At 46.0% G+C, this 57,671-nt stretch carries 41 protein-coding genes and 1 pseudogene (1 of these 42 running past the window's edge); 11 read left to right on the forward strand and 31 right to left on the reverse strand.

Annotation, left to right across the window (positions count from 1 at the left end; translation table 11 throughout):
- The 7 genes from J7K63_04295 to J7K63_04325 all read right to left on the reverse strand — a co-directional run.
- Positions 1-2,052, reverse strand: a 2,052-nt coding sequence (locus J7K63_04295) for a family 20 glycosylhydrolase (GenBank protein MCD6234242.1), incomplete at its 3' end; no start/stop codon positions are given.
- A 104-nt stretch (positions 2,053-2,156) separates the two neighbouring features.
- Entirely contained in the window at positions 2,157-2,537 is a 381-nt protein-coding gene (locus tag J7K63_04300) for a response regulator (GenBank protein ID MCD6234243.1), read from the reverse strand.
- A 95-nt stretch (positions 2,538-2,632) separates the two neighbouring features.
- On the reverse strand, positions 2,633-4,303 hold the full coding sequence (locus tag J7K63_04305) for a formate--tetrahydrofolate ligase (GenBank protein ID MCD6234244.1): 1,671 nt from the start codon (positions 4,301-4,303) through the stop codon (positions 2,633-2,635).
- Between the two features lie 77 nt (positions 4,304-4,380).
- Positions 4,381-5,040, reverse strand: coding sequence for a fumarylacetoacetate hydrolase family protein (locus J7K63_04310; GenBank protein ID MCD6234245.1), 660 nt, complete (start codon positions 5,038-5,040; stop codon positions 4,381-4,383).
- Positions 5,041-5,059: 19 nt separating this feature from the next.
- Positions 5,060-7,060, reverse strand: coding sequence for a hypothetical protein (locus tag J7K63_04315; GenBank protein MCD6234246.1), 2,001 nt, complete (start codon positions 7,058-7,060; stop codon positions 5,060-5,062).
- Positions 7,057-9,039, reverse strand: a complete 1,983-nt coding sequence (locus J7K63_04320; protein MCD6234247.1) for an excinuclease ABC subunit C — start codon at positions 9,037-9,039, stop codon at positions 7,057-7,059. Before J7K63_04320 ends, J7K63_04315 begins: the two co-directional genes overlap by 4 nt.
- A 223-nt stretch (positions 9,040-9,262) precedes the next feature.
- A complete protein-coding gene (locus J7K63_04325; protein ID MCD6234248.1) occupies positions 9,263-9,730 on the reverse strand; it encodes a DUF2147 domain-containing protein in 468 nt (155 codons plus the stop codon).
- Positions 9,731-9,895: 165 nt separating this feature from the next.
- On the opposite strand from J7K63_04325, the gene clpB reads away from it, so the two are divergent.
- A complete protein-coding gene (gene clpB, locus J7K63_04330; protein MCD6234249.1) occupies positions 9,896-12,484 on the forward strand; it encodes an ATP-dependent chaperone ClpB in 2,589 nt (862 codons plus the stop codon).
- A 197-nt stretch (positions 12,485-12,681) separates the two neighbouring features.
- Here clpB and J7K63_04335 read toward each other — a convergent pair whose 3' ends face one another.
- Positions 12,682-13,452: a hypothetical protein gene (locus J7K63_04335; protein MCD6234250.1), complete on the reverse strand. Its 771-nt coding sequence runs from the start codon at positions 13,450-13,452 to the stop codon at positions 12,682-12,684.
- A gap of 129 nt (positions 13,453-13,581) precedes the next feature.
- Between J7K63_04335 and J7K63_04340 the strand changes: the two genes are divergently transcribed.
- The 3 genes from J7K63_04340 (at position 13,582) to J7K63_04350 (ending at position 16,122) form a co-directional block, all read left to right on the forward strand.
- On the forward strand, positions 13,582-13,920 hold the full coding sequence (locus J7K63_04340; GenBank protein MCD6234251.1) for an ATPase: 339 nt from the start codon (positions 13,582-13,584) through the stop codon (positions 13,918-13,920).
- A 10-nt stretch (positions 13,921-13,930) separates the two neighbouring features.
- Positions 13,931-15,289: an FAD-dependent oxidoreductase gene (locus J7K63_04345; GenBank protein ID MCD6234252.1), complete on the forward strand. Its 1,359-nt coding sequence runs from the start codon at positions 13,931-13,933 to the stop codon at positions 15,287-15,289.
- Between the two features lie 116 nt (positions 15,290-15,405).
- Positions 15,406-16,122 carry a CPBP family intramembrane metalloprotease gene (locus tag J7K63_04350; protein ID MCD6234253.1) on the forward strand — a complete coding sequence of 239 codons (717 nt, stop codon included), beginning with the start codon at positions 15,406-15,408 and terminating at the stop codon, positions 16,120-16,122.
- Here J7K63_04350 and J7K63_04355 read toward each other — a convergent pair.
- The 10 genes from J7K63_04355 to J7K63_04400 form a co-directional block, all read right to left on the reverse strand.
- Complete coding sequence (locus J7K63_04355; protein ID MCD6234254.1) at positions 16,105-17,256, reverse strand: phosphodiester glycosidase family protein; 1,152 nt, start codon at positions 17,254-17,256, stop codon at positions 16,105-16,107. The genes J7K63_04350 and J7K63_04355 overlap by 18 nt on opposite strands.
- 199 nt (positions 17,257-17,455) lie before the next feature.
- Entirely contained in the window at positions 17,456-19,228 is a 1,773-nt protein-coding gene (locus tag J7K63_04360; protein ID MCD6234255.1) for an iron hydrogenase small subunit, read from the reverse strand.
- A gap of 35 nt (positions 19,229-19,263) precedes the next feature.
- The gene (locus J7K63_04365) at positions 19,264-20,421 is read right to left on the reverse strand and encodes an NADH-quinone oxidoreductase subunit E (protein MCD6234256.1); all 1,158 of its coding nucleotides are present in this window, start codon (positions 20,419-20,421) and stop codon (positions 19,264-19,266) included.
- 43 nt (positions 20,422-20,464) lie between these two features.
- Positions 20,465-20,923, reverse strand: a complete 459-nt coding sequence (gene nuoE / locus J7K63_04370) for an NADH-quinone oxidoreductase subunit NuoE (GenBank protein ID MCD6234257.1) — start codon at positions 20,921-20,923, stop codon at positions 20,465-20,467.
- 150 nt (positions 20,924-21,073) lie between these two features.
- Positions 21,074-21,430 (reverse strand): hypothetical protein, encoded by a 357-nt coding sequence (locus tag J7K63_04375; protein ID MCD6234258.1) that lies wholly within the window; start codon positions 21,428-21,430, stop codon positions 21,074-21,076.
- A 71-nt stretch (positions 21,431-21,501) separates the two neighbouring features.
- On the reverse strand, positions 21,502-22,548 hold the full coding sequence (locus J7K63_04380; protein ID MCD6234259.1) for a glycosyltransferase family 2 protein: 1,047 nt from the start codon (positions 22,546-22,548) through the stop codon (positions 21,502-21,504).
- A gap of 30 nt (positions 22,549-22,578) precedes the next feature.
- On the reverse strand, positions 22,579-25,224 hold the full coding sequence (locus J7K63_04385; protein MCD6234260.1) for a DUF2723 domain-containing protein: 2,646 nt from the start codon (positions 25,222-25,224) through the stop codon (positions 22,579-22,581).
- Between the two features lie 96 nt (positions 25,225-25,320).
- Complete coding sequence (gene recG / locus J7K63_04390) at positions 25,321-27,399, reverse strand: ATP-dependent DNA helicase RecG (protein MCD6234261.1); 2,079 nt, start codon at positions 27,397-27,399, stop codon at positions 25,321-25,323.
- 6 nt (positions 27,400-27,405) lie between these two features.
- The gene (locus J7K63_04395; protein ID MCD6234262.1) at positions 27,406-28,722 is read right to left on the reverse strand and encodes a hypothetical protein; all 1,317 of its coding nucleotides are present in this window, start codon (positions 28,720-28,722) and stop codon (positions 27,406-27,408) included.
- A gap of 30 nt (positions 28,723-28,752) precedes the next feature.
- A complete protein-coding gene (locus J7K63_04400; protein ID MCD6234263.1) occupies positions 28,753-31,407 on the reverse strand; it encodes a valine--tRNA ligase in 2,655 nt (884 codons plus the stop codon).
- 671 nt (positions 31,408-32,078) lie between these two features.
- Between J7K63_04400 and J7K63_04405 the strand changes: the two genes are divergently transcribed.
- Genes J7K63_04405 through queF form a run of 3 tightly spaced genes read left to right on the forward strand, consistent with a single transcriptional unit; the run spans position 32,079 to position 34,034 of the window.
- Entirely contained in the window at positions 32,079-32,510 is a 432-nt protein-coding gene (locus tag J7K63_04405) for a GNAT family N-acetyltransferase (protein MCD6234264.1), read from the forward strand.
- Complete coding sequence (gene mqnC / locus J7K63_04410) at positions 32,507-33,619, forward strand: dehypoxanthine futalosine cyclase (GenBank protein MCD6234265.1); 1,113 nt, start codon at positions 32,507-32,509, stop codon at positions 33,617-33,619. The genes J7K63_04405 and mqnC overlap by 4 nt, the downstream gene beginning before the upstream one ends.
- Before the next feature lie 34 nt (positions 33,620-33,653).
- Positions 33,654-34,034: an NADPH-dependent 7-cyano-7-deazaguanine reductase QueF gene (gene queF, locus J7K63_04415; GenBank protein MCD6234266.1), complete on the forward strand. Its 381-nt coding sequence runs from the start codon at positions 33,654-33,656 to the stop codon at positions 34,032-34,034.
- Positions 34,035-34,338: 304 nt separating this feature from the next.
- Here the strand turns inward: queF and J7K63_04420 are convergent.
- The 11 genes and pseudogenes from J7K63_04420 to J7K63_04470 all read right to left on the reverse strand — a co-directional run bounded on the left by J7K63_04420 (position 34,339) and on the right by J7K63_04470 (position 47,631).
- Positions 34,339-35,803, reverse strand: a pseudogene (locus tag J7K63_04420) (fumarate hydratase).
- A gap of 12 nt (positions 35,804-35,815) precedes the next feature.
- The gene (locus J7K63_04425; protein ID MCD6234267.1) at positions 35,816-36,673 is read right to left on the reverse strand and encodes a 2-oxoacid:ferredoxin oxidoreductase subunit beta; all 858 of its coding nucleotides are present in this window, start codon (positions 36,671-36,673) and stop codon (positions 35,816-35,818) included.
- A 2-nt stretch (positions 36,674-36,675) separates the two neighbouring features.
- The gene (locus J7K63_04430; GenBank protein ID MCD6234268.1) at positions 36,676-38,466 is read right to left on the reverse strand and encodes a 2-oxoacid:acceptor oxidoreductase subunit alpha; all 1,791 of its coding nucleotides are present in this window, start codon (positions 38,464-38,466) and stop codon (positions 36,676-36,678) included.
- A 227-nt stretch (positions 38,467-38,693) separates the two neighbouring features.
- Positions 38,694-40,211: a carboxypeptidase M32 gene (locus J7K63_04435; protein MCD6234269.1), complete on the reverse strand. Its 1,518-nt coding sequence runs from the start codon at positions 40,209-40,211 to the stop codon at positions 38,694-38,696.
- An 87-nt stretch (positions 40,212-40,298) separates the two neighbouring features.
- Positions 40,299-40,955 (reverse strand): energy transducer TonB, encoded by a 657-nt coding sequence (locus J7K63_04440; protein MCD6234270.1) that lies wholly within the window; start codon positions 40,953-40,955, stop codon positions 40,299-40,301.
- A 13-nt stretch (positions 40,956-40,968) separates the two neighbouring features.
- A complete protein-coding gene (locus J7K63_04445) occupies positions 40,969-41,379 on the reverse strand; it encodes a biopolymer transporter ExbD (GenBank protein MCD6234271.1) in 411 nt (136 codons plus the stop codon).
- Between the two features lie 13 nt (positions 41,380-41,392).
- A complete protein-coding gene (locus J7K63_04450) occupies positions 41,393-41,791 on the reverse strand; it encodes a biopolymer transporter ExbD (protein MCD6234272.1) in 399 nt (132 codons plus the stop codon).
- A gap of 15 nt (positions 41,792-41,806) precedes the next feature.
- Positions 41,807-42,418, reverse strand: coding sequence for a MotA/TolQ/ExbB proton channel family protein (locus tag J7K63_04455; protein MCD6234273.1), 612 nt, complete (start codon positions 42,416-42,418; stop codon positions 41,807-41,809).
- A gap of 99 nt (positions 42,419-42,517) precedes the next feature.
- Entirely contained in the window at positions 42,518-44,098 is a 1,581-nt protein-coding gene (locus tag J7K63_04460) for a S41 family peptidase (GenBank protein MCD6234274.1), read from the reverse strand.
- A 67-nt stretch (positions 44,099-44,165) separates the two neighbouring features.
- Positions 44,166-45,302 carry a beta-lactamase family protein gene (locus J7K63_04465; GenBank protein MCD6234275.1) on the reverse strand — a complete coding sequence of 379 codons (1,137 nt, stop codon included), beginning with the start codon at positions 45,300-45,302 and terminating at the stop codon, positions 44,166-44,168.
- Between the two features lie 28 nt (positions 45,303-45,330).
- On the reverse strand, positions 45,331-47,631 hold the full coding sequence (locus J7K63_04470; protein ID MCD6234276.1) for a T9SS type A sorting domain-containing protein: 2,301 nt from the start codon (positions 47,629-47,631) through the stop codon (positions 45,331-45,333).
- Between the two features lie 710 nt (positions 47,632-48,341).
- Between J7K63_04470 and J7K63_04475 the strand changes: the two genes are divergently transcribed.
- Positions 48,342-49,700 (forward strand): T9SS type A sorting domain-containing protein, encoded by a 1,359-nt coding sequence (locus tag J7K63_04475; protein MCD6234277.1) that lies wholly within the window; start codon positions 48,342-48,344, stop codon positions 49,698-49,700.
- Positions 49,701-49,726: 26 nt separating this feature from the next.
- Here J7K63_04475 and J7K63_04480 read toward each other — a convergent pair whose 3' ends face one another.
- On the reverse strand, positions 49,727-51,232 hold the full coding sequence (locus tag J7K63_04480) for a DUF92 domain-containing protein (protein ID MCD6234278.1): 1,506 nt from the start codon (positions 51,230-51,232) through the stop codon (positions 49,727-49,729).
- A gap of 228 nt (positions 51,233-51,460) precedes the next feature.
- Here J7K63_04480 and J7K63_04485 point away from each other — a divergent pair, with 228 nt between their 5' ends.
- The 3 genes from J7K63_04485 to J7K63_04495 all read left to right on the forward strand — a co-directional run bounded on the left by J7K63_04485 (position 51,461) and on the right by J7K63_04495 (position 56,633).
- Positions 51,461-52,216, forward strand: a complete 756-nt coding sequence (locus tag J7K63_04485; GenBank protein ID MCD6234279.1) for a hypothetical protein — start codon at positions 51,461-51,463, stop codon at positions 52,214-52,216.
- 3 nt (positions 52,217-52,219) lie between these two features.
- A complete protein-coding gene (locus J7K63_04490) occupies positions 52,220-54,082 on the forward strand; it encodes a glycoside hydrolase family 13 protein (protein ID MCD6234280.1) in 1,863 nt (620 codons plus the stop codon).
- Between the two features lie 121 nt (positions 54,083-54,203).
- Positions 54,204-56,633: a TonB-dependent receptor gene (locus tag J7K63_04495; GenBank protein MCD6234281.1), complete on the forward strand. Its 2,430-nt coding sequence runs from the start codon at positions 54,204-54,206 to the stop codon at positions 56,631-56,633.
- A 65-nt stretch (positions 56,634-56,698) separates the two neighbouring features.
- On the opposite strand, the gene J7K63_04500 is transcribed toward J7K63_04495, so the two are convergent.
- Positions 56,699-57,671, reverse strand: the 3' portion of a protein-coding gene (locus tag J7K63_04500; GenBank protein ID MCD6234282.1) for a family 10 glycosylhydrolase. The gene runs 293 nt beyond the window's last position; 973 of the gene's 1,266 nt are visible here — the last part of the coding sequence; its start codon lies beyond the right edge, outside the window; its stop codon occupies positions 56,699-56,701.

Raw genomic sequence — 57,671 nt, forward strand, 5'->3', positions numbered from 1 at the left:
AACGTTCTCTACAAGTCGGATCAACGCATCGAGATGCTGCAGTATCAGTTCACCCCGGGGGATTTTCATTTTTTCCAGTTCCTGAATGTATTCATCAGCATCTTTCGATGACAAGCCAAACCAGCTGTTTTTTTTATCCAGGACTTTAAGACCGATCCGGGCAGAGCGGGAAAGATCCTCGCTGAGTCCGCGAATTTCCCACAGGATGGGGTTTGCATCAATCACAGGTGCCAATTTTTTATGGTTCCCCGCCCATCGTGACAGGATACTCCGGATTTGTTTTTCCTTTTCTTTGGAAGGTTCCTGCAAATAATCCCGGACAAGAAAGCGAAAGTTTCGTGCATCGGGGGCGTCGCTCCAGGCGGCATCTACCAGTCGAGTTAAAGGTGCATGCTGCACATATTTTTTTTGTTCCACCGCCCTGTGGCGGGCATAGTATTCCAAAGGTTCCACTGTTCCGATCAAAACGTGCAGTGCAGCAATATCCTGCTGCCCGGCCAGGCGCCGCAACATCATGTCCCGGTTCTTCAGGTGATCCAGTCCCAGTTCTTCCAGACAAAGGCTGACCTTTTCCAGTCTCCGGTACATATCTTCCACATCCCGGATATGGGCCGGTGACCAGAACCGTTCGGCAATGGCAGCTGTCCGTGGCCAGATACGGAGTCCGGTCAGTTCTTCGGTAACAAATTCCGCCCAGCTTGCCGCCTCTCCCCCCAAAATATTCCGGGCTGCCAAAGAATCCGTTACATACTCCGGTCTGACAGGATCCATCAGGTAGTGATATTCAGCTGTCCGGAAATGATCGATATAATAACCATTGGAAACAATCGCTTTGAATCCTTTCAAGAGGGCTTCTTCCATCTCTTTCATCCGGGGCCACCAGAAATGAATCAGCACATCCTGAGGCATATCCGGGTCGTAAATTTCACCCCATCCCACCATAATCCGGTTGTGTTTTCTGACAATATTGTGAACCCGTTGTACAAAGTAGGATTGGAGTTCATGGGTTGTTTCAAAGCCCATGGAATCCATAAATGACACAATATCCGGATTTTCTTTCCACCATTTTCCGTTATTTTCATCCCCTCCGATATGAAAATAGGGATCGGGGAAAAGGGTGCTCATTTCGGCAATAAAGGTATCCAGAAAAGCATAAGTAAATTCACTGGCAGGGTTCATTCCGGGGTCTTTTACTCCCCAGCTTCTTTCAACAGTATAGCTTGTATCCTTGCTGGACAGTTCCGGATATCCCACAAACCAGGCTGTTGTATGGCTGGGCATATCAAACTCAGGCACAACCCGGATTCCCCGTTCAGCAGCATAATTCACAATCTCACGAATCTGGCATTGTGTAAAATATAACCCGTCCGAACCCTTTTCATGAAGCAGGGGATATGCTTTGGATTCCACCCTAAACCCCTGATCTTCGGAGAGATGTAGATGGAGGACATTCATTTTCATAGCCGCCATGGCATCGATATTCTGCAAAATCACATGGAGCGGCTGGAAATGACGGCACACATCAATCATGAGTCCACGCCAGGGGAAACGTGGTTCATCTTCAATAATCACTGCAGGAAAGAAATATCCTTCATCATCCGACTCCAATAATTGCAACCAGGTTTCAAGTCCATGCATTAAACCAAGTTCCGTTTCCGCTTCAATTATCATTTCCCGCGAACTGACCCGAAGCCGGTAGGACTCATCTTCTCCCAGTTTCAATTCACCGGGCCGGTAACACATAAGTTCAAGTCCGGCTTCCGGGGACTGGTTGATTCCAGTTATAAAATCCTGATCGAAAAAGAGTCCGGTCCGCCCGCTCAGTCTCCGTAATGCGCGGGTTGCCGCCTTAAAAGTGCGCTCTCCGGCTTCACCCACCACATTGATGCAAAATGAGTCATCCAGGCGGAATATTCCACTTTCCCAGATAAGCTCTTTGGGCACCGGCATTAATGAATGGTCCCGTTCCAATACCGGCATCCCGGGCAATCCCCTGACCAATAAAAGAATAAATAAAAATAATATAAGACTTGCATATTTACGGTGTATCATGGAAAATCTCCTTAAGCTGATAAAAAAGCACTGGAATAAAATATCATTGTTTCTGCTGACTTACAACGGAGGATTCAGATCAGAGTGCTTCTCACTGTGTAAATTTATGAAGAGAGATAAGCATTCAACATCTCAAAGAGACGGCTTTCCATAATAGGCTTTTCAATCACATCCTGAAAGAGGTCTTCGGGACCTTCAATTTCCGATTTGTCTGAGATAAAAGCCGTCTGTAAAATCATGATCAGGTCAGGGCAAAAGGTTCTGATTTGCTCTGCCGCCTGATAGCCGTTCAGTCCGGGCATTTTGACATCCATCAAAACAAGATCAATTTCCGGATTATTCCGGCAGCATTCTACCGCCTGATTCCCATCTTCAGCTTCAAGGACTCTGTATTTTTTATCCTTCAGAATTTCCGCCAGATACATTCTGTTGATGGCTTCATCTTCTGCAATGAGGATTGTTTTCGTTGGTCTATTGTTTTTCACATCTTTAAAAATGATTATTATTCAGATAAAGGTAAGAGTAATTCATCATTCCGGCAATAAGAATTAAGTGAATATGACACGTTTAACAATGGGTTTCAGAAAAGATTTTCAATACTTCCTGTATCGTCAACATTGATTTTTTTCGCTGCCGGTTCTTTCGGGAGTCCCGGCATCCGCATAATATCACCGGTAATGGGAATCACAAAACCTGCCCCGGAAGCAATGAGAATTTCACGGACAGTCACAAGAAAATTTTCCGGACGGCCCAGGAGTTTAGGATTATCAGAAAGAGATTTCTGTGTCTTTGCAATACATACCGGCAGTTCATTATAGCCATACCGATTGATCTTTTTCAAATCCTTTTTGGCTATTGATGTATAATCAATGGCCTTCGCCCCGTAGATTTCTGTAGCAACGGTTTTGATTTTGTCTTCAACGGGATCTTTCCAGTCATAAAGAGAATGCATTTGACAGCATTTATCATCCACCAGCCGTTTAACCTCCTCAGCCAGTTCGAGTCCACCTTCTCCTCCTTTGGACCAGAAATCCACAATGGATGCATCAAATCCATGTTTCCGGGCGTAAGATTCAACAATTTTCAGCTCTTCTTCTGTATCGGTAGCAAAACGGTTGATGGCTACAACCGATTCCATTCCGAATTTTTTAATATTCTCAAGATGTTTGCCCAGATTTGGAAGTCCTTTTTCCAAAGATTTCACATCCGGCTTGCTCAGTTCAGAGAGTTTTGCACCGCCGTGGTGTTTCAGGGCACGAACGGTCGCCACCAAAACAACGGCAGAAGTACACATTGGGCCGTTGGGACATACAATGTCAAAGAATTTTTCAGCACCCAGGTCAAATCCAAAGCCGGCTTCGGTGACTACATAATCCGTCATGCGGAGGGCTGCTTTGGTTGCAATGATACTATTGGCACCCTGGGCGATATTGGCAAAAGGTCCACCATGGATCAGAGCCGGAGTGTTTTCCGTTGTCTGGACAAGATTCGGTTTCAGAGCATCTTTCAGCAGGGCTGTAATGGCACCTTCATATCCCAGCTCTTTTTCCAGTACCGGTTTCCCGTCGTAGGTAAAACCAATGGTAATATTCCCGATTCGTTCTTTCAGTTCGGCCAGATTTTTGGACAGACAGAGAATTGCCATGATTTCGGATGCAGGAGTAATATCAAATCCATCCTCCCGGGGAATGCCCTGAGTCCGTCCCCCCAGTCCGATCACTACATGCCTTAAAGACCGGTCATTCACATCCAGAACCCGCTTCCAGGTAACCCGCCGGGGATCGATCTGTAATTCATTTCCGGCATAAATATGATTGTCAATCAGGGCTGCAAGAGTGTTATTGGCTGCCGTCACGGCATGAAAATCCCCCGTAAAATGAAGATTGATCTCTTCCATGGGAAGCACCTGGGAATAACCTCCGCCGGCAGCACCACCTTTAATGCCAAATACCGGTCCCAGACTGGGTTCCCGGATGGCAACCATGGCCTTTTCGCCGATTTTGTTTAAAGCTTGCGATAGTCCGATTGATACGGTTGTTTTCCCTTCACCTGCCGGTGTAGGAGTGATGGCAGATACCAAAATCAGTTTCCCTTCAGGACGTTCCCGGAGTTTGTCCAGGGCGGAATATGAAATCTTGGCCTTGTATTTGCCATATAATTCCAAATCACCTTCTTCCAGCCCCAAAGACCTCCCAATGTCCGTGATTGGTTTCAGATTCACTTTTTTGGCAATATCAATATCGGACAACATAGAAACCTCCCGGCTATATTTTCAGGATGTGTTTACGATAAGATGTGTTGATTTTTAAGGGGTTACGGTTGAATTCCCTACAGGATCAGGAATTCCTCTGAGATCTCGTCTTCCAGTTCAATCAGGAGCCGGTCTCCGGAGGAAACAGCACCCACACCGGAGGGGGTCCCGGTAAAGATTATATCTCCCGGCAAAAGGGTCATAATAGAGCTGATATGGGCCAAAATTTCCGGGATTTTATAGATCATGCCAGCAGTATTGCCATTCTGCCGCAAAATCCCGTTCTGAAAAAGGCGGAAATGCAGATTATCCAGGCGGGGGAAATGGAGAACCGAGACAAAATGGGAAATAAGTGCAGATTGATCAAAACACTTGGCTTCGGTCCAGTCCCGGCCCTCTTTTCGGGCTTCATTTAAGACATCCCTGGCCGTAAGATCTACTCCCACACCGACACCGGCAATGAGTCCGGAGGCTTCTGTTTCATCAATATTCCGGCCTTTTGTACCGATTAACAGAGTCACCTCAGCCTCGTACTCCACTAAATTTGAATAAAATGGGAGTCCAACAGGTCCCGGACTGTGCACGATGGCTTGGGACGGCTTCATGAAAATCACGGGATGCAGGTGAACATCCTGATAATTGGCTTCGATAAAACGATCCCGGTAATTGTGTCCCACCCCTAAGATCTTGGAAACGTGAAAGGCTTTTTCCACAGGCTGAAGAATAGCGTGTGTCATAACAGGTTCTCCAACAAGGTCAGGATTGGTTTATGAGTTCTCGTAATTCGTTCAAATCCAAATCAAACAGATCGTTGAATGTGATTCTGCCATGTTTGCGGACTCGTCCGACGGTTGTACAGGTTACCCCGAAATCATTGGCAATTCGTTCCATATCCATCAGTTTGTGTTCTTCCAGGGTAATGAGAACCGTCGACATACTTTCTCCGAAAAGCAGGGCGTCATCCCGCATTTTCCGCATAGTATAGATATCGCAACCCATGACTTTTTCAGGATTCAGGAGAGCGCTTTTCACCAGGGTCACGGCTAATCCGCCTTTTTCCATATCCAGGGCAGATTTCAGGATTTGTTCCCGGGCGGCCTGCATCAGAGCCATATTCAGATGGGCCGTAAAATCCCCGTCCGCCGGAACGAGCCGTCCGTTATCCACACCGTGAATAAACCGGACATACTCTGAAGATTCCAGTTCTCCACGAAAACTCCCCAGAATACAGATAAAATCTCCGTCATGCTGAAAACCAGGCTTCACACACTGGGATCCCGATTCCAAAACACCGGCAGCAGCCACAACCGGGGAATCTTTTACAAAAAGATTATACCATTCAATCTGTTCGCCTATGACGGGTATTTTCAATGCCTTTGCTGCGCCTGCCACACCTCTGACGGCATCCAGAAAGCGGAAATATTCGTTGCTTTTTTCCGGGTTCCCTTCCATAAAAGAGACGGCGACGCCAAGGACTTCCGCACCGAGACAGGCAACCTGGCGACTTGCCCTGACCACTGCATTATAAGCTGCCACGTGTGCATCCCGTTCATGGTGATAATCCTGGATAGTCATAGCCAGGGTCAATATTTTGCTGCTTCCTTTCAGTCGCAGGAAAGGCTGTTCACAGCTTGTACAAATCGTATTCCCCCTGATTGTGGAATCCACCATCGCCGGTGAGGAATCATAAAAGTGAATTCGTGGTGAGGTGAGGAGTTTTTTCAAAACACCGGCATAATCCTCGGGTTCAGGAATGTTCTCATCCTTACGCGTCCGCCTGTTTTTAACTTCCAGCACCCGTTCAGATTCATTGTGGTGGACAGGTTCACCGCTGTAATGCAGAAGATGGTCAAAGGGAATCACCGCGATATCCTCCCGGTTATCCACAACTGTCAGTTTCCCGTCATGAGTAGAACGTCCCAGAGAGATGCTTTCGGCATCATAGCGGGATAATATTTCCCTGACTTCCCGTTCAAAGGTGCGCCGGAAACAGATGACAAATCCTCCGGGGTTTTTACCCAGGAGCATCTCTTCAGGTTCTTCATCCCAGGATTCAGTATCCAGATACATTCCCAGACGCCTTTCTCCCATCATATTCACCAAGGTGCAAAGAAGTCCGGGCCGTTGGACATGGCTGGCCGATAAAAGCCAGGGATGACGTGAGAGTGCAATCATCATTTCGTTCAGGCGAATGGTACGAACCCTTTCTTCCATAACACTGTCAGACCGGCCCGTGTGAATCCACCAGATCTCCGCTCCGGAGGTCTGAAGGACCGTTGACGGGAATTTTTTATTTCTGAGCAGGGCGAAAGAAGCCACATTCAAAGTGGGATGCTTCCGGGCAATCCCTGATTTCCAGACTTTCAGGATGGGTGTACCGGCAGCGTATGCAGAGAGTGCCAAGGGATGTAATGCCTTTTCTACATCCTTATCATCTCCCCCATGGGCGAACACTGCAGCCCCGATACTCCGGGCACCCAATTCGGCAAAGGAACGTTCCGAATTTTCCATGTCGGGTGTAACCTGAAACAACATCTGATAATTATCCCCCAGCTCAAGCATTTTCGGATGTTCTTTCACCGCACGGGAGCTGTCACACGGCAGTTCGGACAAGAGGGAACGGGAGTACTTTCCACTGCACTCTTCCTCCCAAAGGCGGGAGTAAATGCTCATTTCAAGTGGACGGGGTTCTCGATTTAACAGAGATTGAACCCTTTCGAGTTCTTCTCCGGTGTAGGGTTGTTTTTTTGAAGTCACGCTTTACCTTTCTTCTCTGCATTCATGGGAGAATGCCGGCGAATATATGCCATCATATCCGATACCAAAGTTAAGGATATGCCTGTTTTTTTCGCAATTTCCTTTTCCTCATCCTGCATCATTTCATGTACGGATGGATAAACACCGAAAATTTTTGCCTTCCGTTTCGGGCCGATACCCGGAATTTCATCCAGAATGCTCTTAACCATGGCATCATCCCGGCGTTTCCGGTGAAAAGTAATGGCAAAACGATGGGCTTCATCCCGTATTCGCCGTAGCAGATAGAGTGCAGGGGATGTTTTGGGAATATTTTGAGGATTGGCATAACCGGGAATAAAAACATCTTCGAGCCGTTTGGCAAGTCCAATGACGGGCATGTGGTGCAGTCCAAGTTTATTGAGCACCTGCTTTGCCGCGTTAAGCTGCCCTTTTCCCCCGTCAATCAGCACCAGATCGGGCAGTTTTCCCTTTTCTTCCAGTTTCCGGGAGTAATGGCGGCGAATCACCTGGGACATGGCGGCAAAATCATCGGGATGATTCAGATCGCGAATAATAAATTTCCGGTAATCGGATTTACGGGGCCGGCCGTTTTCAAAAACCACACAGGATGCCACAATATGCGACCCCTCAATATTTGAGATATCAAACCCCTCAATCAGCATGGGAGGCGCCACCAGATTCAAGGCATCCTGAAGAGCCAGAACAATCTTTCCGGGCTGCATATCCCGTTTCATCCGCTGCAGCATGAGATCTTTCAGCATTATATCGGCATTTTTCCGGGCTAATGTCAGCAATCTGGCCTTATCTCCGCGCTCCGGTGTCATCATATAAACCCGTTTTCCCGCACGGGTGCTGAGAAAATCCTCAAAAAGTTCTTTTTCATCCTCCAGCTCACAAAATACCTCCCGGGGAATGAATGGTGTTTCAAGATAATAAGAGCGGAGAAATTCCTTTAAAAGTTCATTGCGAGTCCGGTTTCCGGTTTGCTGAAGGGTAAAAGTCTCTCTGGCAATAATCCTTCCTTCCCTGACTCGAAAAAGGGCCACCACGGCCGTCTCTTCCGAAACCGCCATCCCAATCACATCCCGGTCCTCAAAATCAGTGTGGATAACATTCTGTCTGGGAAGAGATTTTCGAATCACCCGGATTTGATCCCGGTAGCGTGCGGCCTTTTCAAAGGCCTGTTTTTTTGCTGCTTCCTGCATCCGTTCTGTCAACACCTTCAGAGTCTCTTCCGTATGCCCTTCAATGAAACGGATAACCTGTTCCACCATAGTGTTGTATTCATCTTCTGAAATGAGTCCCTGACACGGTCCTTCACAATTATGCAGATGATATTCCAGGCACAAGGGGATTTTCTTTGTTCGGACAGTTTCCTCGTCCAGTTTATAACTGCAGGTCCGAAGGGGAAATGTACGGTGAAGGATACGGAGTAATTTCCTTACATGGCGGACATCTGTATAAGGGCCATAATAGCGGGAGCCGTCTTTTTCCACCGTTCGTGTAACAAAAATGCGCGGGAAGGGTTCATTTGTAAAACGGATAAATGGGAAAGACTTGTCATCTTTAAGACGAACATTGTAGCGGGGAGTATATTCTTTAATAAGATTATTTTCCATAAGGAGCGCTTCTGTTTCACTGTCTGTAATAATCCATTCAATATCCCGCACATGCGAAATCATGACACTTGTTTTAGGATCCGACGCCTCACCCCGGAAGTAGGAAAGAACACGATGCCTCAATAACCGGGCCTTCCCCACATAAATAATCTCCTCTTTTTCATCACGGAAAAGATAAACACCCGGTTTTCGGGGTACTTGCTTTAATTTCTTTTCTAAGGTGTCCATTTGTTTAAGATAGCATAAAGGCATATAGATTGAAAGAGCTTTTATGTTGGCAGGGAGAGAGGGGGAGAGAAGCTCAGCGATGCTAACTTCCAGACAGGCCACGGTCTGCAACAGCTCAAGCGCCGACTTCATGATCAACTCACCACTAATGAATGAAGCCTAAAATTATCAACATCATTCTTAATACTTTGTCAGATTCTTTGGATATGCTGACGAGCCTGTGAGTGAAAAGCTCGGAAAAAAGTGAACCGGGTAGAGCGTGTCGCTTCTTTGATATAAAAAGAATTTTCATGCTTATATATAAAAAGCCTGCGCTTCAGGCAGGCTTTCAGGAAATATGTATCGGGTTACAGAGTTATTCGCCGGCAGGTGTCCATATCGTTGAACGGCCGATGAGTCCCCATTTATCCAAAGACCCTTTCACATTCAGATTGCCCTTTTCATCGAGCCACATATTGCAATTGTAGGTCTTTCCGCTTTCCGGATCATAAATGCGTCCCCTTTCCCATTTCTCATTCTTTTCGTTATAGGAAAATCCCCATACAATCTCAAGGCCCAGGATCGGGCGAAGGCGGAGTTCCTCATCAGGATTGTTCCGGTCATGCTTTGTTTGGCCGGCATCCGGATCATCGGCAGGATAAACCTCTTCCTCAAGCCAGACAATTTTTCCCCGGTACTCATCCTTGTCACAGATAATTTCCACCTTTGAATCGTTCCCTTCCGTATACCACAATCCTACCACATCATCACCAGATGCAGCATAAAGGGGAAAGGCCAGGATCATTAAAAAAAGAACCAGACCTGCAAACACGATTTTTTTCATTATTCCCTCCTGTTACTGGTTATATGTAATAATATACGGAGACCCAAAGGCATAATAAAACCGCCATAATGACATAATATTTTACCCAAGTTGTCACAATGGCAGAATTATCCGTTTTGGCATACCTTTTGAGTATATCTTGTATAAAAAGAAAGGAGTGTTGCTATGAATTTTGATAAATATACGGAAAAAAGCAGAGAAGCTATCCAGCAATCCCAGTTTATTGCTGAGGAATACGGGCAGGAGGAGATTCTTCCGGTTCATTTGCTGCATGCTTTACTGACACAGAAGGATGGACTCATCTCCCGGTTGATCCAACTCAGTGATGCCTCATTGGAAGATATAATCCTAAAGACAGAGTCACAAATCCGGAAACTCCCCCGTCTGGGAAAAGTCACCCAGGGGAGATTGGGCCGGGAGATGGTACTGGTTTTGAGGCAGGCTGAAAAAGAATCTGTCCGCATGAAGGACGAGTATGTGAGCGTGGAGCATCTCTTTTTAGCCCTGATGGATCAGGAAAGTCTGTCCGGACTATTTTCAGAATCAGGACTGGACAGAGATGTCTTTTTGTCTGTCCTTCTAAAAATCCGTGGAGGACAGACGGTACAGGATGCAAATCCCGAATCAAAATATGAAGCGCTGGAACGATTTGGCGTGGATTTAACCCGGCGGGCTCGTGAAGGGAAACTGGATCCTGTTATTGGGAGAGACGAAGAAATCCGCCGGGCTATTCAGGTTTTGGCTCGTCGTACGAAGAACAATCCTGTTTTAATCGGTGAACCGGGTGTGGGGAAAACGGCTATTGTTGAGGGTTTGGCACAGCGAATTGTCAATGCAGATGTCCCCGAATCCCTGAAAAACAAACGGATCATCATGCTGGATATCTCATCTATTCTGGCAGGAGCTAAATACCGCGGAGAATTTGAGGACCGGTTCAAAGCCGTGTTGAAAGAAGTTGAGAAATCCAACGGTCAAATTATACTGTTTATTGATGAACTGCACCTCATTGTTGGCGCCGGGAATGCCGAAGGCGCCGTGGATGCCGGTAATATGCTGAAACCCGCTTTGGCCCGGGGTGTGTTACACTGTGTAGGGGCTACAACCCTGAATGAATATCAGAAATATATCGAAAAGGATTCGGCATTGGAGCGCCGTTTCCAGAAAATTTATGTGAGCGAGCCTTCAGTTGAAGATACGATTTCCATTCTCAGGGGAATCAAGGATAAGTATGATATCCACCACGGAGTAAGGATAACGGATGCAGCTCTGGTGGCCGCAGCCCGACTTTCAGACCGTTATATTTCTGATCGTTTTCTCCCGGATAAAGCCATTGATCTGGTAGATGAGGCTGCCTCCCGCCTCAGAGTAGAAATTGACAGTATGCCGGAAGAACTGGATGAACTGGAACGCCGTCGTATTCAGCTTGAGATAGAAAAACAGGCTCTGAAAAAGGAAAAGGATGCCCGTTCAGCCGAACGGTTGAAAAAACTGGATCAGGAACTGTCTGACCTTAACCAAAAACTGGAAAACCTGAAAAACAAATGGATGTCTGAAAAATCACTTATCCAGGGGATTCAGCATCTGAAGGGCAGTATAGACAAGCTGAAAGCAGAGGAAGCAGACGCTGAGCGCCGGGGAGATTATGAACGGGTAGCCCAAATTCGCTATGGTGCCCTGGTGGAAATGCAGGAAAAACTGAAAAAAGAAAAGGAAAAACTGAAAAAACTCCATGGAGAATCCCCCCTGTTAAAAGAAGAAGTCGATGAGGAAGATATCGCCGAAGTCGTCAGCCGGTGGACCGGAATTCCCGTAAACCGTATGCTGCAATCGGAGAATGAACGACTTTTGACACTGGAAAAACACCTGCACGAACGGGTTGTTGGACAGGATCAGGCTTTGGAAGCCGTTTCAAATGCCATCCGAAGAAGCCGGAGCGGACTTGCAGATGAAAACCGGCCTATCGGATCTTTCCTTTTTCTGGGGCCAACCGGCGTGGGAAAAACAGAACTCTCCCGGGCTCTGGCAAATTTCCTCTTTGATGATGAAAATGCCATGGTGCGACTGGATATGTCCGAATATATGGAACGGCACTCCGTAGCCCGGCTGATTGGTGCACCTCCGGGATATGTAGGATATGAGGAAGGCGGTAAACTGACAGAAAGTATCCGCCGCAGGCCTTATTCCGTGATTCTGCTGGATGAAATTGAAAAAGCCCATCCGGATGTCTTCAATATCCTGCTCCAGATACTGGATGACGGGCGACTTACAGACGGTAAGGGAAGAACGGTGGACTTCCGCAATACTTTGATTATCATGACCTCGAACCTCGGATCAAATCTGGGGAGAGATGTCTTTGAAAAAGGCACCTCTTACGACACCCTGGATCCCCGTTTGCGCGACCGGATACGGCAACATTTCAAACCGGAATTCATTAACCGGATCGATGAAATCATGACATTTCATGCATTGACACCTGAACAACTGAAAAAAATTGTGGATATCCAGTTCAGAAGGGTTCAAAAACGGCTCATTCAGCAAAACATTTTTGTTGACCTGGATGAAAGTGCCCGGAATTATCTGGCAAAAAAGGGATATGACCCGGATTTCGGTGCCCGTCCTTTAAAACGCATTATCCAGAGGGAGGTGGAAAACCAATTGGCTCAGGCCCTTTTGGAAGGCAAGATTATCCCCGGGAAAAAATATGTGCTGAAAATGGAGAATGGGGAACTGCATATCGATACTTTCCAGGACTGAAGTCCGGGGAAATCCCTTTCTCTCTGCCCCTCCGGACTGAAGTCCGGGGACAGTCTTTTTTGCCCCTCATGCACCCCGGACTGAAGTCCGGGGTCAGTCTTTTTTGCTCCTCATGCACCCCGGACTGAAGTCCGGGGTCAGTCTTTTTTGCTCCTCATGCACCCCGGACTGAAGTCCGGGGTTGCTTTTCTCAACGTCTAAACATACAAAAGAAATGCTCTGAAGGATGCTTTGCCGGTCCGTTGTTCAAGACCCTCAACAATGAATGCCTTGTCAGGGCCGGATTCAGTTTTGAAAAGGTCAATTTTATCCTCCCAGAAAACTTCACGGAGATAGTTAATTTCCAGACGTTTTAATGTATGTTTTTCAAGGAAATCCCGTGAAAACACATCCATAATCCAGTCTGCATACCGGGTGTTGTTCACATGTAAATTCAGATCGATGTCACTGTATCCCACCTGTTTCCGGTACATCAACACAGGATATTCGGCCTCGGGTATTTTTCGGGGTATGACGGCTAAAGCATGCTTCCCCCGATTTTCCGGCATCCTGATGGGAAATTTTTCAGCCGGCTGCAGACGTTTCTGCTTAAAATCCAGCATTACCCATGATGAAGTGGCGCGGACCAGACAGTTTCCTTCCGTATCATTCATGAGAAAATCACGGATGAAAACAAAATCATCCTTTGCGCCGGCAAATTTCTTTTTCCTGTTCTCCGGCACCTTGGGCCAGGTAATCACTTCGACACCTTCATCATAGACAGGCATCCGCTCTATCTCGATATGAAACCGGGTTACGACCCAGAAAAGACCAAGCTTTTTCATATCCTCGTAACCCACCCCGAGAAGCACGGCATGCTTTACAGCCACATCCTGAAAATACTGGAGTAATGCAGAGGCTTTTAATTGTAGCCGATAATCTGTCTCGTGACTTTTTATCCGTGTATGCTGAGAATAAGAATCCTTCATAAAACCCTCCTATAAGATTGAAATATACAACGAAATCCCCAGAACTCCCTGGTAAAGAATCTTGGAAACATCATGGTTTTTATTTAATTTTATGAACGTTTGTTCGTTACAACAAAAGAAAGGAGTTGTATGAAACGCATTGCCATTCCCCTCAAGGATACAAAACTGTCTCCCCATTTTGGACATTGCGAATTCTTCGGGATTTACGAGGTTGAAGAGGGAGAAATCAAAGATATAAAGCATCTTGCCCCTCCTGCCCATCAGCCCGGTGTGTATCCCCGATGGCTGGCATCCCTCCGGGTGACGGATATCATTGCCGGGGGCATGGGACAGAAAGCCAAGGATCTTTTTGAATCCAACGGTATCAACACCCATATCGGTGTTCCGGACTGGCAACCGGAAGAACTTGCCAAAGCTTTAGACGAAGGAATTTTGCCAACAGGTGATAATACCTGTGATCATACATAAAAGGAGTTATATTATGGAAAAAACAGATGTGTTAGTTATTGGTGGAAGTGCTGCGGGAGTCGTCGCAGCTGCAACAGGCAAATTTTTTCATCCCGATAAGGATGTCCTCATGGTCCGAAAGGAAAAAACGGCCATGATCCCCTGCGGTATTCCTTACATATTCAGCACTGTAGGCAGCACGGAAAAAAATATCTTCCCTCCTGCCATGGCGGAAAATGCCGGTGTTCGAATCAAGTATGATGAAGTGGTAAGCGTAAACAAGGACGAGAAAACGGCACGCACAGCAGACGGGACAATAATTCAGTTTGATAAACTGATTTTTGCCACGGGTTCACTGCCCAAAAAACCCCGGAATCTGCCCGGTGTGGACTTAGAAGGGGTTTTCACCATTCCAAAAAACAAGGAATATCTTGACAATATTCAGCAATTTTTGAAAGATAAAAAAAAGGTGATCGTTGTGGGTGGAGGATTCATCGGTGTGGAAGTATCCGATGAGCTGAATAAATCCGGTCTGGATGTGACCCTGGTTGAAATTCTGCCAAGTATTTTGAATCTGGCCTTTGACAAGGAGCTTGCAGCCCGGGCTGAAGAGTTGCTGAAAGAACAGGGTGTGAAAGTCATCACCGGAACAGGTGTTAATGAAATCGTCGGCGATGGAAAAAAAGTGACGGGGGTTCAATTAACGGACGGGACTTCCCTGGAGGCAGACGCTGTCATTCTCTCCGTGGGATACATTCCCAACACAACTCTTGCCGGGGCGGCAGGGCTGAAGCTGAATGGTCAGGGATTTATAGTGGTGGATGAATATATGCGCACACCCGCGCCTGATATCATGGCAGTCGGAGACTGTGCCGAGAAGAGAGATTTTATTACCCGTAAAACAACAGGCATCATGCTTGCATCCACAGCCTGTGCCGAGGGACGGATTGCCGGCATGAATCTTTACAAACTTTCAGCCTTGAAAACATTCAGCGGAACCATTGCTATTTATTCAACGGCTTTGAGTGATCACGGTTTTGGAACCGCCGGACTGACAGAAGCTCAGGCAATCGCTGAAGGGTTTGATGTGGTATCCGGGACATTTGAGGCACCGGACCGCCATCCGGGTTGTCTTCCGGGAATGCATAAACAGTTGGTGAAACTTATTGTCGCCAAAGATTCGGGAGTTGTTATCGGGGGAGAAGTCATCGGTGGCCCCAGTGCAGGTGAACTGACCAATATTCTGGGTTTCATTATCCAGAACAAGATGAATCTGAATGCCGTTCTGACGGCTCAAATCGGCACACAGCCCATGCTCACAGCTTCTCCGGCCGTCTACCCATTAACTAAGGCGGCAGAGAATGCCATGAAAAAAATAATGAACCTTTAATTCAACCCCTATACACAACCAAAAGGCGTTGAATATATTCAGCGCCTTTTTTATTCCACTGATTTTTTTTAGGATGAATATTGTGTAACTTTAAAAAATGAGATCCGGGAGTTCTTATGGAAAAATTCATCCGTTCTGTGAATGTAGGAAAATCCATTGTCTATTTTGGTATTTTCGGGATTCTTTTATGGATTTTTACCTGGTTTGGCATCCCCCTGTTGCAGAAATACAGCGGCCTGGAAACCGTATATTGCTGGTTCATCCTTGGCGGCATCGGCGTGTTTCTCCCCATGCTTATCACGGCCGTGATTAAAACACGGCGGGACGGCTTTAAAGATTCGGCCAATGAATTCTATAACCGTCTTCGGCTGACGGGTTTCCGGTCCGGAGATATATTATGGATTTTATTCGGTACTCTTATTTCCGGCGCCGGAACGGTACTGATCCTGGAAGGGATGTCCCGGGTTGGACTTCCCCTCACCCTTGAACCTCCCTTTTTGAATTTTACAGGATTTCCGGAAGGAAAAACCTGGTATTTGGCTTTTTGGATTCCCTTTTTTCTATTGAATATCTTTGGTGAAGAGCTTTTATGGAGGGGATATCTTTTACCACGTCAGGTAACAGCCTTTGGCAAATCCGGCTGGATTCTGAATGCAGGACTATGGTTCTTTTTCCATGCTGCCTTCGGATTTGATTTAATGATCCTGTTGCTGCCAATCTTTATCATCGTACCCTGGTTCACTTATATCCGTAAAAACACCTGGGTAGGCATTGCCATACATGGTATGATAAACGGCCTGGCATTTATTGCCCTGTCACTGAATTGGATTTGAACTGCGGGTTACAATCAACAAAGCGTTGGTTACAGAACGTTCCCCGGTTGCATCGGATGGTTTATTCACAATTTTTTCCTTCACCACCATAGTTGTGGACCCCCCGCCATCCAGATTCAGAGCCTGATAAGCACCAAGATTCTTCAGATATTTCGCCAGCTCATCCAGGGACATCCCCACGCTGTGCCGGGGCTGGCGTCCGTCTACCGTCATCAGATATAAGGTATCTTTTGTTTTATCAAAAGCAACAGCCGTTCTGGGATGGCGTGTCGTCCGGAATTCTTCATACAAGTTTTCTTCCATGTGCTCAATGGAAATTTCACCATCCCTGATGATGCGGGGGATTCCTCCCACCAGGGTGTATACCGGCTCGTTCACCGGCAGAAGCCTGAGCATCAGGTTCAACGTATCCCCCTTTTCAATATGCCTGTCTGCAAACCGTTTGGCTTTCCCATGGGCAGATAACACCATACCATCTTCCGGTATCATGGTGGGTTTCTGCAAGGGCCCTAATAAACCCGATTTTTCAGTCACAACGACCTGAAACCAGTCATTGACGGCATATCCGTCAAGGCATCGGGTTGAAATTTCGGTCCCCCACCGGTTTGCCGGAGATTCTGTTCCCACAAAGGGGGTAAACATTACCAAATTATCCTTATTTCGGGCACCGTTTACATAACTGATTTCGTAACGGATATTCTCCGGCGTTAGCAGGAAGGCATCCAGCTTCACGATTTGAATAAAAGGTTCTTTTGTATTCGTAATGCCAAAGACAGACCGGATGGTCGGATTTTTAATCAATTCTCCCTGAATTACCTGAGCTCCGACGGGCATTCCGTCACCCTGAAAAAAGTCGGCATTAACTGCTGCCACGACATTCCCGTCGAAGCGTGAAACCATAGAGGATGTTTTTTCCAGAGCCCGGAGCTGATTGCCTGCTTTAATAGTCTCCACAGTGACAGAGGGAGTTGAAAGGCAAACAGTCACAACGTGGATATCCCACGGGACCGATTCCTGGTGGTCGTGATAATACCAAACGCCCGGTGCTATGAGTTCACCTTTTGGTGCCCCTGACAGGCAGACAGCAAAAACAGAAAAACTTAAAACAAGGAAAAGAAATTTTTTTAAATACATTACGTATACTCCGGCGATCTCTTTAAATATACGAACAGGATCAGGAAAAATAAAAGAATAACCCTTTTCAATCCGATCAGAAATACAAAGATTTCAAAATACTATCACCTGAAGCTTTCAGAGCAATAAATCTGTTCTGAAAGTGAACAAGGACCGGATAGCCGGTCCTTGCTCTGGGGTTGGGGGAATGGGAAAAGTCTCAGTTCTTTTCTCTTTTTACATACGTTGTATGTAAAAGTTCATGAGACTTATGTCCTAAGGGCTCTTTCAGAAAATTCTCATAAACCGCGATGATTTCCGGGTTTTCATGTGATTTCCGATATTGCATTTTTTCATCTTCATCATAAATGGCATTTGCCCGTTTCATTCGGATCTCATCGGTTGTGGGGATGGGTTGTCCCCCTCCTCCGACACATCCGCCGGGACACGCCATGATTTCGATGAAATGGTAGGGTGATTCACCTCTTTCAAGTTGTTTCATAATCTTTCTTGCATTAGCCAAACCGTGACCAATGGCTACCCGCAGCTCAACACCTTCCAGGAACTTATACTTTTCAAGGGTTCCTTCGATTTTCAGTGTGGCTTCTTTCACCCCGGCCAAGCCCCGAACAGGTTTAACATTCAGGTTTTCAAAGGGGATTTCCCGACCCGTAACCAATTCATAAGCTGTACGCAGTGCTGCTTCCATCACACCGCCGGTTGCTCCAAAAATGGCACCGGCACCTGTGGATGTACCCAAAATGGAATCATAGTCTCCATCTTCCAACTTGGTAAAATCTATACCTGCCTGTCGTATCATAAGCCCCAGTTCGCGTGTTGTCAAAACATAATCCACATCCCTGAGGCCGCTGGCCATCATCTCCGGCCGGGCCGCTTCAAATTTCTTGGCCGTACAGGGCATGATGGATACAACAACCATGTCTTTAGGATCAACTCCGATTTTTTCAGCATAATAGGTCTTTGCCAGGGGACCAAACATCTGCTGAGGTGATTTACATGTAGAGAGATGGTCCAAGTGGTTGCTGAATTCATGTTCGATATATTTAATCCAGCCGGGCGAACAGGAAGTTATCATGGGCAGAGCCACATCTTCTTTGTCCCGGATCGCTTTGGTCAGCCGGTGAAGCAATTCATTCCCTTCTTCAACAATGGTCAGATCGGCTGTAAAATCAGTATCCAGCACACTGTTAAAACCAAGACGCCGTAAGGCCGTAACCAGCTTTTTGGTCACTCGCTGTCCCGGCTCCATCCCCACTTCTTCACCAATAGAGACCCTGATAGCCGGTGCTGTTTGAACCACAACATGTTTGGTAGGATCATAAATGGCATCCCATACATCTTCCACATAATTCCGTTCTGTAAGTGCTCCTGTGGGACAATGGGTCACACACTGGCCACAATTGGTACAAACCACATAAGCCAGAGCTTTATCCCAGAAAGTGGTAATGCGCATATCCGCCCCTTTATGGGCAACGCAGAGTGCACCGACAGACTGGAGTTCGGTACAGGCTCTGACACAGCGCTGGCAGCGGATACATTTGCTGTCATCTTTCTGAATGGCCGGCGAAGAGATATCCACCTGATCCTCTTTATGAAGATCGATAAAAATGCCCTGATCGATCCGGTATTCATTGGCCAGGGCCTGCAGTTCGCAGTTCCCGTTACGGTAACAACGAAGACAGTCTCCCCGGTGTTCACTCAGCAATAATTCAATGACATGTTTCCTGGCAGTCCGGACCAGGCGGCTGTTAGTGTAAATTTCCATACCGTCAGAAACCGGCGTGGCACAAGATGCCTGAAGAGTCCGCGAGCCTTTCACTTCCACCATACAGACCCGGCAGTTCCCTGCAACACAGAGATCTTCATGGTGGCAAAGTGTTGGAATGTGTACACCCAGCAATTTGGCTGCATCCAGGATCGTGGTATTCTCCGGCACAGAAACCGGTGTACCATCGATGGTCACATAAATCATATTTTGTTTATTTTCACTCATGGATTCCTCCGGGATTAATAGATAATTTCTTCACGAAAATTTTCGACAATCGAAATAAAGGGGTTGGCTACACTCTGTCCAAGCCCGCATTTCGACGCAACCCGCATGGTTTTAGCCAGTTTAACCAAATCGTCCAGATAGCTGGCGGGACGCTTTTTGTGTTTGATCGCCTGGATTCCTTTTACCAATTGCTGGCATCCTACACGGCAGGGTGTACACTGGCCACAGGACTCTTCCTGCATGAATTCCATGTAATTCATCAGAATGTGATACATGGAACGGGTGCTGTTGAAGAGCATCATGGATCCGCCTGTAGGAACCCCTTCAAAGCCGATAATGGTCTCTTTAAACTTCTTCCGGGGGACGCAGAATCCGGAAGCACCCCCGACCTGGACAGCCTTTGTGTCTCCGTCTCCAAAGAGATCCACAAATTCCTGGATGGTCATGCCCAATTCCAATTCGTAGATTCCTTCCACATCTGCATCACCGGATACGGAAAAAACCTTGGATCCCGCGGATATTTCAGTACCAAAGGTCTTGAATTTTCCTCCTTCATTGAGGACAATCATCGCACAATATACCAGGGTTTCCACATTGTTAATCACGGTGGGTTTGCCCAAATATCCTTTTTCCACAGGGTAAGGCGGTTTGTTCCTGGCTTCTCCCCGGTATCCTTCCATAGATTCAATCAGGGCTGTTTCCTCACCGCAAATGTAAGCACCGCTACCGCTCCGAAGATATAATGTGAAATTGAGCCCCAGCTTTTGCATCTCTTCATTGAAAGTATTCATCTTCGTCGTCAGCAAGGGAACCAGATAATTATATTCACCGCGTAAATAGACATACCCTTCAGGAGCTCCGATTACTTTGGCGCATATTGCCATTCCGGTAAAAACCTTGTCTGCCTGTTCTTCCAGGATTTTCCGGTCCTTGAAAGTCCCGGGCTCCCCTTCGTCGGCATTGCAAATCACATACTTCATGTCACTTTTCTGGTCCGCAGCCAGTTTCCATTTCAGATAAGTGGGAAAACCGGCACCACCCCGGCCTTTCAATCCGGATTCCTTGATATATTCCAAAATCTTGTCGTTTCCCAGCTTCATGACCTTTTCCATCAGTCCCAGCGTATCAATCTTCTCAAAAATCAGATTAACCCGCTCCTGATGGGCATTGATCCTGGCCAGTTTTTCTTCACGTGTCATGACCATGGTCTTCTCCTTACATGTATTCATCTAAAGCCTTGACGGCTTTTTCAGGGGTTAGCTCTGTATATACTTTGTCATTAATCAGCATGGCAGGCCCTTTGTGGCACCAGCCGATGCAGTTTGCTTCCAGAAGACTGAATTTCCGGTCGGGCGTTGTTTCACCCATTTTAATACCCAGGGCATCTTCCAAAGCGGCAATAATCGAATCCTTACCTTTCATGAAACAGGCAATAGTCTTACAAATCCGAATAATGTTCTTTCCCTTCGGCTGCATATCCATAAAAGAATAAAATGTAGCCACCCCAAATACATCTGCCGATGAAAGATCCATCTCCGCGGCAATCTCTCGCAACTGATCTTCAGACAGGTAATTGTTTTCTTTGCGTACCATCTGAAGAATGGGCAGAAGGTTCTCACGGCTCTTGCCGTATTTCCTGACGGCTTTCCGGACGATATTTTCCGATCCTTGCATGAATCCATCCCTTTCTTCGCTTCAATTTTATCTGTTTAAGACTTGAAAATTATCAGCGCAAGAATGTATTATTCCCCCAAGAATTACCCAAGGAATAATCCTTTTTTTCTCGATTGAAAACCCCAAATCGTGATTTTTTTCTCGTTTTTATCAGGGATTTTGAGAATGATTCTCATTTTTGTGAGAAGTTTCCCTTCCGGAGGTATCAAAACCGGAAAAATCCAGGAGTAAATGCTTGCTGAAATGGTGGGCGATGGAGAGGATGACGGCACTTCCGAGGAAAGCAATGGCAACTTCCCATTGAAATCCTGTCAGGGCTACGCCCAAAGTTACACTGGCTTCAGGAGAATGTTTCGCATCTGTGGCCGGCATGAAAAAGACGGTGCACCCTACCGACATGGAATCAACAAAAGCCAATAATACGACATTCCCAACAGGAATCAGTCCAAAAAGCGGCCCAAAAACAAGCCCGGCATCATAACTGCGCAGGACCGCCCTGACTATCATTCAATCACCGTTATTCATGATTCATTTATATTATTATACAGTATTAATTTATTATTTACAAGTTAAGCCGGTCACAAGGTTGAATTCTTCGATTTAATGATATCGGTAAATTTTCTTTTCCCCGAAAGATAAACGCTCAGGGGGATGGGAAACGGGATCATTTTCTTTCGAATCTGAGTGTCACGGATCTTTCTCAAAGACTGATGCTTCCGGTGTTTCTTCACCAGGTAAGGAAGATGGCACAAAAGCCAGGTATATGCCACAAAAAGTGCACCAATCCTTTTAAAATCCCCCCTGATCAGGGCAAAACCTCCGGACATAAAATCCAAAAGGAAACGGATTGGTGCAATCCAAAGCAGGGAAAGCACTGAATAATTGGCCAAAAGCATCATGAGATTATTCCGGTGATTCAGGTACTTTTTCCGGTAGGAGTCGGGAGGCAGTGTCCATCCCGAGTGGTGCCAGATGACAGAATCGGGGATACAATATGCAGACCAGCCCAGCAAATGGAAGCGCCAGTGCAGATCAATTTCCTCCATGTGGGCAAAAAAGGTTTCGTCAAACAGCCCGCTCTCGTCCAACGCTTTTTTCCGAACCATAAAAGCGGTCCCGCTGGACCAGAATATTTCCATGGGTGTGTCGTATTGTCCCTGATCTGTTTCCAGATAATCAAAAAGTCTGCCCCTGGCAAAAGGATAGCCGTAATAATCCATAAATCCACCGGCAGCCCCCGAATAGTCAAAACGATCCCGGCGGTTGTAAGAAAGAATTTTAGGCATCACAGTGGCTGCGAGAGGATGAGTATCAAGCCATTGAACCATTGGTTCGATCCAGCCCGGATCATGGATTGTGTCATTATTTAAAATTAAAAGATATTCCCCTGTGGCATGAGTAATGCCCACATTGCATCCTCCGGCAAATCCCAGGTTCACTTTATTTCGGATGATATGTACTTGAGGATACTCCTTTTCAACCATCTCAAGGCTGCCATCAGTGGATCCGTTATCCACAAGAAGAATCTCTCGGTGGGGATAGGTAGACTGCCTTAGAGAGTCCAGACAATCTTTCAAAATATCCCGGCCGTTATAATGGGGAATAATGATACTGACTTTGATCATAGAAAAAAGGGGCTTTATGCCCCCTGTTGTTTATTCCTGAGTGGTTTGTTCTTCTTTTAATTTCATGATCTGTTCTTTCATTTGGATAGCATTGGGGTCTCCCGGTGCTACATCGCTCAACCAACGATCAAGCAATTCCAGGGCCTGATCGTATTTTTCGGCTTCCCGGTAAATCAGCGCCAGCATTCCCACGGTTCTGGCATCCCGGGGACGAAGGAAATAGGCATTTTCCATGACGGATGCAGCTTTATCATAATCCTGTAAATCCATATAGTAAACCTGGGCGGCATTGAAATACTCGTTATACCCCAGGTTATCCCGGTTAATATACCGTTCAACCCGTTCCAGCATTTCAGACGTATCACCGGTTTCGAGATACAGTCTTCCCATCTGAAGCATGAGTTCAGGATGATATATGGGAATATTTTCTTCCGGGATTTTTTCCTCAAGGAAATCAAGCAGATGTCCGGCTTTTTCCTTTTCCCCTTTTTCAAGAAATGCCATGACGGCCTGCATGGCGCAGGTCCTGTAATTCTGCATAAGCCGTTTGATGTTGTTGTTCAGGAACACATCGGGATTGGCAAGATTACGGAACCGGTACGTTTGGGTAAAGTTATCATAGATTTTATCCGGATCCACATGGGGAACTTTTTTGGGATGGAGCCGCATAGAAAGTCCTTCCATGGAGAGATACTCTCCAAGGCCGATACGGTTGTTATCAGGGACGGTAACGGCAAAATAGACGGGGCGTTTCCAGGCGGCAGCACGGGCCAGAATATAAATCATCTGATCCTGTACCCGCAGACCCATATCCCGGTAGCCCGGATCCATACGCCAGGTAATTTCCCCTTTGGGATTCAATTCCTCCGGAACTTCAATGGACATTTTACGGGATTTCCAGGGGATTACCGTCATCTGCTCGATCTGCTTATCCGGCAGGGGGATATCCAGCTTAGGTTCATTATGTTTGAGCTGAAGAATATACCAGGGAGTATTCAAAAGACTCAGGTTGACAACCCTGACATCCGTGCGGACTTTTTCCACCTCCTGCATATACCAGAGGGGAAAGGTGTCATTATCCCCGTTTGTAAAAATAATGCCGTTGGGTGCCACGGAATTCAGCAAATTATAGGCATAATCCGAAGCCACATAATTGCCATGCCGGTTATGTTCTTTATAGTTGGCCCGGAGCATATTCACCGGAAGGACCAGCAGAAGAACCACAGCCGTGGCGGGTACCAGCCAGGACTTTACTTTCTTGTTTTTCAGTCTATCCACCCAATTGAGTATCCCGTAAACACCCAGACCAATCCAGATGGAAAAGGCAAAAAAGGAACCCACATAGGAGTAATCCCGTTCACGGGGTTGGGGATCGGGTTGGTTCAGGTAGATGATAATGGCAAGACCGGTCATAAAAAAGAGAGCCATAACCGATAAGGCCCTGTTCCGGTCCCGCATAAAGTGGTAAAACATGCCGAACCATCCCACAAGAAAAGGAATTCCCCATAATTTTGAAGGATCCAGCTGATCTCCGGTCCGCCCGATAAATTGCCAATTAAAATAACGGATATACATTTTTTTTACCTGGTATTTCCAGAAAAAGTCCCAGGGACCGGAGTATTGATTCCGGTTTGGGGATTCGCGCCAGCGGGCGATACGGTCTGTTGTGATATCTCCGTACTGTTCCCGCTCCAGGTAGGCAACGGCCTGGCGTATCGATTCGGGATCGTTTTCGTCAATATTGGGGTTTTTCAGGGATCGAATAAAAATGGTTTCATAGGAAGAGTATCCGATGGTTATCAGGGCCAGACCTATCAGGGCAATCTGGGTCCATTTCCAGGCTGAGATGTAATTTTTCAGGAGTGATTTGAACATGAGAAATGCAAGAAAAATGACCAGGAGGATGACTAAGATAGCCAGGGGAAATGAGATTGCGGCGGGATTGATACCCATAAGCAGGGCAAGACGGGCCGTTCCCCGGATAATTCCCGTGTTGATGATCACAAAATAAAGTCCCGTAACAGCCGCCAGGAGAATTAGCGGTCCCCATTTGAATTCTTTATACCGGAAATAGATAATCAAGGCAATGAAGGGGAGAGCCAGAAGATTCAGCATGTGAACACCGATAGCCAGTCCGATCAAGTAAGCAATGAGTATAAGATACCGCTCCCCATGGGCATGATGCTCATCGGCTTCATTCCATTTCAGCACAAGCCACACAACAATTGCCGTAAAAAAGGTACTCATGGCATACACTTCGGATTCCACGGCATTAAACCATTGACTGGTTGTAAAAGCAAAAGTCATGGCGCCGATGAAAGCACTGAGATAAATGATCCACTGTTTTTTTCCGTTCTGATCTTTATCTACAAAGAATCGGCTGAATTGAATGATAATCAGATATAAGAGAAGCACGGCACCGGCAGAAGCTATGGGAGACATAAGATTCATCCGCCATCCGATATCCGGATTCAGGGGAATCATGGTAAAGATACGTCCTAAAAGGAGAAAAATCGGACTTCCGGGTGGATGAGGCACACCCATAATATAGGATGTGGCAATGAACTCCCCGCAATCCCAGAAAGAAAGAGTGGGAGCCATAGTTCTAAAATACACCAAAAATGATCCAAGAAGGGCAACCAGTCCCAACCAGAATTTCGTCTTATCTTTTGTCATGAGTCCTTTCCTGTATTTTTAATATCAAAGACGTGAAATAACATCTGCTTAAATATCCGCCGGTCACAAAGGTTCCTTTTCAGTTTTTCAAGAGCATTATCCAATGGTGGCATAATCTAATTTATCCCTGTAATGTTTCAAAAAGAAATCCCGGAGGGTTTTGTGCCGGGGCAGTAGGATTTGAGGGTCTTTATCCACCAGGTTAAAAGCTTCTTTCCGGGCTTTAATCATCACTGGCATATCGCTGACCAGATCGGCAATCTTTAATCCTGAATCTCCATGTTGCCGTGCACTGAAAAATTCCCCGGGGCCCCGCAGTTGTAAATCCGATTCTGCAATTTCAAAACCATCTGAGCTTTTCTCCAGAATGCGAAGACGGGTATTCCCCTGTTCGGTATTTTTCCGGTTCACCAAAAGACAATAGCTTTGCTCGGCTCCACGCCCTACCCGTCCCCGGAGCTGATGAAGCTGGGTGAGACCAAACCGTTCGGCGTTTTCAATCATCATGATGCCGGCATTGGGGACATCCACTCCAACTTCAATAACTGTCGTGGATACCAGAATATGGATTTTCCCCTCCTTAAAATCCTTCATCACGGCTTCTTTTTCCCGGGAAGGTGTTTTTCCGTGAAGGAGGGCAACCTTCAAATCGGGAAAGATGACATTCCGTAATTCCTCAAACCCGGCTTCGGCAGCTTTCAGATCCATTTTTTCGCTTTCACTGATCAGGGGATAAATCACATAAACCTGCCGACCTTTTCGGACTTCTTTCCGGATAAAATCATAGGCCCGTGCCAATCCGCCGGGAGATACCACTCTTGTCCTTACTGTTTTACGGCCAGGCGGCATTTCATCAAGGATGGACACATCCATATCGCCATAGAGGGTTAGCGAGAGGGTTCGCGGGATGGGAGTAGCCGTCATGGATAGTACATGAGGGTTCAGTCCCTTTTTAATCAGCATTCCCCGTTGATCCACTCCAAATCGATGTTGTTCATCCACCACCACAAAACCCAATTTCTTAAAATTTACTCCCTCCTGAATTAAAGCATGGGTTCCAATGACAATGGGAGTCTGCCCGTTGGCAATATGAGTCAGGCTTTCCCTCTTTTGGACAGTACTCAGGCGACCTGTCAGTAGAGCAACAGGTATATTCAGGGGCATAAAAAGCTGGTTAAAATTTTTGTAATGCTGATTCGCCAGGATTTCGGTGGGTGCCATGATAGCAGTCTGGAAACCGTTATCAATCATAATGGCAGCAGCAGCAGCGGCAACCAGTGTTTTCCCGCTGCCCACATCCCCCTGCAGCAGGCGGTTCATGATGTAACCTGAGCGTAAATCCTCATAGATTTCCCGGATTACCCGTTTTTGCGCTTGTGTTAAATCAAAAGGCAGGGAATGATAGAGTTTGTGAATCAATTCGCCGGCATGTGAACATACATAGGGACTCTTCTGCTCCCGGATGGTTTTTTTCTTGATGGCGAGGAGCAGTTGGAGCATGAATAATTCCTGGAACTTGAAGCGGAACCACCCTCTTTTCAGGGAAGCTTCATCGTCAGGAAAGTGCATTTGGTACAGGGCATCCCGATAGGGTAAAATCCGGATATTGTTGAGAACATTATCGGGAAGGGGATCAGGCAATTGAGGTGGACACTGCTTAAAGAGCCTGTAGAAAATTCTTCGAAAGACCCGTGAATTGAGTCCGCGTTTTCGCAGTTCCTGAGTCAAAGGATAGACCGGCACCAGCATACCGGTGTTCAACTGATCCCGGTCCACAAAATCAAAATCCGGGTGGGTCATGGTGTGGCCGCGGAAAAAATCCACCTTACCGCTGACGGAAATAGTCTCCCCGGGCTTGAGTATTTTCTGAATCCACTGATATCCCTGGAACCAGTTCAGGGTCATATAGCCCGTAGCATCTCGTAGTGTTACATGGAGAATTTTCCGGCGCCTGTGCTGCTGGAGAACGCTGTTCACCACTTCGCCCACCACAGTGCATTCTTCACCGGTCACCAGATTTCCGATGCTTTTGACTGTAGTCCTATCCAGGTAACGGCGTGGAAAATAGGATAACAAATCCTCAACGGTCGTTATGCCCATGTCATTGAGAATCGTTTCCCGGGCATGACCGATATAAGGGACTTTTCCAACATTCTGATCTAAAAAGGGATGCACATCTTCTTACCGGTAACTGACATAACAGGTATATTCAACGGTCACAGATGTCCCTCCTTTCAGAATCAGAGGGATTTCCAGTTCCATTGCGGATTTTTTCTCTGTTTTATGGCTTGCGTTTTTCACGGTCCAGTTTCCATGCCAGCGGTCCCGAATTTTCACCGGGAGGGTTTTGTTACTCCGATTCCGGATTTCATAGCGGATGCGGCCTTCCGCCGTCTCTCTTTCCCGCTTATAATCCAGGATAGTCCGTTCATACACCAGATCAAAGGCTTTTCCGGGCGATACAACCAGCGGTTCGTCGGCCGGGGTGTTGGGAACCGGGACTTCCCCGGCAAAAACACCGTTTTCATCAAAAATCCGGAGAGTCCCCTTGGGAAGAATCAGATCATCCTTGCCGGTTTTTTTCATCTTCAAAGTTAATTCCAGGTCGGCATGGCAAGGCAGGGAACCCGATGATGAAAAAGAATTGCCGGTTACAATGTACAATTTTTCCGGAGACAGTTCCGCCGGTTCAGCCAGGGCTTCCCTGAACTCGGTTCCCGGAAGAAACGTTACAAAGTCTTTGAGTTTGAAAATATAATTATCCCCTGAACTTTGTGGTGCTTCAGCAACTGAAGCCGCATCGGCGGCATAATTCATCCCCATTCCTTTGGGGGCTCTCATGACCATTTCTTCCCGTCTTATCTTTCCGGTTTTAACATCGCCGGCCAGAAGCGTGACTTTCGCATTTGTTAATGTCCCGTTTCCCCGGTTGGTCAGTCGGAACCAGGGTGAAAAAACCGCTTTCTCGTCATTTTTCCACCGGAGCTCATATTCAGCGGACCAGGAAAAATCACCGGTTTGAAAACCGTAATGCATGGGCACAATGCGTTTTTTTGAAGAGAGTGGGGGAGGACAATATTCCAGGGTTTTATCTGCAGGGAGCTCGGGAATTTCATAATAGAGGATATTGGACGGATCAACCAGGAGGATCCCGTCATCTTTTCCTACATAGAGCGTATTATCCTTGAATTTCAGAAACCGGCCCCGAATATCCAGGCTTTCTTTCAGTACCAGATGGATGTCGGTTCCTTCTTCAAGGTCAAATAAACCGAACCGGGGATAAGAAAAACGGAGTAATCCTTCCGGTTTCGCTGATTTCCAGACCGTACCCGGCCGTACGTTCATCCCGTAGGTGGGTAAATAAAGCCTTTCACGAATTTCTGTGGGCTCCTCTTCGAGGGTCACCCAGGCACCGGCGTGGGGTAAAATCAAGATTTCAGGGACACCGGCCCAGAGTGTTGAGCAGAGAAAAAATAAAATCATCATCAGGCGAAACATAAAACACCTCCATCCAGGGTTAAAAACCCTTTAGTCGTCCAGGCGTGCCAGATTTGCCCTGAGCAGGGAGAGATTTTCTTCCATGGATTTTCTCTTATCCCGTTCATACTGAACGACATTTTCCGGGGCTTTACGGACAAAATTGGGATTAAGCAATTTGTTCCGCACGCCGGACAGGCGTTTTTCCAGGTTATCAATCTCTTTTTTCAACCGGCTCTTTTCCTTATCCACATCAATCAGGCCTGCCAGAGGGACATAAATTTCAAGGTTTTTAACGACTGCAGCGGCACTGAGTTTCGGTTTTTCAAGATTTTCTTCAATAGTCAGACTCCGGACTTTCGCCAGGGCACGGATATATTCTTCTTTTTCCCGGAGGATATCCCTTTGAAAAGTGTTTCCTCCATGAATCAGGACATCAGCTTTTTTGGAGGGAGGGACAGTCATCTCGCTGCGGATGGTTCGGATTGCCGTAATCACATCCATCAAGAGCCGCATTTCTTCATTTGTCTTATCCACACCGGGAATCCTGGGAATTTCCGGCCAATCGCTCATCACAATATCCGGTTCATCCTCTTGTTTGACCGATTGCCAGATTTCTTCAGTAATAAAGGGAGCAAAGGGGTGAAGGAGTTTGAGAATGTTTCTAAGCACAAAGACAGCCGTACCCAGGGAACTCTTTTTCCTATCGGGATCATCCCCGTAAAAGCGGGATTTGATCAGTTCAATATACCAATCGCAAAAGTAGCTCCAGGTGAAATCATAAATATCCTTGGCTGCATCATTAAACCGGTATTTCTCCAGATTTTTATTCACCGATTTAATCGTGTCCTGCAGCTTACCCAGAATCCAGATGTCCGGTGTTTCCAGATTTTTATTCCAGGGATTATAGGTTTTGAAATCATAATCCCGGGGGCGGTTCATCAGGACAAAGCGGCTGGCGTTCCAGAGTTTATTCATAAAATTCCGCCCGACTTCAATCCGGTTTTCATCGAAGAGAATATCCTGTCCCTGAGGTGCAATCAGCATGATCCCGAACCGCAGGGCATCGGCGCCAAAGCGGTCAATCAAATCGAGGGGATCAGGAGAATTCCCCAGAGACTTGCTCATTTTCCGTCCCTGGGCATCACGAATGAGTCCGGTAAAGTAAACATTCTTAAAAGGAATCTCGCCTGCAAATTCGAGCCCGGCCATAATCATGCGGGCAACCCAGAAAAAGATGATATCCGGTGCCGTTACCAGGTCATTCGTGGGGTAGTAATATTTCAGATCATCCGTCTTTTCCGGCCATCCTAAAGTGGAAAAAGGCCACAGCCAGGAGCTGAACCAGGTATCCAAAACATCTTCATCCTGTTTAATTTTTTCTGAACCGCATTTCGGACACCGTTCAGGATCTTCCCGGAGAGCATTTTCCCAGCCACAGGCCTTACAAGTAAACACAGGTATCCGGTGCCCCCACCACAATTGACGGCTGATGCACCAATCCTTTATATTTTCAAGCCAGTGATTATAGGTTTTCACCCAACGGTTCGGACTGAACTGAATGTGCCCTTCATTGACCGCTTTCAGGGCTGGTTTGGCCAGCTCTTCCATTTTCACGAACCACTGTTCCGAAACCCGGGGCTCGATTGGAACATCGGCCCGTTCACTGTAACCTACTTTATGGATATACTTTTCTACTTTTATAAGGACACCCTGTTTTTCCAGTTCCTTAACAATTTTCTTCCGGGCTTCTTCCCGTGTTAATCCCTCATAATCTGTCCCGGCAGATTCATTCAGAGTGGCATCGGGGTTAAAAATGTTGATAAAAGGCAGATCGTGGCGCCGACCGATTTCATAATCGTTGGGATCGTGGCAGGGCGTGATTTTCAGGGCGCCGGTCCCAAATTCCCGGTCAACATACGCATCGGCAATGATGGGAATTTCCCGGTTAGCCACAGGCAGGATCAGGGTTTTACCAATAAAATCCCTGTATCGTTTATCTTCAGGATGAACGGCTACAGCCGAATCCCCCAGCATGGTTTCGGGCCGGGTTGTGGCAATTGTGAGGCCTTTGGAAGGATCCTCCTTCAGAGGATAACGGATATGCCACAGGTGGCCGTGGACTTCCTTATAAATCACCTCTTCGTCGGAAAGCGCTGTCAGTGAAACAGGGCACCAGTTCACAATGCGGGTACCTTTATAAATATAGCCTTTTTCATACAAGCGCACGAAAACTTCCCGGACCGCTTTCGAGAGTCCTTCATCCAGAGTAAAGCGCTCGCGGGACCAATCACAGGAGACCCCCAATTTTTTCAGTTGTTTAATAATAATCCCGCCGTACCGGGCTTTCCAGTCCCACACAAGTTTCAGAAAATCCTCCCTGGAATACTCTTTCCGGCTTTTTCCCTTTCGGCGCAAATCTTTTTCCACAGCAGTCTGAGTCGCGATTCCCGCATGGTCGGTACCCGGCAGCCAAAGAGTTTCATATCCCTCCATGCGAGCTTTGCGAACCAGAATATCCTGAAGAGTATTATTTAAAACGTGTCCCATGGTCAGCATTCCGGTCACATTAGGTGGTGGAATCATGATCGTATAAGGTTTTTTATCCGGATTTGGTTCGGAATGGAAATAATTCTTCTCTGTCCACACTCTGTACCATTTGTCTTCAACCTGATTGGGATCGTATAATTTGGATAATTCTTTCATAGATAGGTGCACATCCTTTTTTTCGATTGTCAATAATTTATTAATTTATAAAACAAATTTGAGAATTGGAAATGGAACCTTGGGACATTAAGAGGTTACCCGCTTTGCTCATGTTTATGGATTCATGGGTTGAAGAGTCAGTACGCAGATAACAGTTGGTGATAAATTCTACTATCCCTATATAGGAAGAAGGTTACTCGTAAGTCCCCAAGAGGTTAAAATAAGCCCACACCCGGTAAAAAGCAAGATTATATTATTTATAATATATAAACAAGTGTGATTAAAGTTTATATCATGACACCGTACTTTTATATTTTGTCCCTTTCGCCCCCAAATATCAACACTCAACTCAATGCATCATTCATAATTTATCATTCTTCATTCAAAAAAAGCCTGCAGCACATATTTTTGATGAATCCGTTTGTCACGGTGGGTACCTGCCCCCGGGTTCAGCCTTCCTCTCACGGGAGGCCTGGCTTCCGCCGGGATGAGCGTTGGTTCCCATAGATTCAATGTTGATTCTCAAAAAATTTGGCTGCAGGCCATCTAATTCAAAGTATTGGAGTTTTCACCGATTTGCAAGATTTTTTGGGAGATTTTTCTGAATTTTCCCCTTGATTTTTTCCAAATTCATTCATTTCAGTTTGTCATGAATTTTTCTAAATTTCGGCATGAAGAAATTCACCATTCGGACATACAGGATCTCTGATTATGAGGCAGTACAAAATCTTTGGAAAGCTGCCGGACTTTATCTATCTCTTTCGGACACACGAGAAGAACTGCACCGGATGCTGGACAAACATCCGGAATTATTTTTAATTGCAGAACAGAAGGGAATCCTTGTTGGAACGGTTTTGGGTTCTTTTGACGGCAGGCGCGGATATATCCACCACCTTGCGGTCCTTCCTGAGTATCAACATCGCGGCATTGGAACTTTCCTTTTAAAAACCCTTGAAGAGAAATACCGGTCAATGGACGTTGTAAAAATCCATCTGTTTATTGAAACGGAAAATGCTGAAGTGGAAAGTTATTATCAAAAACTTGGCTGGTATCGCCGGGATGATTTGATTATGATGAGCAAAACCCTGCGGACAGATAATTGACAGCAGACATATATCCCCTTTTTAAAAAAATCGAATCCGGAGAACGCATAAACCGGAAAGAAGGGTTAATGCTGATGCGCTGCCATGATCTTTCCTTACTGGCCGTCATAGCAGATATTCTCCGCAGACGTTTTCATCCCCATAACCGCATAACGTACATTGTAGACAGAAATATCAATTACACCAATATTTGCACGGCCGGTTGTGCATTCTGTGCCTTTCATTGTCCGCCGGGATCTGAGAAAGGATATGTGTTGTCCCGTGAAAAACTGGCGGAGAAAATTGAGGAAACGAAATCCCTGGGGGGAATTCAGATCCTTTTGCAGGGTGGCTTGAATCCTGCATTAACGCTGGAATGGTTTGAAGACCTTTTCCAGTGGATCAAAAAGGAGCACCCTATTCATATTCACGGACTCAGTCCACCTGAAATTCTCTTTCTTTCAAAACAATCCGGACTCTCTGTGGAAGAAACCCTGAAAAGGCTTTTAGCTGCAGGCCTGGATTCAATTCCCGGAGGCGGTGCGGAGATTTTGGTCGACACGGCCCGAAAACGAATGAATGCCCACAGAAAAGCAAGCAGTGATGCCTGGCTTCATGTGATGAAAACAGCCCATCGGCTGGGAGTCCTCACGACTGCTACCATGATGTTCGGTGCCGGGGAAACCCCGGAAGAAAGGCTGGAGCACTTATTGAAAATCAGAGCCCTACAGGATAAGGCGATAGCCCGCCGGCAAAGCACAGATCAGGATTCAGACAAAACGGGTTATTTTACCGCTTTTATTCCCTGGGTTTATCAGCCCGCCCAAACCCGGCTGGGAGGGGAAAAAGCATCTTCCTTCGAATATCTGAAAATAGTGGCTGTATCACGCATCCTGCTGGACAATATTCCCAATCTTCAAGCCAGCTGGGTCACTCAGGGGGAGCGGATCAGTCAGCTTGCACTCCACATGGGATGTAACGACCTCGGATCAACAATGATCGAAGAAAATGTCGTCGCCGCAACCGGCGTTAAATTTTCAATGTCCCCTGAACGAATGGAAGAATTCATTCGTGCTGAAGGTTTTATCCCGGTCCGCCGGAATCAGGCTTATGAAATGATTGGACAATAATCCAATACAAAACTCAGTATATAAGGAGTCCATAATGGCAAAAGCAGATGGTTTATCCCTGCCCTTTGAAAAACCGGAGAAAATCCGGACAGACCTGCTGGAACCTATTCCCTATTCGGGTAATGAGCAGGTCATAACTCTGGAGTATCCCGAATTCAGCGCTGTGTGTCCCTACAGCGGACTACCGGACATTGCCCATGTGACCATTGAATATATCCCCAGTGATAAAATTATCGAGCTTAAATCTCTGAAATACTACTTCATTTCATTCCGCAATGTCGGTATTTATCAAGAAGATATGACCAATCGGGTTTATGAGGATCTTAAAAAAGTACTCGCCCCTAAAAAACTCAAAGTTAAAACAATTTATAATGTCCGGGGGGGGATAGAAACGACGTGTGTTATCGGAAATTGAGAATGGCCCATTGATACGAGGGGTAGACGGAGAGGTGAGGGTACGAAAATTCAAAAGAATAAAAATAAGATATATTAAAAATAATATTATCTTGCATTTGATTGTAGACAGGATTATTTTATCTTCGGGGGAGCATATATATAATCATCATTCTATATAGTGAGATAAGAATTTTATAAATATATCCTTTATTCTGACCCAACTTATGAGCTTATGAACCCATGGATTCATAACTCTGCAGCCTGTAACCCGCAACACTCATGAAACCATAAACCAGGCATCCGGAGCGCAGCAACACTGAGGTTTAGATATCAATATTCAGTAATTTCTTTCGAATTTTGTCAGATTGAATAAAAATGTTGTCATGGAGAGACCCGCCGTGGGAGTCCATAGTTACCACTGCCGGAAAGTTCCGGACATCAATCACCCACATAGCTTCCGGTACGCCAAATTCTTCCAGTTTGAGCACTGTATAAACCTTCACAACCGATTCGGCGATCAGAGTAGCCAGTCCACCGATAGCATGAAGATATACGGCACCGTTTTCCTCCAGGGCTTTAAGGGTCCCTTGCCCCATTCCCCCTTTACCAATCACTCCGCGGAGTCCGTATTCCTGAATAACAATTCCCTGATAGGGTTCTTCACGAATGGATGTAGTGGGTCCTGCAGCCACAAATTCCCAGCTATCTCCGGTTTTCTTTACAACGGGACCGCAGTGATAGATCATGGTATCTTTCAGCAGATTCCGGACAAAATCGGGTTTTTCTTTCACAAGCCAGGCATGAGCTGCATCCCGGCCGGTTACCAGGCGTCCGTTCAATAATACCTCATCACCGACTTTGAGTATTCGGATTGACTTTTCATCGACGGGAAGTTTCAATTCAATCATAGATCACCTCATCCGGTGAAAAGCGCATGCTGTGTTTACGGTCTGCCCAGCACATATAGGCCACCGAGACAAAAAAGGATGCAGGCAGGCGGTGGGCCACACCAATTTTGACTGCCAGGGCGGTGGTTTTACCTCCGAATCCCATGGGGCCGATACCCAGTGTATTCAAATCCCGCAAAAGGCGGGATTCCAGTTCTGCCAGTTTCGGATCAGGATGTGAATCATCCAGTTTCCTGAAAAGCTGTTTTTTTGCCAGCATCATCCCGCTGGACCGGTCTCCCCCCACACCAACGCCAAGAATCCCGGGGGCACAGCCCTGTCCCTGAGCCTTAACGACTGCATCGACTACAGCATTATAAACGCCCTCCAAATCCCGGCCTGCTTTTAGTGTTATATCCGGCAAAGTGTACTGTATAGAAACATTTTCACATCCTCCACCTTTCAGTAGCAGCTTTACATTGATAGCCGGTTCATCCCATTCCTTAAAATAGATATAGGGGGCTAACTCACCTGTATTGTCTCCGGAATTTTTCCCAGTCACAGGATCAACGGCATTGGGACGCAGATAAACCTTATCCGTAGCTTCACGTGTTGCTTCACGGATCAATTTTTCAATCCTTCGCATAGAAACACCCGAAGGCAGGCTTACTTCATAAATGTTGGTCCCTGTATCCTGGCAGATCGGTGTGCTTTTTTCCCGGGCTCTTTCGATATTTCTGAGGATCGCTGACAGCACTCCACGGGCCGCACTCCCTTCAACTTCGTTTTCTCTGGCAGCCCGAATTGCCCGGACTACATCCGGAGCCAGATCGGTGGATGTACGGCGAATTAGTTCCAGAACCGCTTTTCGAAACGCATTATCCTGAAATTGAAGTGTCATGGAGGCTTACACTCATGGTTCAAACTGTTTCAAAAGGTCAAGAATTTCCGGCTTCCCCATTTTTTCAGAAACCTGCTGCATTTTACGCATAATATCGGTATAGATGGGGCGATCCTGACGATAAATGACTCCCAGGCGAATGAAATCATTATCATTGGCAATTTCAAAAGCGCGGACTTCATCCGTGGGTTGATAATCTTCCGGAAGAGGACGGACCTTTTCCCGGATAAGTTTAAACTGTTCCATTCCCCTGAATGTGGGGCAAGGACTCAGGACCTCTACAAAGGAAAATCCCCGGTGCTGAATAGCCCGAGAAATAACATCAATAGTATTTTTGGGATCACCGGAAAAAACTCTCGCAACAAAAGAGGCCTTATAAGCGATCATCATCCGAACAGGGTTGATGGGCTCATCCATGTTTCCATAAAAAGTTGTTTTTGTCTGTTCGCCGACAGGTGTGGTTGGTGAAGCCTGACCTTTTGTGAGCCCATAGATATTATTATTCATGACAATATAGGTTATGTCAATATTTTTCCGGGCGGCATGGGGAATGTGTCCTGCGCCAATGGAAAATCCGTCTCCATCACCACCTACAGCAATCACTTTAATATCCGGATTGCTAAGTTTGACTCCGGTCGCCAGGGGAATGACCCTGCCGTGAATTCCGTTAAACCCGTAGGTGTTCACGTATCCGGGCAAACGACTGGAACAACCGATTCCAGAGACAAGTGCCATTTTATGAGGAGGTATTTGTAGCTTCACAAGTGCCTGCATCAGGGCATTCAGCACACCGTAATCACCGCATCCGGGGCACCAGATTGGTTTCAGGTCACTTTTATAATCTTTCAGAGAATATTTAGCTTCATCCATGCTCAGGCATCCTTCTTTTCATATTCTTCAACGATTTTATCGTAAATCTGTCCTACAGTAAAGGGAATTCCCCCCGTCTGACGGTAAGAAACCGTTTCCACGCCAAAATCACCAAAGCGGACAAATCCTCTCAGATAGCGGCGAAAGGCTCCAGCGTACGCCATCTCCACAAAAATAACACGTTTTTTATTGACCAGAAAATCATGAAAAGGTTGAATAAGAAAAGGATACAGAATTTGCGGGATGATGGCCTGTACTTTGATTCCATTCGCGTTTGCCCTGGCTACAGCTTCTTTTACAGCGCCCTTTGTGGATCCCCAGGCAATAATACCCAGCTCGGCATCATCCGGACCGTAAAAGCGTTCAAAGGAGAATTCCCGTTTGATTTCCCTGAATTTTTCCCAGCGTTTTTTCGTCATTCCGGCGTGGACAGAAACATCGGATGAGGGAAACCCTTTTTCATCATGTTCAATACCAGCCGCCTGGTACATGCCATTTTCCATGCCGGGCCAGGTAACGGGAGAAATCCCGTTTTTCGTAACTTTAAACCGATGATAATCTTCCAATTCTTTTTCTGTAGGAGTTATCCTGCGGTTGATTTTTTTAAAACCATATTTCAAGTCCCTGATCCGATTGGGATTGATGGATTCCTTCCTGTGACCAATAAAAGCATCGGAAAGAACGATAACGGGAAGCTGATACTTTTCAGCGATGTAAAAAGCCAAAACAGTACAGTCAAAACAGTCCTCAACATCTGAAGGAGCAATAACCACCCGGGGGGCATCACCATGGCTTCCCCAGATAGCCTGCATGAGATCTGCCTGTTCGGTTTTCGTTGGTAGTCCCGTAGAAGGACCGCCTCTTTGGACATTAATCACCACAATGGGGAGTTCGGCCATTCCCGCCAGTCCGATTCCTTCTGACATAAGGGAGATTCCGGGGCCTGATGTTGCGGTCATCGCCTTGCGTCCGGCAAAACTGGCACCCACCACGGCATTGATAGACGCCAGTTCATCTTCCATCTGAATTACCACTCCATTGTACCGGGGAAGATAAACAGATAGCCAGTGCATGATTTCCGTCGAGGGAGTAATGGGATAACCGGCATAGAATTCAACACCGGCATAGAGGGCTCCAAAGGCTGTAGCTTCGTTTCCTTCCATGACAATGCGGGGTTCACCCGGTGTGTATTCAAAAAGGACGGAATCTTTTTTTTCAATGTCTTTTTTTACGTAATCCCGGCCTGCTTTCAGGGCATTGAGATTCATTTCAACAATATCTTTCCTTTTCCCACCGAATTTTTTCTTTATTGATTTTTCCAGAGCGGTTTTCGGCAGGTTGAAAAGTTCTGAGATAACTCCAAGCATGGCAATATTTTTCGCCAGGGATGTCCCTGCGGCATCTGTTGCCAGTTGATTAAAGGGAACTTTATACCAATTCTTTAATTTATCAGCAGGTATCGGAATATTCTCTTCAGGAAAAGAATCTTCCAAATCGCTGAGAATCACCACATGATCTTCCAGCAATATTTCGGACTGAAATTTCAGAAAATCCTTCCAACTGAACACAACCAGAATATCCAGTTTATCTCCCTGGGTTGCTACCGGTTCGCTACTCATCCGGACCCGGACCGAGCTTTCACCTCCCCGGATTTGTGCTCCATAGCTCTTAAGCATAAAGACAAACAACCCATCGCTGGATGCTGCGTTGACCAGGATTTCTCCGGCACTGATCACACCATCCCCTCCTGAGCCCGCAATGCCGATTACTATATTATTATTATTACGTGCCATGCCTGCGATACTTCCTCCCTCATCTTTTTGGTGATATCAGCCACATTACGGACACTGTCCGTAATACGGCAATATACCCTCATTTGCTATTTGATTGACAGCTGCTTTCAAACGGAACCCTGCCCATTTTTCAAAGCTTTTGAAGTTACCAAAGAGCATGGAATGAAACAAGGAAGAGTTCAGCTTCGCATGCAATACCGGACAGGGTTGTTGATTTATCGTCAGATCTAAGACAAATTATAGATCACTTTATATTTTTCATTAAGATATTTCAGGAAGGGCTTTGGTGATAATTTACCGCCTGTCACCGATTTTACCAGATCCAGTGGATCCAGGCGGCGCCCCCGGCTATGTATATTGTCTCTCAGCCAGTTCAGAAGAATTGAAAACTCCCCGCCCCGGATAATATTCCAAAAACCGGGATGTTCCTTGATTGCCTGATTAAGGAATTGAGCGGCATAAAGATTTCCCAGGGCATAAGATGGGAAATAACCCACAGCTCCCATAGACCAGTGGACATCCTGCATGACGCCCATTTTGTCATCCGGCGGGATAACCCCAAGGTATTCTTTCATTTTGGTATTCCAGATTTCCGGTAAATCGGTCACCTTGAGTCCCTCATTGATGAGCATCTTTTCTATTTCAAACCGAAGCATAATATGCAGGGAATATGTCACTTCATCGGCTTCCACCCGGATCAGGGAAGGTTCCACCGTATTTATCATGCGGTAAAAATCATCGACAGATGTTTTTTTGAGTACGGGAAAGAGCTCTTTCAGTCGGGGATAGAAATGGTTCCAGAAAGAGAGGCTTTTGCCAATCATATTTTCCCACAGGCGGGACTGGCTTTCATGGATGCCGTAACTGGCGGCCTGTCCAAACGGTGTGCCAAAGTGTTCAACAGGAAGTCCTTGTTCATACATGGCATGACCGGCTTCATGGACCGTTGAGAAAAAGGCTGATTTCATGTCATTTTCAAAGACCCGGGTTGTAATCCGTACATCCGTCGGATGAAAACCTGTTGTAAAAGGGTGAGCAGATCGGTCTTGGCGTCCCCGTGACATATCATACCCCAGTTTCTGAACCACCTCGAGCCCGAAAGCCCACTGATGGGTCGTATCAAATGACTCTCTCAGAATATGGTCATCCGGTTTATCCCCCGAATTTTTAATTTTGTCCAGAAGAACAATTAAACCGTCTTTCAATTCTGAAAAAAGAGCTGTTACCGTTTCTGTTGTCATCCCCGGTTCATATTGTTCCATCAGGGCATCATACGGTGTTGTGGTATATCCATAATAATCAGCCTGTTTACGGCACATATCCACTATTTTTTCAAGATAGGGCTGAAAGGATTTAAAATCATTATTCACCCGAGCTTTTGCCCAAACCTGCTGGGATTGGGATGTCAGTCTGGAAAACTCCTCAACGAATAAGGCCGGCAGAACCGATGCATAGTGATAATCTTTCCAAATCAGATAAAGCAACCTCGATGTTTCTTTGTCACTTTCATCATTCAGAATATTACCCGTATTCAGATCCACCAATTTTCCCAAAGCTTTTTTAAACCTTTCACCGGTATGGATTTCATGAGCCAGTGCACTGAGCCATGCCAATTGTTCGCTTCGAAATTCGCCTGCACCTTCCGGCATATAAGTTTCCTGATCCCACTGAACCAGTGCCTGAACCGATTCGGCTTTAGCATACTCTTTAAGCAGGTCTTTAAGTACTTTCAGGTTTTCTTTCATTTTTCTCTCTCCTTAAAATGTAAAAAGCACACTCAGGAAACCAAGTGTGCTTTATGTAAACAGATACTCCGCCATAAAGGGGACGGATTATTTCAGTTTAAAGACAACAGGAATTGCAATCCAGACGCCCACATTACGATCCCGCTGTTTAGCCGGTTTAAACCGTGTTTTTTTAATGGCTTTAATCGCGGCTTCATCAAGACCTGTATTGGGAATACCCTTCATAATCACACAATCGGTCACTATGCCTTTTTCATTCACAAAAGCCTGGACAATGACCGTCCCTTCGATCTGGGCTTCCCGGGCAATTTCCGGGTACACAATATTACGAAGGATGGCGTTGGCGCCGCCAATAGGTTCGGGAGGTTCATCATAAGGAATGAACCGGACTCTGGGGCCTGTTTCATCTTCTGTGTCCTCCGGTGGTGGTGGAGGCGCATCCATTAGTTCAAAATCCTCAAAATCCAGTTCCTCCATAGTAATATCTTCCGCAATCTCTTCATCTTCACTCATTACGGGAACTGTGGGGCGTTGAGGAGGCGCGGATTTTTGAACCTGCTGTGTCTGCGGGATATCCATCACTTCAATCTGAATCTGGGGCCCTGTTGTTTCGATTGTAGAATCTGATTCAAATTTCGGTACAAAGTAAAAAATCAGGATAAGGAGGAAAACCACCAGAATACTGGATACTTCCGCCACAAACACGGACCGTTCTTTGAATCTTTCGAATTGTTTTACAGACATTGACTGTACTCCATTAGTAATTAGCTGTGGTGGCTGAATAATTCACCCGGAGCGCATCGGCTTCACGGAGTTCATTGTGAATCTGAGAGATAACCCCCATCTGCACATTCCGGTCCGCTCTGATAGATACGATCAGCTGGGGATCGGCCACACGTTTGGAATACATAACCTTTCTCACGTCATTCACCTGGATCAGTTTATCATCCACAGATATCACACCGTCTCGTCCCACAAAAATATAGGATACATGCCGTTTGGTTTCTACTTTTTCAATCTTACGGGCCTGTGGAAGAATCACCTTCAATCCTTCAAACTGGCGCATGGTTGTCGTCATCATGAAAAAGATCAACAACATGAAAATAATATCAGGCATAGATGACGTGGGGATTTCAGCTTTCAGCTTTGTTTTTTTCTTTATCGCCATAGTATTGCCTTATTTATTCCGAATCGGCGATGGAAATACGGGTTGCATTCGCCAATTTCAACTGATCTATCACTTTAATATAATCCTGGTATTTTGTATTTTCCGCTGTTTGTACAGAGAAAATCATCAGGGAATTTTGTGAAAGGAGCCGTTGAGCTTCACGGCTGATTTCCCGGGGCTGTACTTCCTTATCGTTCATAAGGACTTGTCCCGAAGCATTCACCAGGACATTCGTGATATTTTTAGGATTCACCTTAAATTCCCCGCCTTTCCCCGGCAAGACGAATCCAATCCCCTTATCCGGATCGATGGTAGAGACCAGAAGAAAAAAGACCAGGAGCAAAAAAGCAATGTCGGACATAGATGACGAGGGGATTTCAGCTTTTTTACGTTTTCTATTTTTTACAAGCATAGATTTAATCCGGCCTTATTTTTTCATTTTTAAGGATAATACATCCACCAGGGTTACGGCACTTTTTTCCAGGTCGATAACCATTTTATCAATACGGCTCATGAACCAGTTCTGGAAAATGGAGATAATCACAGCCACAATCAAGCCAAACAATGTCGTCAGCAAGGCTTCAGAAATACCGCTGGCCACAATAGCGGGTGAAATATCATTGGCAGCAGCCACATCGTTAAAAGCACTTACCATACCCGAAACCGTACCAATAAATCCAAGCATAGGTGCAATTGTGATAGCTGTCGAAAGCCAGATCTGGTTCTTTTCAAGAAATGCCATTTCCAGAGAACCGGCAGATTCAATCACTTTTTCCACCCGTTCCAGCCCCTGATCCATACGGCTGAGGGCTTCATGATAAATCGCTGCAACAGGGCTGCTGGATTTTTCACATTCTTCCTTAGCAGCTTCCGGTCCTTCTTCCCTGAGAATCGTTTCAATTTTCTTCAGGAATGAGCGGGTTCTGAGTTCAGCAGCTGTGAGTGAATAAAACCGTTCAAATACAATGATGAGTCCAAAAATGAACACACCAAGGATCCAGGGCATAAACGGACCGCCCTTTACAAATAATTCAACCATGGATATGAACCTCCGATCTTAATTGAAAAGTTGTTTCAAACATCATTGCCAGCCATTTTACTCAAAGCAATGTTTAATGTCAATTCTTTTTAGCACGGTTCAAGGCTTTAATCCCGGCAGTTTTTTAGCATCGGAAATGTGTTCCAGAGCAGCTTTAAACTGATTATCAGTAAGAAGACGCGCTTTGTAAAATGCGTTATTACCCCACCACATTTTAGCCATTTCCGATTTCAGTTGCATCTCAATGTAATCTTTGTCTTTTTGCAGGTCTTCAAGCGTTAAGGATTCAACCTTATCCCCAACAAAGGTCAGAAAATCCTCAAGATATCCTTCGGGAAGATCTGCGTTGAAGATAAATGTTTCGGCATTTGCAGGAGGATCAGGATACTTTTTACTCAATTCCTGAGCAAATTTGAAAAAGAGCCGGTCGCTGTGCTGAAAGACCTTCACTGTTGACTTAGACAGGTTCAATTGTCTTTTAACCAGCACATCAGGCGTAATGCCTCCACCTCCGTAAACAATCCTTCCGGATCTGGTCTTAAAAACCGGTTTATCTGTTGTATCATGAGCTGTTGAATCAGCCTCATCCGCTAAAATAATGGACTCATAGTAATCCTGCAGACCATTATTGTAGGGACGTTGAATCAGTCTGCCGGAAGGAGTGTAATACCGCGCAACGGTTACCCGGACAGCCGAACCATCTTTCAGAGGCCACTGCCGCTGAACAAGTCCTTTACCAAAGCTGGTCTCCCCCACAATCATTCCCCGGTCCAGATCCTGAAGAGCTCCGCTGACAATTTCCGAAGCACTGGCTGAGCCCCGATTAATCATGACCACAACGGGCAAATCTTTAAATTCGCCTTTCCCTGTAGCATAAAATTCTTCGTTGGCATTGGGTAAACGGCCTTTGGTATAGACAATCATGTCACCGGCATTCAGAAAATGATCCAGCATTTCCACTGCCTCATTCATATAGCCTCCGCCGTTATAGCGCAAATCAATGATGAGAGCTGTCATGCCTTGTGCTTCCAAATCATGAAGGGCAGCAGAAAATTCCTCGGCTGTTTTTTGAGAAAACCGGTTCACAAGGACATATCCTATATTTTCATCGACGAGGAAATGGGCGAGGACAGAGTAAATGGGAATATCATCCCGGATAATTTCCACTTCAAAAGGTTCTTCTTCCCCTACCCGTTTTACCGTGAGGGTAACGGATGTCCCTTTGGGTCCACGGAGTTTTTTAAACGTTTCTTCCTGTGTGATTTTATAAGCAGATTCACCATTAATTTTGAGGAACTTATCCCCGGATTGCAAGCCTACCCGTTCGGATGGGGTGCCCACAATAGGTGAAATAACCGTGATGTATCCATCAATAATATCAAATTCGATTCCAATTCCCTGAAAGTTCCCCTGGAATTCTTCCTTAACGGTTTTCAGCTTTTCCTTGTTGATATAGACAGAGTGGGGATCCAATTCTTCCAGCATCCCCCGGTATGCCCCCTCCATTGTTTTGGCCCAGTCTACCTCGTCTACATAACTCTCATTAATAATGGAGATGATGTCATTCATCACCGCAATTTTCAAATATAAATCATCAACTGAAGCGGAGATTTTGGGGTAAAATATAGCTGTTGCCAATAACAGAATGGTCAGTGTGGAGAGAAATATTTTCTTTTTCATTGTTTTCATCATTTTCACATGTTAACCAGATTGTTAATATACGTTTTTACCGTGTAAGTCAAAAGCCTTAATCGGTACGGGAACCGGCATGAATTGAACGTGACAGATAATCAATCATCTTTTTAGCCAGATCTGCAGGCTGGTGGTCATTCAGCTGGGCATTGTAGAAAATGATGATTGTTTCTGTTGTCATGGGATTCCGAAGCATAACGGATGTAAAACCCGGCAGCCCCCCCAGATGCCCATACCATGATTCATACCGAAGAATTCCAGGACCGTAATATCCTCCTTCAATTGTTGTCGGTACTTCATGTTGCAACCGAAATGCGTGACTTTCAGCGGACATAAGGCTTCCGTCAGTTAAAAAGACTGCATATTCCCGTAAATCCCGGAGAGTGGAAATCACGGCACCTGCCGCCCAGGCGACGGAAATATCGTAGGATTCTGACCAGTCGACAGGATATCCAGTATCCCCGGCGTAATATCCTTTGGGATGGGGCTCGGGCATGTCGTTGCCTGTCTCCGGAAAAGTCGTGTGGAATAATCCGCAAGGCTCAAAAATCCGGTCATTCAATTCATTTGCCAGGGATTTTCCGGTAATTTGCTCAATAATGCGGCCCAGGATAATGGTATTGGTATTGCTGTAATGCCAGTTTTCTCCCGGTTCGGACAAGGGTGTTAAAGAGGTTCCCAGTGCAATCAGAGAATCGGGATGCCATATATGGAGAGGATCTGCCAGGGCCATTTGCATAAAATGGGGATGTGTGGAATAATCAGCTATGCCGCTTGTCATGTCCGATAACATGAGGAGTGTAATGGAATTGCTATGGGGTATGTCCGGCCTGAACTGTGACAGGGTGTCTTCCATGGACAACAGGCCTTCATCAATCAACTGAAACAGAACGGTGTTGACCATGGTTTTTGTTATGCTGGCAATCCTGAAATACATATCCGTTTCCATGGGTTTTCCTTCCATCAGGTCGGCAAATCCCGTGGCATATTCCCAGGCTGTTTGGGAGCTGTCCGACCAGTATCCGGCAATGATCCCCGGAACGGGTGTCTGATCAACCACTGAATCGCAGAGACTTTCAAAATAGTTTGTCTCTTCCCCGGATGTTTCAGGTGCTGTATTTCCTCCTTCCTCACATCCCGTGCCAAAAACAATAATGAGAAAGATGAAATACCATAGCATTCGTTTCGGCATCATTATTCCTTTATAATATTCACACAATTTATTTTATCAACACACATTTTTGAGAAGCATAACGGCCTCCGGCACGGAGTGTGAGAAAATAGATTCCCGAGCTGAATTCCGAAGCATCCCAGACAAGTCTGTGTGTTCCTTTTTCAAAGGTGACATTTGCAAGAGTTGTAACTTGTTCCCCTTTGACATCAAACACACGAAGTTCTACATGGCAATCCTCCGGAAGGGAAAAGTGAATGGTGGTTTGGGGATTAAAGGGATTGGGATATACAGCTTGGAGGGCAAATATCTCAGGATACACTTCCATATTGATCTCACTACCGGTCTGAATGGTAAAGACGGCATCGCTTGTATCGGCAGCATCGCTATCCCGGTCCAGGATCCGCACAAGGCATTCTGTGGAAGAAATATCCGGTGCAATCCAGTCGTATGCACCAAGGGGAGCCTCAACCCGATAGCGGATTGTGTTCCAGTCTGACCCGCCGTCATTCGAATACTCCAGCTTTACGTTTTCAACATAAGCGCTGGTCCATGTTATCATTATGGTATCCCCTGCCGTGAACAATTCACCCCCATTGGGTGTCAGAAGTGTTACAGATTGTTCAATGATGCTGAAATTCATATTACTCTCATCGGCAATCAGGGAATCGGAGAAATCTCTGATACGGATGCGGCAAGTTTCGCTGTTTACTTTCGGCACCTGCCAGGTAAAAACACCTTCCTCGGCCGGAAGACCATGAATGATCATTTGCCAATCCATTCCATCATTTACGCTGTATTCGAGACAGACAGAATCCGTTTGTTCCGAAATCCATTCTATTGTTTGTTCCGCTCCCGGACTCCAGATTTCACCGCCGTCGGGAGAAGTGATTTTGACGTATTTTTCTGAATGTTCAACAGGGAATTCGTGAAAACTCAGGGCACTGTTGCCATGGGTATTATTCACCCAGGGACCCTGATACTCAACAATACTGTTGAAATAGCTGTTATCGGGAAGATAGGTAATATGGGATATAAAATTAGGTCCGCGAAGTGTCAGAACCAGGGAGTCTCCCCTGGCTTCCCCATGGGATATCATTTCCCGGGTTCCTTCCGGAAAGAAATAATTCTCCATCGTATACTCCCCGACAGGATCGGGCCACCGGAGAGATTGTCCTTCATCAAAAACAAGAATCACCTGCTGTTTTGTGTAGTCATACATTGCCTGTTGAATAACCGGAGAATGAATGCCCGGTGTATCCAACGCATGATAAAAATCCGTCCGAATCAGATCAAAGGTCCGGTCAGCCATTGCCATATACCCATCATAACTGAAATGAAGACCATCATACCCGGGGAGCCCGCAGGTTGCAATGATTTCAAGATCATATTCCGGAAAGAAATCGGGCAGTGTCCGTTGCATCTCACGAAAAACACCCTGGGCCGTCCCTGGGCCGCCGGGGCGGAGTTGATACACATAGTATCGTTCCGGGGTATAATCCTCCTGCCATGCCTGAACCAGGCGGCTGAAGCGCTCCGGATAAGCCAATGCAGGATTCAGATCTGCATCATTTTCACCCTGATGCCATAAAATAGCACGAATACGGGTCACACCGCTTTTCCTGATCCGATAAAGCAATTTACCATAAATTGTATTCAGATCTTCGGGCATTTCTTCATTTTTAAAGTGTTCACTGATAGAACTGCCACCGGTTCCGCCATTGAAAAGGCAGGTGGGGATTCCTTCTTCCTCCATAATTTTCCGCTGCAAAGCCAGTCCCATAGATCCCACATTGGGACCTGTAGAGGAATACGCATAGGACATGGTCCACAGTGTATCTGCAGGATTGTATACATTATAATTTGAATTCGCTGTTTTCACGCCGAAGGTTCGACAAAAAGTGTTTTGCCAGGTATCCGAGGCAAATGCATAGTGTGAATTAGACTGGCCTGTCAGGATAAATGCATCTCCACAAACAATGTTCTCTGCCGTCCAAACCGGCGTTCTCACACCCTCTGTTATTAAAAACAAGGAAAAATCGTAGGTACTTAATTCCGCATGAATCAGACATTTAAAGAAGAAAGAAGCCTGATCGTTCGAATAGGAGAGATAAGAGACCTGAGTATCGTATAAAGTATCATTTTTGTAACACTCAAGGGCAATGGAATCATATCCTGTTTCCGTAACCGTTCCGGAAATAAGGACCTTGGCTGAATCGGTTTGATCCCGGGTGAACAGCTGGTAATCCACGGGTTTGTTAATAAAAAGTACAGGACCGGTATTCCCTTTAAGATTTAAAGTATAAAATACGGCCAGCAGCATGATGCAGATCAATCGAATTTTTCTCAATATCTCCTCCGATTATTTATCAAACGGCAATAAGACAATATAATGAAACTTTCCCATAGAATAAAAGACAAGCGTTCATATACCGCCTTGAAAAAAACTGAATTGAGTAGAGGGTGGAGAGTAGTGAGTTTTAGTTGAGAATGTTGAGTTTTTCTCCCCCGGAGGGAGAGATTGATTCGAGTGGGAAGCTTGGAACTTGTAACTGGGGAATAACGTGTGACGAGAGTTGGCACGGGCACAGTTACTGAGCAAAATCGAAGTCTGCTCATATCGGCAAAAATGCCGTTCAAAAGACCCGTGGATTTTTAAACGTTGTGAAGTAGCGGTTGAAGCCACTCAGCAGTTATTGAATACCGAACGAAGTGAGGTGATTGAATTTCGTCAGGCGGACATATCGAGGTGCTAACTTCTTAAAGAGGATTGATTTCATACCAGGATTATCAGAGAAATGGGATATATGATTTCGGTTAGATATCGCCCCCCACCCCGGGGGTAAGATACATGTCCTGGGCATATATGTCAAGCTTATATTGTAATTCATATATCCTTTTGACATCATATTCCTGTTTTCTCATGAACCCAAACCCGAAAACCAATGTCATCAGACAAGGGGTTCATTTCTTTTGTTAAATTCGAACATAATCACCCATTTTTACCGGACAATCCTTAAATTTGAGTAACAACAATATCTTTATACAGACCGGTTAAACATGATGAGAAAATTACAGATTCTTATTGCGATATGGCTTTATATGATCCTGCTGTCAACCTTATTATTTTCCGCTTCCGGTCCCAAAATCATCGGGTATTATCCCAGCTGGAACAAGTACACATATCCCCACACTGAAATCCCTTTTGAACATCTGACACATCTGTGTCATGCGTTTATTTTTCCTTATGAAGATGGTCGCCTGGATTTCAGTGGATTTACAGAAGATTCTGAACTTATCCGGGCCTGTCATGACCACCAGGTAAAAATTTCCATATCTGTCGGAGGGTGGGATCCGGCAAGAACACCTCGTTTTACCGTGTTAGCTTCAGATTCCATTGCTCGGAAAGCTTTTGTAGAAAATCTGACGCGTTTTTGTCTTGAGCACGGTTATGACGGTGCAGATATTGACTGGGAATATCCACCCCCGGATAAACAATCTTATACAACCCTTTTATTTCAGGAAATCTACGAAGCATTTTCAACTCAGGAACCGCCGCTTCTTCTGAGTATCGCAGCACCATCAACCGATACAAACAACCGATATAACTGGACAGTGATGAATCAGGTGCTTGACTGGGTTGGCGTGATGACTTACGATTATTACGGCAGCTGGACGAGTAAAGCAGGACCCAACGCCCCCTTGTACGGCAGTATCAGTACAACGGATCAGGGATGGATAGATCGGTCGGTAAAACATTATTTGTACGATAAAGGAGTTCCCCCGGAAAAATTGTGTATTGGAATTCCTTTTTACGGATGGGAATTTCAAGCCTCTTCCCTGTTTGGGATGAGTACAGGTGGTACCCAGCGCCGATACTATGAAATTGAGCCTCTTTTGAAAGAAGGATGGATTCGCCACTGGGATACAGAAACAAAAACGCCCTGGCTGAGTCATCCCGATCAAACCCGCATTATCAGCTATGACGATCAAGAGTCCATTACCGAAAAATGCTACTACATCCTGAATCACGGGTTGGCCGGAGCTATCATCTGGGCTTTGGGACAAGATAATATCGACGGTAACCCTTTATTGACGGTTGTTGGCACAGAGTTGAAATCATATATCCAAACCATTCAAACCCCCGAGATTCCCAACACAACAGATCTCTATCCCAACTTTCCCAATCCCTTCAATGCAGAAACCCACATTCGTTTCAGTGTGCAAAAACACACACCTGTAAAAATCCTGATATACAACATTCGGGGAGAACTTGTGAAAACGCTAGTGGAGGGCGCCTTTTCACCGGGGATGTATGGTGTGACTTTTCAGGGAACGGGATACCCCTCAGGGATTTATTTTTGCAGGATGGAAACGGACTGTGCGGTGTACACACTGAAAATGCTTTTTATGAAATAGACTGATCGTTTTTTATTCGAAGTTCATCAGAACAGAACGGCTAAAGCAGCTAACAGTCCACCTGTCAGCGTACACAGGAGGTTGACCCGGTCATTATTCATGGACCGGTATCCACGGATCAGGGGGATATCTTTCTCTGAGCAATGATCTTTTTTTTCTGTGATTTTACCGCAAACAGGGCATCGGTACTGGGCCTGGACCGTCGCACCCAAAATAGAATCGACTGTTGATCCTAAAAAACCGACCAGGCTTATCACGATAATATGTCCCGGTGTGAGAAAATCCATCTGGCGCCATCTCCACATGAACCAGCCTATCAGCACTACGGAGAATGACCCGATCAGAGCGCCAAAAGTCCCCAGAGCCGTGATTCCTCCGGATGTTCCCATTTTAACTTTTTTAAAATTGAGGATACTGACAGGCGGACGTTTGCTGAATGTACCCAATTCAGTAGCCCAGGTATCGGCGGTTGCCGCGGCGATGCTTCCCAGAAATATCATATACCAGACCGGATGCCGGGTAAAATAGAACCCGAGAATGGCAAGCATTCCCACACCCCCATTGGCAAAAACCTGAAAAATATCCCGCTGTCCCCCCTTTTCAAAAACCGTTTCAAGAATCTTTTTATGCCGTTTTCCCACACTGGTAAAAAGGCTGGAAGTTACAAAGAAGAAAATCATGGGGAACATCCACTCAAGTCCTCCGATGCCAAAGACAACAGTCCCCAGAAGCCAGGCCCCCACGGCACCGCTCAGGGAAAGGGTTTTTGCTTTCCAGGCAAGCCAGGCAATCCCTACAGTCAGTATCATCCAAAACATGAGCTGGTGCTGCATGGCCGGACTGCCGGTATAGAGAAAATCCAGAATTACGGCACTTCCCAAAGGAACCATCAGATTATCGGTCCCTTCATGGGATATGGTTTCTGAAACCGCTGCGTATACCGCCGTAAAAAAACCAAAAAGGACGGCTGTCTGCCAGGAAATCTCCGGTCCGAAGAAACGCCGGAAGAAATACATCCCCGTTACTGCCACAATGAAAGCAGTTATAAACATGGCCGTGCTTCCCTGGAGAGATTTTTTATCCGACCAGATTTTAAAGGTGACAGGGTGTTTGCGGGATTCTCCCACCCAACTGGCAATAGGGTCGCCAAGGGTCATGATAAGCATAGCTGTCAGTAAAATCGCCGGATCCTTGTCCCAAAACCAGAGGACAAGAATCAGAAAAGAAACGGGGAAATAGATAGTTCCGTAACTAACCCGGTCTGTCTCGTGTATACCCTTCAGCAATCCGTAGCGGATACCGAAATAATTGACAAGGATAAAAATAACGGCCAGCGTTGCAACCGGCAGGGAATCCTGAAAAAAACAGGGAGCAAAGCAAACCAGCACACCTACAAGAATATGGACAATCCTGCGTGTTGTGTGGGGATGCACCCTGAACAGCCGGAGTAAAAAATCCGCAAGACCTAAAAAGAAGGTAATGATAAGAAAAAACAAACCAAACATCAGCCAGGATGAAGCATTTTGAAACATGAAAACTCCTTTTCAAAAAGGGAATAGGGGAGGCAGCCCGGACATCTCATGTCTTGTCAACCATCAACTCAGAAATTTAACCCGATCTCCCAAAGAGAAGGTAGAAATATTTTTAAAAGAACTATTGCACTTCAAAGCGAAATACAGGTATATTCATAGTGCGTTTGAGGGATAAATCCCGAAAGGGTTTTGAAATATTTCTTCTCAGGTTCCCTCCTGTGTTGAAAAATGCCGGTGTGCAACGCACCGGCATTTTTCTTTTCAGCCGCTTTTTCATTTCTCCTGAAGGTGGAAGGTTCTAAATTCCATTATATGAAAAGCATCTTCACATATATCCTCTTTTTACTTCTTATCATTCCGGGAATGGCAGACTGTACGAATTACGATATCAATCTGTCTGTAGAATCCTCCCGCAGAGAATATGGATACAGGATGGAGCGCGGATTGGTTGTACGGCCGGGGGTGACCTTTTATCCTGGAGAAACTCCATGGTACACCGGTGCAGACTTTAGTCTCGGTGCCGGAGCGTGGGATCTGTCTGCATACGGAGGTTTCTATACATCTTATTCATCCCTGGGAATCCAACCTGAAATAAGTCTGGGGTGGTGGGGATATACCGATTCACTTACATCTTCACTGAAATGCACGATCAGTCATGTTTCCTTTTTCCGGTGGCAATTCACGGCAGATATGAACCCTTTGTCTGGATGTTTGTACGGTTACAATGAAATTCAATGGCCGATGGATTGGAAAATGCCGTGGATTTTGTCGGTTTATACCGGACTGAATCTGTCATCCTATCAACAGGGACCGGTCTACAGAAAAGCCGGGCTCTCGGAAGCCGGCATTGGCATCGCCACCTGGATGGAAATCGGGCCATGGTACGGAGAGCTCTCCCTCAAAGGCGGCCCAGGCTTTGACCGATTCAGTGTTAAAAACTATCAAATATTTTGCCGGTTCATGATCATTCTAAGCAGGGAATAAAAGATGGTAAACCGCAGCATACGGGTAGTCATGATTGTTCTTCTTCTCCTGGGTTGTCAGCTGAAACAGAAGGAAACACTGATGGATGAAAAATCCTTTTTCAAACAGGTACCGTCCTGGGCAGCAAAGGTCGTATGGTATCAGATTTTTCCGGACCGTTTTGAGAATGGGGATTCCGCAAATGATCCGGATAAAGAGTCTCTGAGAGGCGCGTGGCCCCACGATGCCGAATCCCCCTGGCAGCTATCCCCCTGGACGGCAGACTGGTATAAACTCCAGCCCTGGGAAAAGGAAAATGGGAAAGACATCTGGTTTAACATTCAGCGTCGGCGTTATGGCGGGGATCTGCAGGGTATCATCAACAGGCTGGATTATCTGGAAGACCTGGGGATCGGTGCCATATACCTGAATCCTGTCTTTCAGGCGCCCAGTCTTCACAAGTACGACGGAGCATGCTACCATCATATTGATGTCCACTTTGGCCCTGATCCGGAAGGAGATCAACAACGCTTGACCGGAGAAAACCCGGTTGATCCATCCACCTGGGTTTGGACAGAAGCAGATAAATTAGTTTTGAAACTGATCAAAGAAGCACATCGCCGTAATATCCGAATCATTTTTGACGGCGTGTTCAACCACATGGGAATCAACAGTTTTGCCTTTCAGGATCTTCTGAAAAACGGAAAAAAGTCAGATTACCGGGATTGGTTTACCGTAACAGACTGGGATACACCGGGATTTTCAAAGGTTCCTTTTACGTATAAAGGATGGTTTGGTGTGACAGAATTGCCCGAACTCCGTGAGGATGAAAACGGGATTGTAAAGGGACCCCGGCAGTACATTTTCGATTCAACCCGGCGATGGATGGATCCGGACGGGGATGGTGATCCCTCCGACGGGATTGACGGTTGGCGACTTGATGTGGCTTTCTGTGTGGGACATCCCTTTTGGAAAGCCTGGCGACACCATGTGAAAGCCATAAATCCGGAAGCATACCTTACGGCGGAAATCATCGATCCACCGGAGAAAGTGCTTCCATATCTGCAGGGCGACGAATTTGACGCAGTGATGAATTACAATTTTGCCTTTATTACCCACAAGTATTTTGTAAGGCGACGGGATAAAATCACACCGGTCCGCCTGGCACGGGAGCTGGATTCTCTGTTGAACACCTATCCTCTTGAAACACTTTATGTGATGCAAAATCTGTACGATTCCCATGACACCCAGCGGCTCCTCAGCGCCCTGGCAAATCCCGATATCGGAAAATTTGAAAACTGGGGAGAATTTTTCGGAAAATCACAGGCACATAATCCCCGTTACAATATCCGGCCGCCGGAAGATGAAAAATCATACAAAATTCACCGGCAAATGATTGTATTGCAAATGACATTTGTAGGTGCACCCATGATCTATTACGGAGATGAAGCCGGCATGTGGGGGGCTAATGACCCGTGTTGCCGCAAACCCATGGTCTGGCCCGATAAACAGTATGAACCGGAAGCCACCCAACCTAACCAGGACTCCATGCCACCCATCCCCGTGGCTTTTAACCACGAACTTCATGATTTTTACAGAAAACTCATTCATTTCCGAAATGAACATCCCGCACTCCAAACAGGAGATTATGCGGTGGTTGTGGCCGATAACGACAACAGTCTTTTCGGATTCAAACGCCAAAGCGGTTCAGATGTCGTCATGGTCCTATTCAACAACAGCGACCAAAGCCAACCCTTCGTTATTCATGAAAATCACTTCCGTGGACAAAAGAAAATAACGGAATATCCGGGCAACAAGGTGTATGACCGGGTAGATCACGAATTTATTGTGGATATTCCTGCATATCAGGCAATCATCTTATATTAGCCTGTTTATTTATATTATTTTATACGGGCGTAATTTTTGATTTATCCAATGTAGCGGCATTTTTTTATTAACTTTCCGCTTTGTTTTGTGTCAAAGAGTATTGAAAAGAAAAAGGATAAAAATGATAAAAACAGCTTCACGAATATTGATCATTCTGACACTACTTGCGACGGCAATCACGGCCCGGGACGGCCGGAGGCCTTCTGATTTCAGAGGAGCGGTCCAGGGGCGTGTTCTCGACAATGCGACCGGCAACGAAATCGGATACGCCAATGTAGTGGTATACAAACTTCCCGACAGTACTCTGGTCGACGGAGCCATGAGTGATGAAAACGGATATTACTATGTGCCGAATATTCCTGCCGGGCGTTACTATGTTTCAGTTAAATTCATCGGCTTTTACGAAGCCCTGAGTCCTGCATTTCGGATTACACCGCAAAGTGCAAAGGTAACCCTAAAGGATATTCGCCTGAAACGGGCTGCCATACAGATGTCCGAAGTCCAGGTTGTGGGAGACCGGCCTGTGATAGAATTCAAAGCAGACAAACGGGTTATTAATGCAAACCAGTTTGCAGCCGGTCTGAGCGGAACAGCTGTAGAGATTCTGGAAAACGTTCCATCCATTGATGTGGATGTGGAGGGAACGGTAACACTCCGGGGCAGTTCGAATTTCATTGTCATGATAGACGGGCATCCCAGTATTTTTGAAGGCAGCGATGCTCTGGATCAGATTCCCGCCACCCTGATTCAAACCATTGAAATTATCACAAACCCCAGCGCCCGGTATGATCCCGACGGAACAACCGGAATCATTAACATTGTGACCAAAAAGCAAAAAATCATCGGTATGAGCGGACAGCTGTCTGTCAATACCGGAAACGGAGACAAATACGGTGCCAATGCCGCTTTGAGCATGCGTTACGATAAATTCACCTGGAACAACAGCCTGAGCTGGAATGATTTCCAGTCCGGCGGACAACGAACAACAAACAAAACCACCACCATGAATGATACAGCTTTCAGTGTTTCAGGTGAAGGCCGGGGAGAGATGCAGCGAAAGACTTATTCATACCGGACCAGTTTGGACTGGCGGCCAACCGGCACATTTCTCATTTCTGCTCAGTTCAATATCGGCCATTACGGACGAAGTCGTACCAGCAATCAGATTTTTGAAGAATATCCGGTTTATTCTTTATACCGCTCCCTGGATGACAACACCCGCGAAGGTGATTACTGGAGAGCCGGCCTTGAATTCACAAAAAAATTCAACAAAGAGGGACATGATCTCTCAGGCTCTGTCAGTTACCGGAGCCGTACAGGCAGTGAATTTAATGAAACAACCCGTCGTGATAACGATGAATCCATTACGGACCGAACCAAAAACACGGCAGATTCTGATGATTCGGACTGGCGGTTGAAACTGGATTACAAAAACATGATGTCTGAAACCCGCGGTTTTGAGGCAGGCATTCAATCCCGGATTTCCATGGATCAAGAAGGGACCGGTACCTATGGATGGGATACCACGGCATCGCAATATATTTATTATCCCCGGTACAGCTACAACAATGATTATGAACATGTCATTCACAGTTTGTACGCCATTTACAAACGTGAAATCGGTCTGTTTCAATGGCAATGGGGCGCCCGGGGAGAATACACCTACCGAAACATGCATCTTAACACTCAGGATACAACCTACCTGATCGACCGTTGGGACATTTTTCCCTCCATCCATGTCAGTCTTCCCATATCAGATAACAATCAGGTAATGGCATCTTATACACGTCGCATTGACCGGCCGCGGAACTGGTATCTGGAGCCTTATGCAACTCAGCGGGATGCCTACTCGGTTTTTCAGGGGAATCCGGGACTGGAGCCTGAATATATCAATGCCTGGGAAGCCAGTTGGCAGTTGAGTAAAAAGAAGAATTATATCGCTGCGGACATTTATTACCGGACAACAGAAAACAAAGTGGAAAGGGTCCAAAGCGTTATCGATAAAGAGACCCTGCTCTTCACATTTGCCAATGTGGGAAAAGATTACAGTACCGGTGCCGAACTTTCACTGAATGTGAGTCCTGTTTCTTTCTGGAATATTTTCCTGAGCGGAAATCTGTACCGTTACCGGGTGGAAGGCAGTTTTAACGGACGGAGTTTTGATAACTCATCCAACAACTGGGGGGTCAAATTCAACAACACCTTTTATGTGGGAAGCGAAACCCGGATTCAGTTTGACACCAACTACCATGGTCCTTCTGTAACCAGTCAGAGTGAACGGGAAGGATTTTGGATTGCCAGCGCCGCCGTGAAATACGACATAGGAAAAAACTGGACTGCTGCACTACAGATTCGGGATGTTTTCGGAACGGGAAGACACGAATTCACAACCACCGGTCCCAACTTTGTCAATGCCACGGCTTTTGAAAGAGAATCCCCCATTGCCATTCTATCCCTGACCTACCGTTTTAACAATTACAAAAACGGGAAAAACCGCCCGGAAAACGGTGAAGGCATGAACGGCGACGAGGATGACCTGTTTTTGTTTTAAACCTTTAAAAATAAAAGAAGGGATGATGCATCATCCCTTCATTTATTTTCTGATTTAATTTTTAATCATAATCCTGCAGACATTTCATCCCACCAGTCAAACATGATAATATGGACCAAATCAAAAATCATGGCGCCATCTGTTTCCTTTTGCACCATGCGTATGGCATCCACAAACTGCCGGGGATCATTTTCATCTTTGTATTGCTGCACATACAAACTTCCATAAACCGGTACTTTGCCCATTGTTACTTTTCTGGACATTTTAGCAGCCCCTTCCACAGAATGGTATGGTTTATATTTTTCTTCCATTCCGGCCTCCCCGTTTGATTTCCCTTTCCAGTCCTTATACAAACTGTCCACTTCGGCAATTGTTACCGGATAGAAATAGCATCCCGTAAAGAGAAAATCCAATGTTTCGGCATACCCGGTTTCTTTATACTCCGGAAGAGCCCAGTCATACTCTTGCGAGGGATCATACGTCTTGCTGGCCCAATTCACACCCAGTTCATAGTAACTGGGATACCAGGCTCCCACATAATCGGAAAATATGGCATCAGATCGTACTGCTTTCACACGATTTCGGGCTTCGAAAAAGAAATCATGGATCACCTTAGCCCTCCAGAAAAGCCATTCTTTATAAAGTTTGCCCGGTTTGTGAACCGCTTTCCCACTTTCGTCCGGAATCCAGGAGAAAATATCCTCCGGCCAGTTTTGCACCGGTTTGCCCAGCCAGGTTTCAAAAGCATTTCGTGAGAAATCGGAAAAGTCGGACCGGATATTATCGTAACGGCCACGGTCAAGTACGATTCCGTCAAAATCATACCGCGTCAGTATTTCTTCCATCAACCGGAACTGATGTTCCTGCACATCGGGCCGCGCCGGATTTACAAAAGCCGAGTATCCCACCTGATATTCCGTTGTGGGGACAATCCCTTCCGGCAGATAAAGCATGGTCTGCCAATCGGGATGAGTGGTATAAATGGGACCGCGTTTTTCCTGTTTCCATCCTTCAGAGAAACAATTCATGGCCGCCAGG

Source organism: Candidatus Neomarinimicrobiota bacterium, assembly GCA_021157965.1.
Taxonomy (GTDB): domain Bacteria; phylum Fidelibacterota; class Fidelibacteria; order Fidelibacterales; family Fidelibacteraceae; genus Fidelibacter.

Coding starts and splice junctions, on each gene's coding strand:
- J7K63_04445 (MCD6234271.1), bottom strand. CDS start 41,379: ATGGCGATAAAGAAAAAAACAAAGCTGAAAGCTGAAATCCCCACGTCA.
- J7K63_04455 (MCD6234273.1), bottom strand. CDS start 42,418: ATGGTTGAATTATTTGTAAAGGGCGGTCCGTTTATGCCCTGGATCCTT.
- J7K63_04475 (MCD6234277.1), top strand. CDS start 48,342: ATGATGAGAAAATTACAGATTCTTATTGCGATATGGCTTTATATGATC.
- J7K63_04495 (MCD6234281.1), top strand. CDS start 54,204: ATGATAAAAACAGCTTCACGAATATTGATCATTCTGACACTACTTGCG.
- nuoE (MCD6234257.1), bottom strand. CDS start 20,923: ATGCAAGGATCGGAAAATATCGTCCGGAAAGCCGTCAGGAAATACGGC.
- J7K63_04425 (MCD6234267.1), bottom strand. CDS start 36,673: ATGGATGAAGCTAAATATTCTCTGAAAGATTATAAAAGTGACCTGAAA.
- J7K63_04490 (MCD6234280.1), top strand. CDS start 52,220: ATGGTAAACCGCAGCATACGGGTAGTCATGATTGTTCTTCTTCTCCTG.
- clpB (MCD6234249.1), top strand. CDS start 9,896: ATGAATTTTGATAAATATACGGAAAAAAGCAGAGAAGCTATCCAGCAA.
- J7K63_04355 (MCD6234254.1), bottom strand. CDS start 17,256: ATGTATTTAAAAAAATTTCTTTTCCTTGTTTTAAGTTTTTCTGTTTTT.
- J7K63_04465 (MCD6234275.1), bottom strand. CDS start 45,302: ATGCCGAAACGAATGCTATGGTATTTCATCTTTCTCATTATTGTTTTT.
- J7K63_04380 (MCD6234259.1), bottom strand. CDS start 22,548: ATGATCAAAGTCAGTATCATTATTCCCCATTATAACGGCCGGGATATT.
- J7K63_04405 (MCD6234264.1), top strand. CDS start 32,079: ATGAAGAAATTCACCATTCGGACATACAGGATCTCTGATTATGAGGCA.
- J7K63_04480 (MCD6234278.1), bottom strand. CDS start 51,232: ATGTTTCAAAATGCTTCATCCTGGCTGATGTTTGGTTTGTTTTTTCTT.
- J7K63_04400 (MCD6234263.1), bottom strand. CDS start 31,407: ATGAAAGAATTATCCAAATTATACGATCCCAATCAGGTTGAAGACAAA.
- J7K63_04375 (MCD6234258.1), bottom strand. CDS start 21,430: ATGATAGTCAGGGCGGTCCTGCGCAGTTATGATGCCGGGCTTGTTTTT.
- J7K63_04350 (MCD6234253.1), top strand. CDS start 15,406: ATGGAAAAATTCATCCGTTCTGTGAATGTAGGAAAATCCATTGTCTAT.
- J7K63_04395 (MCD6234262.1), bottom strand. CDS start 28,722: ATGTTTCGCCTGATGATGATTTTATTTTTTCTCTGCTCAACACTCTGG.
- J7K63_04430 (MCD6234268.1), bottom strand. CDS start 38,466: ATGGCACGTAATAATAATAATATAGTAATCGGCATTGCGGGCTCAGGA.
- J7K63_04340 (MCD6234251.1), top strand. CDS start 13,582: ATGAAACGCATTGCCATTCCCCTCAAGGATACAAAACTGTCTCCCCAT.
- J7K63_04450 (MCD6234272.1), bottom strand. CDS start 41,791: ATGCTTGTAAAAAATAGAAAACGTAAAAAAGCTGAAATCCCCTCGTCA.
- J7K63_04460 (MCD6234274.1), bottom strand. CDS start 44,098: ATGAAAAAGAAAATATTTCTCTCCACACTGACCATTCTGTTATTGGCA.
- J7K63_04325 (MCD6234248.1), bottom strand. CDS start 9,730: ATGAAAAAAATCGTGTTTGCAGGTCTGGTTCTTTTTTTAATGATCCTG.
- J7K63_04360 (MCD6234255.1), bottom strand. CDS start 19,228: ATGATTTATGTGACCATCGATGGTACACCGGTTTCTGTGCCGGAGAAT.
- J7K63_04335 (MCD6234250.1), bottom strand. CDS start 13,452: ATGAAGGATTCTTATTCTCAGCATACACGGATAAAAAGTCACGAGACA.
- J7K63_04305 (MCD6234244.1), bottom strand. CDS start 4,303: ATGTTGTCCGATATTGATATTGCCAAAAAAGTGAATCTGAAACCAATC.
- queF (MCD6234266.1), top strand. CDS start 33,654: ATGGCAAAAGCAGATGGTTTATCCCTGCCCTTTGAAAAACCGGAGAAA.
- J7K63_04320 (MCD6234247.1), bottom strand. CDS start 9,039: ATGAAGTCGGCGCTTGAGCTGTTGCAGACCGTGGCCTGTCTGGAAGTT.
- J7K63_04385 (MCD6234260.1), bottom strand. CDS start 25,224: ATGACAAAAGATAAGACGAAATTCTGGTTGGGACTGGTTGCCCTTCTT.
- J7K63_04310 (MCD6234245.1), bottom strand. CDS start 5,040: ATGACACACGCTATTCTTCAGCCTGTGGAAAAAGCCTTTCACGTTTCC.
- J7K63_04435 (MCD6234269.1), bottom strand. CDS start 40,211: ATGAAAGAAAACCTGAAAGTACTTAAAGACCTGCTTAAAGAGTATGCT.
- J7K63_04485 (MCD6234279.1), top strand. CDS start 51,461: ATGCCGGTGTGCAACGCACCGGCATTTTTCTTTTCAGCCGCTTTTTCA.
- J7K63_04440 (MCD6234270.1), bottom strand. CDS start 40,955: ATGTCTGTAAAACAATTCGAAAGATTCAAAGAACGGTCCGTGTTTGTG.